Genomic DNA, 56,720 nt, shown 5'->3' with positions numbered 1-56,720 from the left:
CACTGGTGGCGTCGACGGGGGTTATCGTGTCGAGTGTCGCATCAGCGGTAAGATCAATATCGTGCACTAGGGTTGCTTGATCACTCACGCGAACTAAACGACCATTAGTAATGGCGAGCGAAACATTAGGGATAGCCAGGGTGTCGCGACTCAATGTGGTCTCTACTACGTGTAGCTGGCCTTCCGCTTCCAGCGCGATATCACCGACGGTCAGGCGGCGAATGCCCTCAGCATCGAGGGCATTAATATGCAGCTCGCCGCGTAGCAGGGCCAGCAAAGAGAGCGAAAGGGTCGCGCGTTCAGCCTCAATGGAGATGGGTAAGGCTTCATCTTCACGTGCGAGATACAGCCCCTCGACTTCCCAGCGGCCAGGGTGTCGGCTGGCACCTTGCTCCCAGCGGATGTCGATGCCTTCAAATTGGGAAATGCGTTTGGGTAGCCACTGACTATTAAGCAGCCAATAGCTGCCCGCTACCCAGATCAGGATGATAAATAGCAAGCCAATCAACACCCTGAAAAGCAGTCGGGGTAGGCGATTTTTACGAGTGTTCACGTCTGACATAGTGGCTTCCCTAGCAGATAACTCCTGTTGGGGCGTGTTTTATGGCATTATGCGCGGCGTTGGGCAGTGACGGGTTTTCGATTTCAACGCTAGGCAGGCAACAAACGCCATGTTCAAGGATTTTTATACGCAGCGCGGAGAGTATGTGGTGATCTCCGCAGAGCAGGCCAGTCGCTTCGCCAAAGGCGTGGCGGGTGACTACAACCCTATTCATAATCCGGATGCACGCCGCTTTTGTGTGCCCGGTGATCTGCTGTTTGCATTGGTGCTCACAAAGTTTGGGTTGTCGCGGCAAATGGAATTTCGCTTCACCAACATGGTGGGCGCCGATACACCGCTAAAGTTCAGCGAAGCAGACGACGGTACACTGCATGTCTGTGATGAGAGCGGCAAAGGTTACTTACAGGTAGTGCGTAGCGGTGACATTACCCACGATGCCGATGTGGTGGAAGCCTTTGCACGCTGTTATGTGGCGTTTTCAGGCAAGAATTTTCCACACTATCTCAAACCACTTATGGAGCAACATGGGGTTATGTTTAACCCTAAACGTCCGCTGGTGATCTACGATAGCATGGGTTTTTCACTTGGGCGTTTAGATGGTTTTTCTCCAGGATTGACGCTGAACCACTCTTCGCTAGAGGTTCACGGTAAGCGTGCCGATGCCCGCTTGGAGTTCTCGATCGAGTCCGCTGGTGAAGCGGTGGGTGTGGGCTCTAAGAAGCTTGTCGTGAGCGGCCTATGCGATTACGACGCCGATGAAATGGCCGCTATTGTAGAAGAGTTTTATCGTCTTAAAGCTGCTTACGAATCAGCCTGATGGCTATCAGGCATTAATAATTGTTAATGTTTTAGCTCGCCTGCGGCATGACATCGACTTCAACTTCAAGACGATGCTCGCCGCCGCCGTTCATAACCCCTTTGAGTGGCGCGACATCTGCATAATCTCGCCCCCAAGCCAGTACGGGGTGCTGTTCACCGGCCACTGAGCCATTGGTGGGGTCAAGCGCCAGCCAGCCCCAGTCGGGGATCCAGGTCGCCAGCCACGCATGGGAGGCATCAGCGCCGATCAGCCGCGGCTGCCCGGGCGGTGGCTGGGTTTCCAGGTATCCGCTGACGTAGCGCGCGGCGAGTCCTACCGAACGCAATGCGCCAATCGCCAGGTGGGCGAAGTCTTGACAAACACCACGCCGGTTGGCAAGCACCTCGCTTAACGGTGTCGCCAGCGTAGTGAAGCTGGGGTCGTATTCAAAAGTGCTATAAATCAACTCATTCAGCGCTAGCGCCGCCTCAATAAGTGGTCTGCCTGGGGTGAAGCAGCTACGGGCAAAGGCGGCTAGCTCGTCGTTACGACGGATAAATGGTGAGTCCAGTCGGTAGAGCTGTACATCAAAGCTGTTGTCCTGGCTAAGCAGCTGGGCCACGTTTTTCCACGGCGGCGAAACATCAGGCAGGGCGGTGAGCGGCTGAGTATTCAATGGTGTTACCACAGTGACATCCAGCGTTTGATGAACCCCTTCCATGGCGAAATAGAGCACCCGGTTGCCGAATATATCGCAGCGCTCCTTTTGTACCTGCGGCGCAGGGCTAATATGTAATTCCGAAGCGCCACACTGCTGATGGGGCGTTTTGCGTGGAAGCACCCGCGCTTCACTATGGCACAACGTTACCGGAGCGCTGTAATGGTAGCGGGTGGTATGCCGCAACGTATAGTTCATGCCTCGGGCTCCATACTAACTAGTTGGCGAGGTCGTTCCACATGGCTGAAATGACTTTGACTGATGGCTTCAGAAAGCGCACTCAGGGGCTCAATCAGAGCGTCCAGCAGTTGTTCTAGCGCCTCTTGCGCCTCGGGGGTATCCGCTAAATGGCTCAAGCGATCAATATCGGCAAGATGGAGCGCTGCATTCGCCTGAATCAACAGCCTGCGTTCGGCGTTACGGTAGGGGGATGTAGTGCCGGGTAGGCGATCCATCTGACGCTCAATGCGCTTGAGCATATAACCCACCGAGCGAGGGTTAGTCTCGTCGAACAGCAGTAGGTCAAGAATCGCCGCTGGATGTAGCTCGCTGCGGTAGCGGCGCCGGTAAGCGGTAAAGTTATCGGTGGTGGCAAGCACGACTTCCCACAGTGCCAATCCCGGCGAATGCGGGGCATTAAGGGTAAGTTTGAGCAGCGAGAGCAAGCCCAACACGCGATCCAGAAAGCGGCCAATATCCATGAATCGCCAACCGTAGTGGTGCGGCATGGTCTCGTTGCAGAGTCCGAAAAACGCAGCCAGCTGGGCCGATAGCCCTTCACAAGCGCGCCGCGCCGCGCTGGCTCCCAAGCTGGGGTTAAAGGTGGCCATGCGTTGGCGCAACTGGTGCACCACCCGCCAGGAGTCGTCGCCTAAATGGTCGCGCACGCTGCGTGCATTGCGCATTAATTGCGAGAATAGTGGCTGCAGCGCTTGGGGCTCCACGTCATCGAACTGCGCCAATAGTGCCGCACGCTTCTGTTCAAAACCGATCAGTGGCGCTTGTAAGCGGTGCTCGTCGTCTTTGCTGAGTGTGGTGATATCCAGGGCTAGCAGCAGCTCATCCAACAGCTGGTCGGCAATCGCGTCCTGGTCGTACTCCATTAGCCTTAGCAGTGCTTCACGCAGCAAGCGGGCGCGGGTGTCTAATCGCTCACCGTAGCGGCCTAGCCAAAACAGGCTTTCAGCCACCCGGCTGGGTAGATCCGTCCCATCCCGCGTCGCCACTACCGGGCCGCGGGCTTGGCGCAGCTGGCTGACATGCGGCTGGGGTGAGGCTGCGGTGACCCACACATCTTTGACAATGCTGGTGCTCAGTGAGGGTGAGCCAGGCGCACCGACCCAGGCTAAACCGCCGGGCATCACTTGGTATTCGTCCGCCGTGTTGCGGTTGACGGTAGCCGGGGTGTGGGTCACAAAACAGCGCAGGTTTAACGTAGTGGGCTCAAGTCGCTGCAGGTGGCTGTCAAATATCGGTGCGCTGGCCGGTTGCGTAGAGGCATCGGCGTTGGGTAGCAGCAGGGTCTCACCCAGTAAGTGTTCGCACAGTGCTGGCAGGTAGTCAGCTAATACCGGGGCTTCTAAAATGCCCACACCCAGTGCGTTCGATAACGCTACACCGCCTGAACGCATAGCTTGTAACAGCCCCGGCACGCCGAGCTGCGAATCGCCGCGCAGCTCCAGCGGGTCGCAGTAAGCGTCATCGCAATGGCGCAAGATCACATCGACCGGTTGCAAGCCGCCCAGGGTGCGCAGCCAAACCTGCGTATCGCGCACCACCAAATCCTGCCCTTCTACCAACGCGATATTGAGATAATTAGCCAAATAGGCGTGCTCAAAATAGCGCGGGCTCGCCGGCCCCGGCGTTAATAGAATCAGGGTGGGGTTATCGCGGTGCTGGTAGGCCATGGCGATGAGCGTTCGGTGATGCAAATCCAGGAAACCCGCCAACCGCTTTAAGGGCGCGTTACGGTACATGCCGGGTAGGGCGCGGGCCATCAATATGCGATTTTCAAGCGCAAAGCCCGTACCGGATGGTGCCTGTAGCCGGTCGGACATAACCCGCCATTGTCCTTGGGTGTCCTGAATAATATCCACACCGTGAAAACCGATCGGCGCACGGTCGTTGGGTAGCGAACGATGGCAGGGCAGCAAGAGAAGCGGTGACGCAAGCAGTTCCTGAGTCGGCAACAGGCCTAGGTCAAAGAGTGTTTTGGCCCCGTATATATCGTTATACAGGGCGGTCAGCAGGCGGCTGCGCTGAGTAAGCCCCGCCTCCAGCGCTTGCCACTGGACTTCATCAATCACCCAGGGTAGCGGGTCAAGCCGCCAAGAACGCCCTTGGGTTTCGTCATGCATATTAAAGATGACGCCGTTTTCGGCCAGCAGGCGCTGAATCTCTTCATGCTGCTGCAAACGCCCCGTGGGGCCCATGCCCTCCAGCGAGCCCAATAAGCTTTCCCAGCCCGGGCGTAACTGCCCTTGGCCATCGAGCATGGCGTCATACGTGCCGGGCTGTCCCTTGCCTAGCTGGTTCAAGTAATCCTCAACAAGCCCGTTAGCCACGGGCGCGAGAAGTGAGGGTGAGACAGGGGCCGTCATTATCCTTGTAATCCTGAGAGGTAAGGGGGCGGATTATCCAGCACTGGCTACTAAGAGAAAAGCATTAGCTTAGTTAAAAAACATTAGCTAGGCGTCCAGCGCAGATCGAGCGTTTGTGGCAGTTCCAGGCTGGGGGTTTCCAGCTTGGGAGCTTGTTGGCCATGACGATGGCCACTGTCACTAAAACGCCCCAGTCGCCGGGCTTCGGCTTCAAACGCATTGACCGGGAAGGTATCGAAATTACGCCCGGTGGGATGCACCACGTAATAGGTACAGCCCGCCACAGAGCGCTGATTCCAGGTATCGATCACATCAAACACCAGCGGTGCATGAATAGGAATCTGCGGATGCAATGCCGAGGGCGGCTGCCAGGCGCGGTAGCGCACCCCGGCGACTGCTTCCCCGTTTCTGCCGGTGGCTGAAAGCGGCACTCGGCGCCCGTTGCAGGTCACCACGTAACGGTCACCGCTCATGCCGCTGACTTTGACTTCCAGGCGCTCCACCGAGGAGTCCACATAGCGAGCAGTACCGCCAGCCGAAGCCTCTTCACCCAGTACATGCCAGGGTTCGATGGCTTGGCGTAGTTCGATATCCAGCATGGGCGTATGCAGGCGACCGTGCAGCGGGAAGCGGAACTCCAGGAAGGGGGCGAACCACTCAAGATCAAAATCGAAGCCGTGGTGGCGTAGATCACTGAGCACATCGTCAAGATCGTTCCACAAGTAGTGGGGCAACATCCAGCGATCTTGCAAGGCGCTGCCCCAGCGCACCGGTTTGGCCCGATAGGGTGTTTTCCAGCAGCGCGCGACAAGAGCGCGAATCAGCAGCATCTGCATCAGGCCCATACGCGCATGGGGCGGCATCTCAAAGCCACGCAGCTCCAATAAGCCGAGTCGACCGCTGTCGCTATCCGGCGAATAGAGCTTGTCGATACAGAACTCGGCGCGGTGGGTGTTGCCAGTCAAGTCGGTGAGCAGATGGCGCAGCAAGCGATCGACCAGCCAGGGTTGTACTACGTCGCCTTCGGGCATTTGCTGTAGCGCAATTTCCAGCTCGTAAAGTGCTTCGTGACGCGCTTCATCCACCCGTGGCGCTTGGCTTGTCGGGCCAATAAAGAGACCCGAAAACAGATAAGAGAGGCTAGGGTGATGCTGCCAATAAGTCACTAAGCTGGCAAGCAGATCCGGGCGGCGTAAGAACGGTGAATCGTCAGGCGTCAGGCCGCCTAGCGTGACGTGGTTGCCACCGCCGGTGCCGGTGTGGCGTCCGTCGAGCATAAATTTTTCGGTGCCCAGGCGAGTTTCTCGTGCTTCGGCGTAGAGCCGTTCGGTTTGCGCGACCAAGGTTTGCCAACTGGCCGCAGGCATAATATTCACTTCGATCACGCCCGGGTCGGGGGTGATCATAAAGTTTTCCAGACGCGGATCGCGAGGCGGCGAGTAGCCCTCTACCATCACCGGGCAAGCGAGCTCTTTAGCGCACTCTTCAACCGTACTGAGCAGGTCAAGGTAGTGCTCTAAGCTGGTCAGCGGTGGCAGGAAAATATGCAGGCGACCGTCCCGTGGTTCCACACACAGGCTGGTGTGAATAATGCCACTCTCGCGGTCGCTTTCTGCCCGTGGCTGCTGCTGAACATCTTCGCCTTCAGGGTGCGATGGGCTGGGGTGGCTGGAACGACCCAGGCGTTCGGCGTCGCTGATATGCAGCTGTTCAGCATTACGACGGGCAACCTCGCCGTGAATATCGCCTAGTGCCGGGCGGGGCGCGAATAGTGATTCAGGCTGGGGCTGCTCTTCCGGGTCAGCCCAGGGCAACGCCGAAAGCGGTAAGCGCAGCCCCATGGGGGAATCGCCGGGTACCAGAAAAAGGTGGTCGCGCTTGAGCGGCCAGCGGCCGCTTTCCCAGCGGTGGGCTTGGCTGATCGAGTGGCGCAGTGGCAGAGCGTAACCAACGACTTCGTCCAGACCTTGTTCCAATAGGCGGGCTAAGCGGTGGCGCTCGACATCGTCTTTGAGGTTGGCTTCGCGCGGGTCAACGTTAACTGGCAGCGACTGCTCTTTCCAAAGATAGTAGTAGGCATCCTCAAACGCTGGAATCCAGTAACGTTCGGCCACACCCAGCCGCTCGCTAAGTGCCTTGGTAAAGCGTTGCGCCATGGTGTTATCCACGTGCACTTTCGGGGCAGCCTCCAGGCAGGCCAGCCACTGTGGGTCGCGCCATAGCGGCACGCCATCTTTACGCCAGTAGCAGGCCAGCGCCCAGCGGGGCAGCGGTTCGCCGGGATACCACTTGCCCTGCTGCTGCTGAATGGCGCTGCCGGGGGCATAGGCGGCCTGAAGGCGTGTCAGTAGTGCTTCGGCCCGCTCGCGCTTGTGCTCACCGAGCGCTTCGGTATTCCACTGCGGGCTCTCCATATCATCAACCGATACAAAGGTAGGTTCGCCACCCATGGTCAGGCGCACATCTTGCTGAAGAAGCTCGGCATCCACGTCGTCGCCGAGGTTGCAGATACGCTGCCACTGCTCATCGCTATACGGTTTGGTGACCCGTGGGTCTTCGTGGATACGCTCCACTTCCATGGTCACATCGAACGTGACTTCGCACTTATCCGAAAAACCGGTAATGGCGGCTGCGCTACCTGTCGTTGGAGTAGCCGCCAGCGGAATATGGCCTTCACCTGCGAACAGGCCGGAGGTTGGATCAAGACCTACCCAGCCTGCACCAGGCAGAAAGACTTCGGTCCAGGCATGTAAATCGGTGAAATCTACTTCTGTACCGCTGGGGCCATCGAGTGCTTTGACATCGGATTTAAGCTGAATCAGATAGCCCGATACAAAGCGTGCCGCGAGTCCCAGGTGGCGAAAAATCTGCACCAGCAACCAGGCGCTGTCGCGGCAGGAGCCACTGGCCAGGGACAGAGTCTCTTCACAGCTTTGTACGCCTGGCTCCAGGCGCACCAGGTAACCGATATCGTCTTGTAAGCGTTGGTTAAGCGCGACCAGGAAATCGACGGTGGTGGTCGGTTCGCGGGGCACGCCCTTGAGCCACTCCATTAAGCGCGGCCCGGACTCGGTGATTTCAAGATAGGGGCCCAGCTCTTGCCGCAGCGCTTCCGGGTAATCGAAGGGAATCTGTTGCGCAATGTCGTCCAGGAAGAAATCGAACGGGTTAATCACCGTCATCGGGGCGATCAGTTCGACAGCAATGGTTAGCTCTTTACGCGGTTCTGGGAACACCACGCGGGCGTTGAAGTTGCCAAACGGGTCCTGTTGCCAGTTTAAAAAATGGTCATCGCCGGAGAGTTTGAGTGAGTACGCCTCAATATGCGTGCGGCAGTGGGGCGCCGGACGTAGCCGAATAACATGGGGTGATAGACGCACCGGGCGGTCAAAGTGGTATGTCGTACGATGGTACAAGGCAACGCGAATGGTCATGGGCCACCCTCAAGAGAACCGTTATCAACCGGATAGTCGGCTGGGTTAGGGAATAACCGAACGTTTCGCAAGTATCGTTCCACTTTTACTTTTTTGCAGCCGCTATATTAAGTAAGACGTTTAACTAAAGTGGAAATGGCGTTATGCACCAACTTGAAGCCAACTAGGCGCACCAAAAGAAAGCATAAAAGGGGTTTGATGGGCGCTGATGCTCTGCCAAGTAATGTTTGAGTCGTGTTTAAGTAAGCGAACGTTGAAATATCGCAAAAGATGGTACGTATTTTGCTCTCAATTGTTTGATTGTTTTGCACGCGGCAGGCCTACACTGAGCATTGAGGAAGTTGCCGCTTCCACCCCAGCGCCAGGAGAGCGCCCATGAGCCAAGTGAATTGGAATAACTATGCGTGTCGTGATTTTTACGATGAGCTGATGGCAGCGCCCGGTCAGCCACGCGAGTCAGCGGGTGAACTGTGCAACATGTTGGCAAGGTTTAGCGCAGAAGAGTTAGCGGAGCGCAAGACGGCGGCGGAGATCGCCATCCGTACCATGGGGATTACTTTCACCGTTTATTCAGAAGGGGCAATGATCGACCGTGCCTGGCCGTTTGATATTGTGCCGCGCATTATTCCCGCCAATGAGTGGCGTAAAACCGAGGCGGGGCTCAAGCAGCGCGTGCAGGCGCTAAACTTATTTATTGATGATCTCTATCACGACCAAAAGGTGATCAAGGACAAAGTATTACCCGCTGAGGTATTGGCGCAGTCGGTTAATTTTCGCCCTCAGTGTGTAGGTATTAATCCCCCTCACGGCGTGTGGGCGCATGTTTGCGGGTCAGACCTGGTGCGCGATGGCGACGGTACGCTTTTTGTGCTGGAAGATAACCTGCGCATTCCTTCCGGCGTCTCTTACATGCTTGAAAATCGCAATGTCACTAAGCGAGTGCTGCCGGAGTTATTCGCCTCAGGCAAGATTTTGCCGGTTGATGATTACGTGGCTCAGCTTTACGACATGCTAGCGTCGATGTCGCCGCGACCTGGCGATGACCCGCAAATTGTGGTGCTGACCCCAGGGATTTATAACTCTGCCTACTTCGAGCACGCCTATCTTGCCCAGCAAATGGGTGTAGAACTGGTGCAGGGAAGTGACCTGTTAGTGGATGACGATGATGTGGTGTATATGCGCACCGTCGAGGGTATGCGCCGCGTGGATGTTATTTACCGCCGTGTTGATGATGAATTTCTCGACCCGGAAGCGTTTAATCCTGAGTCAATGCTGGGTGTTGCGGGCCTGATGCGCGCTTGGCGGGCGGGTAAAGTCGCGCTGGCCAACGCGCCGGGCGCTGGGGTGGCGGATGACAAGGTGGTTTACGCTTTCGTACCTGCGCTGATTCGTTATTACCTCGATCAGGAGCCGCTGTTGCCCAACGTGCCGAGCTACCTGTGCATGTTTGAAGACGACCGCCGCTATGTGCTCGACCACCTGGATGAATTGGTCGTCAAGCCCGCCAATGAGTCGGGCGGCTACGGCATGTTGATTGGCCCGCGCTCAACCAAAGAGACCCGCGATGAGTTTGCGCAGTTGATCAAGGCAAATCCCCGCAATTATATGGCCCAGCCCACCCTGGCGCTTTCGACTACGCCTACGCTAGCGAATGGGTTACCGCAGCCGCGCCATGTGGATTTACGCCCTTTCATACTCTCAGGGCCTGAAATTCATGTCACGACCGGTGGTTTGACGCGGGTGGCTTTGATAGAAGGATCGCTGGTGGTGAACTCTTCACAAGGCGGCGGCAGTAAAGATACCTGGATTGTAGAAACCGACGATAAGGCGGCAGCGGCCGCGGTGAAAGGAGCCTAACGCCATGCTGTCACGCGTTGCTGAGAATCTTTACTGGATGGCGCGTTATATTGAACGAGCGGAAGATACCGCGCGCCTATTGAGCGTTAACAGCCACCTTATGCTGGATTTGCCGGGACGCTTGCCGTTAGGTTGGGCTCCACTTATCGAAATGACCGGCAGCCTGGAAGCCTTCACCGCACGCCATACAGACTTCGATGAGCGCAATGTCGTACATTTTTTATGTGCCGATACCGAGAATGATATTTCGATTATCTCCGCCCTCGCCAGTGCTCGCGAGAACCTCAGAACCACCCGGGATGTGGTGCCTCGGGAGATTTGGGAGGAGGTTAATCAGCTCTATCTGAGCGTCGTCGACCATGCTGAACATGGCGTTAGCCCGCGCCGCCGCGATAGCTTTCTCAAAAGCGTGATTCGTGGTTGCCAAGCGTTAACGGGGCTCATTGAGGGCACCTTGAGTCATGGCCCGGCGCGTACGTTTATTGAATTAGGGCGCCAGTTGGAGCGGGCGGATATGACGACGCGCATTGTGGACGTGCGCTCTGCCAGCTTGCTGCCGCAAAACCCTGAGGAGCTGCTGCCATTTGAAAACTTGCAGTGGATGAGTGTGCTTAAATCACTCACCGCGTATCAAATGTACCGTCAGCAGGTGCGTTTACGCGTACGGGGGCCGGATGTGCTGCGCTTTTTGCTCCAAGACCCCAGCCTGCCACGTTCGATTGCCTGCAGCCTAGAAACGCTAGGCCATGAGCTTACTTTGCTTCCCCGTCAAGACCGCCCCGCGGCCACGGTTTCGCTGGTTCGAGCGGACGTAGTCGATGCCGATATCCAAGCGCTTGCCCATTCGCCGAGCAAGCTGCATGCCTTTATCGACGAGCTGCAAATTGGCTTTGCTGCCATTCACGATACGCTTAGTGCGACCTACTTTGTGAATGACGACACTGTTCCCCGAGTGGCACAAACGCAAAGCCAGACACAAAGCCAAAGCCACGCAGGGGACAACGACAACGATTGACGGGCTAGCGCTCAACAGGGCTGGCGGCTTGGATCAGTTGATGCAGGTACGCCAGTTTATCCCGCACGGCGGGGGCGAGCGCCGCTGGCGAAAGGTCGAGTAGCCCCATATCCCGGTTGAGTTCGTTCACCGCCAAGCCGACCTGATGAAAAGCCATCAACATGCTGTCCAGGCTACCGTCATATTCGACATGTGTAATGCCCATGTGCAGTGCGGTATCCAGCACGGCCACCATATCCAAGTAATAGGCGAAGGTTTCGGCGAAGTCTTCCCAGGGGTGCATGGTGGCGTAAGCAGAGATAAAACGCGCAGGCCAGTCGCTGGGGGCGCCCTGCTGATAGTAACGCTCTAGCGCCTCTGCGTAGCTTGGTCGATGGTGGTTGCCAAACAACGCACGACACGCCTCTTCATCGCGATCCTTTACCAATACATCCCAATAATAGTGGCCAATTTCATGGCGGAAGTGACCGATGAGTGTGCGGTGTGATTCGTTCATATCGACGCGCAAGCGTTCACGCTCAACGTCATCGGCTTCTTTGACGTTAATGGTGATATGGCCCGACGCATGGCCGGTATACACCTTCTCTTGCTTCGCGGTAGAGCGCCATAACCCCTGGTCGGGAAGGGCATCGGCCATAAATGAAAAGCTTAGCGGCACGTTAATGGAATCGTCTTTGGTGCCATGTGGCAGCTTGAGTAGATCGAGGGTATGAAATAGCCGCCGCTTTGCTGCTTCAAGCGCCGCCCAGCGTTCACGATGGCCTTCAATATTGAGGTCGGGAATTACCTCGTTATAACGACAGCAGTCACATAGTACATCCGCTTGGCCGCGTTCCATCACCACCATGCGGTTACAGACGTTCTCAACGGCGTAGTTGTGGCACTTCATCAGCGCTGTATCGCAACCTGGGTGCGTACAGCGATAGCCACCGTTGTCCAACGGCTCAATCGCGACAATATTGCTACAGGCGGGGCACCAGCCGACGTCTGATTGGCAGGTAAGGCAGTGGGTGTTTTCATAAAAGAGTGAATTGCCACAGCGGCAGCTGAAGGTCTGCATCGTTAGTTCCCTGTGCTTAAACACGTCATGCGTAGCGTTTGCCGTGAACGGTTTGAAAAACCACGGCGCCCCTGGTTAGCGGAAGCATAGCCACCACGGCACAACAATGAAAAGGCTAATTGACGCCATGCGGCAGATTTTGTTTACTCATAGGATACTTGGTTGACGTTAACGTTAACTTGCTGCTATACCCTGTGTTCTTGCTGACAGCGGTGCGCAGGCAGTCACTGCTTTATGACAGCAATCACAGCCATAACAACCATAGTCAAAACCACCACCAAAACCACAACTATAAACAGGAGCAACGTTATGTCCGTTCGCGAAATACCCATGTATATCAATGGTCAGCCCGTACCTTCGCAAAGTCAGGAATGGCGCGATGTGATTAACCCCGCCACACAAGAGGTGGTTGCGCGGGTGCCGTTTTGCACCGCTGACGAAGTGGAGCGTGCCATCAGTAATGCTAAGGAGGCTTTCAAGGAGTGGCGTAAAGTGCCGCTTGGCAAGCGAATGCGCATCATGCTCAAGCTTCAGGCGTTAATTCGTGACAATACCGCAGAGCTGGCGGCGCTGATTACTGAAGAGCACGGCAAAACCCTGCCGGATGCGGAAGGCGAAGTAGGCCGTGGCTTGGAAGTGGTGGAGCACGCATGTTCGATTACCTCGCTCCAACTGGGTGAGCTGGCTGAAAATGCCGCCAATGAGGTGGATGTTTACACCATGCACCAGCCGCTGGGTGTTGGGGCCGGCATTACCGCGTTCAACTTCCCCATTATGTTGCCGTGCTTTATGTTTCCGCTGGCCATTGCTACCGGCAATACCTTTGTTCTCAAGCCTTCAGAGCAAGACCCAAGCTCCACTATGCGCTTAGTCGAACTGGCTCACGAAGCCGGCATCCCGCCCGGCGTGCTTAATGTGGTACACGGGGGCCCGGATGTGGCCAATCAAATTGCTGACCATCAGGATATCAAGGCGCTCTCATTCATTGGCTCTACCCACGTGGGTTCGCTGCTTTATAACCGCGCGGCGGCAGCGGGCAAGCGCATGCAGGCGATGATGGGGGCCAAGAACCACTGCGTGGTGATGCCGGATGCCAACCGTAGTCAGGCGATCAATAACTTGCTGGGCTCAGCCTTTGGTGCGGCGGGCCAGCGCTGCATGGCGAATTCGGTGGTGGTGCTAGTCGGTGAGGCACGCGAATGGCTAAGCGACATTGTTGAGGCGGCGCGGGCAATGAAAGTGGGGCCGGGCACCCAGTTGGATGCCGATTTAGGGCCACTGGTATCGCCGGCTGCTCGTGATCGTGTGCTGCGTTTAATCGATGCAGGCGAAAAAGAGGGCGCCAAACTGATGGTCGATGGTCGCAATGTTCAAGTGGACGGCTACCCCAACGGTAACTTCGTGGGCCCCACTCTGTTTTCGGATGTGACCGCGGATATGACCATTTACCGCGAAGAGATTTTTGGGCCTGTGCTGTGTGTGGTCAGTGTTGAAACCCTCGATGAAGCGATCGAATTTATCAACGCCAACCCCAACGGCAATGGCACCTCTATCTTTACTAACTCTGGTTGGATTGCTCGCCGTTTTGAAACCGATATCGACGTGGGTCAGATTGGTATCAATGTGCCCATCCCCGTACCGGTTGCCTACTTCAGCTTCACTGGCTCGCGGGCATCAAAGCTGGGGGATTTAGGGCCTAACGGCAAACAGGCGATTGCCTTCTGGACGCAAACCAAAACCGTCACAGCGCGTTGGTTTGAACCAGAGAATGTTTCCAGTGGCATTAATAGTACGATTTCGCTTGGCTAAATGAAGCGCTATTCAATGCCTGAGGCTGGCCCCGCATTAAGCGGGGTCAATTGATAGCAGGTGAGGCCAAAGCCAAGCCGATGAACCGACATATCGTGATTTAAAAGTTATCAAACAACGGCAAGCTTTCTTCCAGCAATTGTTCAAGGGGGCCGAGTTGGCTTTCATGCAGTACCAGCAGGGCGTGTTGTGCTTGGAGGCGTGTTCAAAATCCTGCACTGCTCGTTTGAAGTCAGAGACGTTACTGAGGGCGTAGTCGACATGCTGAAGGCCGTCGGGCTCAAACCCACCATTTTCCCAGCCATGAATGGCTCTCAAGGTCATTTGGCCCCGCGTCATTGGGCGGGCCAGTAACATATGCAGCATGATCCGAATAAGTAGTTGGCGCTCATCCGTAGCATTTTCAAACGCTTGGTAGGGGGCAGGAAACAGTTCGTTTAGACGACCGGAGATGTGTTCTTTTGTTTCGTTATGGCTAAGTCGTTTTAATGAGATGGTTAAACTGAACAATAAAGAGGTGATTATGTCTGCTCCATTAAGCCGTTTTAATGTACCAGAAACGTTAGATGATCTGCCCGACGATATTCGCCATACTATTTTGGCCGTCCAGGAAAAGGCAGGGTTTGTGCCTAATGTATTTTTAATGTTGGCCCATCGTCCTGCTGAGTTTCGTGCTTTCTTTGCCTACCATGATGCGCTAATGGAGCGTGAATCTGACTCGCTCACTAAAGCCGAGAAAGAGATGATTGTGGTCGCTACCAGTGCGCGCAATCGCTGCTTGTATTGCGTGGTGGCGCATGGGGCACTGGTGCGCATCTACAGCAAAGACCCGCTGCTTGCGGATCAGGTCGCCATCAACCATCGCGTGGCACCGATTAGTGAGCGCCACCGAGTCATGCTCGACTTTGCCATGCATTGTGCCATTGATGTCGGTGAAATGACCGATAAGTGGCGCACGCGCCTGCGGCAAGAAGGTTTTAGCCAAGAGGACTGCTGGGATATAGGCGCCATCGCGGCGTTTTTTGGTTTGTCGAATCGACTGGTCACCCTGGCGGGTACGCCGCCCAATGAGGAGTTCTATCTGATGGGGCGGGTGCCTCGCGCGGAGGCTGCCAACACACCTTAAATTTTACTAAGACGCGAAACTTTACTAAGACGCGTTTTTGGTTGACGATACTGTCTTCATTCACTGTCGCCAGGGGAGCCCTGCTTGCAAGGGCTGAGAATGCGCGCTGCGCAGACCCTGGAACCTGATCCGGTTCGTACCGGCGGAGGAAGTGCGACATGCTATACCTGACGTCAGCCGTGCTTGGCGCGGCGCTGTGCTGCTTTGCTTTTTTAGGCCTACGGGCTCGCTGGGTAGATGGACCCGTTGATGACTATGTCACGGCTCGTAACTCACAAACAGCTTCAACCCTGGGTCTCTCCTTTCTTGCCTCTGGCATGGGGGCGTGGATACTCTTTGCCCCGCCCGAAATTGGCGCTTTTGTTGGCCCCCTCGCATTAGCAGGTTATGCGCTAGGGTCGGCACTGCCGTTTATTGTATTAGGACTCTATGGCCCAAAAATTCGCCGTGCATTGCCGGAAGGGCGCAGCATCGCAGAGTTTGCAGAAGCGTGCTATGGCCCAGGCGTGCGGCGCTGGGTAACGTTGGTGTCGGTTGGCTATATGGCTTGCTTTCTGGCAGCGGAGCTCACCGCCATTGGGTCAATCACCGCGCTATTGTCAGATGTGCCGCCCGCGCTGGTGATTATTGGCGTTGCCCTCACCACTCTGGTGTATACGGCGGTTGGCGGGTTGCGTGCCAGCCTTGCCACGGACCGATGGCAGGCATGGCTGTTGCTAGCGCTTTTGTTGGCGGTAGGTAGCGTTACGTTATGGCGCCTACCCACAATGCCTAGCGAGGCAACGCTGCCTTCAATCCCCGTTGCCAGCGCGCTAAGCGTTGCGTTAACGCTGGTCATCGCCGTCACCGCAGCGAACCTCTTCCATCAGGGGTATTGGCAGCGCGTTTGGGCGGCAAAGGACGATCAAAGCCTGGGCCGTGGCGCTTGGCTAGGCGGCGGTATGACCGTCTTAGTCGTGATGCTAATTGGTGGTTTGGGCATGCTGGCGTCAATGAGTGGGGTTCCCCTTGGCGAGCCGCCGATGCCGTTTTTCGCGCTGCTAACGGAGGCCCCAGCTTGGCTGACACTCCCCGCTTTAGTGCTGGCAGTCACTTTGGTAGCCTCCAGTGTTGATACGTTACAAAATGGTATCGCTTCCCTGGTGGTGTCGCGCAGCGAACAGCGGGGTGTTTCCATCGCCGCTGCCCGCTGGGTCACGATTGCATTGATGATACCGGTGGTAGTGATTGCTTTGCAGGGGTTGTCGGTACTGCGGCTGTTCCTGATTGCTGACTTACTGTGTGCCGCCATTGTGGTGCCTGTGCTGCTAGGTCTGTGGCAACGAATGACCCCTTTTGCGGCTATTGCGGGAGGCATTGCAGGGTTGCTGGGTGCCATTATTCCAGGGTGGTTCAGTCAGGGCAGCCTCATCGCGGGAGTGGTAGCTGCCAGTTTTCCGGGCAGTATTCCTACGTTGGGACCGTTTGTCGGCGCGCTAGTCGCCTCAACGCTGGTGAGTGTTTTGCTCGCGAGTATGAGTAAAAACCATAGGCAGTAAGCAGGAAAGTGCTGGTCGCGATATGCTGGTAGATCTACACCTACCTAAAGGGGTGATATTACAATGAGCTACCCCATAGCATCTAATGAAGAGGCGCGGTTAGCCGCTCTTTATGAGCTTGAACTATTAGATACCCCGGATGAACCAGCGTTTGACCGCGTCACCAGGCTGGTTACCCAGTTACTGAATGTGCCTATCTCAACGATCACGTTGATTGATGCCGAGCGTCAGTGGATTAAGTCGCGCGTGGGCGTGGAAACCCGCGAGACAACGCGAGATGTGGCTTTTTGCGCTTATACAGTGATGGCCTCAGAGCCGTTAATTGTTGAAGATGCACGCAAGGACCCTCGCTTTGCGCAAAATCCTTATGTGGCCGTTTCGGATGGGGTTCGCTTTTATGCAGGTATTCCGCTGTGCACCTCCAATGGGCTTGCGTTGGGATCCCTCTGTGCGATTGATATTAAGCCTCGTACTCTTAGAGAGCAGGAGCTGGCGGCTTTGAAAGATTTAGCGGCGATTGTGACTGATGAAATTCGCCTTCGTGAGCGGCTGATCCGAGAGAGAAAAAAAGCACAAGAATCTCAGCGGGCGTTAAACGAGCTTCATTACAGCATGGAGTGCCAGATTGAGCGGCGCACTAACGAGCTCAATCTGGTCATTGAGTCCGCCTATGACGCCTATATCAGCGTTGATTCACAGGGCGTTATTCTGGATTGGAATCGAGCGGCTGAGTTAATGTTTGGCTGGCCACGCAAAGCTGTGCTGGCAAGGACCATCACTCAACTACTCTTTCCTAATGGCTTGCCAACTGAGAGTGATCAAGGCCCTATCACCTATACAGCGCGGTGCCATGATGGCAAGGAGCTGCCCGTCGAGGTTCGCATCAAGACATTAATCATTGATGGCCGCGAGCGACGCAGTCTTTTTATCCATGATATTACCGAACGACAGCAGCTAGAGCGTTTGCGCGATCAACAGGCCCGTGAAGACGTATTAACTAAACTGCCTAATCGACGTGCCCTAGATGAACGCCTGCCTGACGCAATGGCCCGTACTCGGCGTACTCAAAAGCCCTTAGCAGTTTTATTCATGGATCTGGACGGTTTTAAAGCGATTAACGACACTCATGGCCATGCCATGGGTGATGAGCTGCTGCGTGTGATGGCTAAACGATTGGTGGAGACCGTCCGTGAAACCGACTATATAGCGCGGTGGGCCGGCGATGAGTTTGTCTTGCTATTAGAAGGCAGTGAGTCCATGGCGATTGAGCCGTTGGCTAACAAATTAATACAGGTGATTGAAGAGCCGTTTGCTGCTGGCAATGCGGCGCTGAATATCAGCGCAAGCATAGGTGTTGTCATGTACATGCCGACTAGTGCTGAAACGGCCAACGAGCTATTAAAGCGAGCCGATGTTGCCATGTATGATGCCAAGCGCTTGGGAAAAGCCCAAGTTCGCATAGTGCAGCCTTTAGGTAGTGCTTCTTAAGAAAGACCGGAAATATTCAAGGACGATCATGATTCGAACTATTCTGACTACGCCTGAAGGCGAGACCCATGAGGGCGGTGAAAGCCTAATGGCTGTGTGGCGGGCTACGCCGGGAAGCCATATCTGGATTGATATGCAGGGAGAAACCCAGCAGAGCGAACGGTCGATTTTAGAGGCATTCGAGTTTCACCCGATGGCGATTCAAGATGCCCATAAAGAGCGCCATCCACCTAAAATAGAAGAGTTTGATAACCATACGCTGATTATTTATCGCGGCATCTCCTCCTTCGATGCCGAGCTGAACTATTTGCCTCAACAGGTCTGTTTTTTTGTGGGCGAACGGTTTTTGGTTACGCTCCATCCTGGTGAAGCGTTAAGCATTGAGCGGCTGTTTAACGAGCACGGCAGAGCACTTTTGGCGCATTCGCCGGAGCAGGTCGCGCTGCGCGTTATGTATATCTCAGCTGGGTTTTATATCGATAGCCTGCTTGAGTTTGAAACTGAATTAAGCGATCTAGAGGATGAACTGTTAGAAGACGGCAACGATGTTTTGATGCGCAAGATCATTACTTATCGTTCTCGATTGGTCAAAATGCGCCGCATTTTTAGTTACCACAAAGGCATTACTCAAGAGCTGACGGCTTATGACTACGAGCATCTGCCCCGGGAAGAGAGCGAAACCCTGCACGCTATTAACGATGTGGCGGACCGCTTTGAACGTCTCTACACCTTGACCCAGATGTACTATGACATTTGTGGTGACCTAGTTGATGGCTATATCTCTATTTCTTCTCATCAGCTAAATATCACCATGCGTGTTCTCACCGTCATTACCGCGATTTTTGTGCCCCTTACGTTTATCGCTGGGATTTACGGCATGAACTTCGAAAATATGCCCGAGCTGCGCTATGAGTACGGCTACTTTTTTGTCTTAGGGGCGATGCTGGGCATCGGCGGCATATTGATTTGGTTATTTAAACGCAAACACTGGTTTTAAGCTCGTCAGTGAACGACACGCCAGGAAACGAAAAGTTGACGCATGCATAGGTGGTTGAGGGGTGAGTGTGGCATCCTCTGCAGCGACCAAGACTATAAGGCATCAAGCCGTCGACTAGCATTTTCACTGGGAGCATTTTTCATGACCATAATGATCATCGGGCTGCTGATTTTTTTAGGTAGCCACTCTGTGCGTATTTTTGCTGAAAATTGGCGACAGCAGCAAATTGCCAAATTCGGCGAAACCACGTGGAAAATAGCCTATTCGGCAGTGTCCGTGATCGGCTTGGCGATTGCCATTTATGGATTTGGCCAGATGCGCCTTGACCCTATTTATGTGTGGCAACCACCCATGGGAATGCGCCATGCGGTCGCGCTGCTCATGCTGCCTGCCTTTATTATGCTAGTGGCGGCGTATGTTCCCCATAATGCTATTAAGGCCAAGCTTGGCCACCCGATGATGCTGTCAGTAAAAATATGGGCGTTTGCCCACCTGCTAGCCAACGGCCGCTTAGGCGATATTATCTTTTTTGCAGCCTTTCTTATCTGGGCAATCCTAGCGTTTAAAGCTGCCAAAAAGCGTGATCGTTTGACGTCAGCTGCGCCAGTTAGCACCACGAAAATGGCTACTATTGCTACCGTACTCATCGGGCTGGTGGCGTATGTCTTCTTTGCTTTTTACTTGCACACCGTGTTGATTGGTGTCCCTGTCTTTAGCTAATGCTTATGTTTAATTAATATCTGTATTGGCTAATATTAATAAGTGTGCTTTGTTCTTCTGGCGGCCTCGCAACCACGCGTTGCCGCCATTGCCGCTTATATGGCTTTTGAGACTCGGCAAGAGTTTGTTATTGTCATTTGAGCGCCAATATACCCATATTAAGGAGTCAGCTCATGGCCGAAATTGAAAACACGCTGCCGCCGACGATGGCCGCCATGCTATTGACTGGACATGGCGGTATTGAGAAATTGGAGTACCATCCGGATGTCGCTACACCTAAGCCCAAGGCGGGCGAAGTGCTGGTGCAGGTGACGGCGACAGCAAAGAACAATACTGACCGAAAAGCGCGTGAAGGCCTTTATCCCACCAAAGATAAAGGTGATGTGACTTCCTTTGCCATGGGTGGCACCCCGACGCTTACCTTCCCGCGTATTCAAGGGGCCGATGTGGCAGGCCGCATCGTGGCGGTTGGAGAGGGGGTCGACGCTGAGCGCATTGGCCAGCGAGGGCTGCTCGATTTTAATATCTACGCCGACGAGCGCCGTGATATTAACCTCACTCCTGATTACTACGGACATGGTGCCGATGGCGGCTTTGCTGAGTATATCGCTGTCCCTGCTGATCAGTTTTATCACGTGCCCAACCCCGAGCTTCACGATGCTGAATTGGCCTCAATGGGCATGTGCTCTTATCAAACGGCTTACCACATGATGACCGCCGCCAAGGTGAGTGCTGGTGAGCGCGTGTTGGTCAGTGGCGCCAGCGGTGGCGTGGGTACCGCACTGATTCAGCTCTGCCGCGTTGTGGGCGCTATTCCCTATGCGGTAAGCCAGCTAGACAAAGCTGACGCCCTTAAAGCACTAGGCGCAGAAGCGGTGATTGACCGTGGAGACTTGCCGACGTTTGTGGATCGCGTGCTGGAAACGACCAGCGGTAAACCGATCGATGCGGTGATGGATCTGGTCGGCGGTGAAATGACCAATCTATTTATCGATACCATGATTGTCGATATGCAGGGACGTAAGAGCTACCCGCGCCTTTCCATTGCGGGTGCCAGCGGTGGCAATCTGAGCGAAATGATGTGGACGCGCGTTTATCTGTACCAAGTGCAGATTTTTGGCGTTTCCCACGGCACCCGTGAAGAGGCCGAACAGCTTGTGGCATGGATACGCAGCGGTGAATTAAAGCCCGTGCTTCATGCGGCATTTAAGCTTTCCGACCTGCATGCGGCCGAGCGCTATTTTGTTAATCGGGACAGCAACTATCTGGGTAAAATTGTGCTTGTTCCCGATGCCCAGTGGGCCTCTCATGGTGCTCCGTTCGCCCTCGAAAATTCCTCTTCTGACGCTTAGGAGCGCCACTAGTGCCTAATCTCCATACCATCCAGTTAATGGATACTCACGCCGGTGGCGATGTTAGCCGTATTGTCACCGGTGGCATCGATATTTTGCCTGGCGCCACTGTACGCGAGCAGATGGAGTACCTGCGCGATGACGCCGACGGTTTACGTCGCTTGCTGCTTGAAGAGCCCTACGGCATTCCAGAAATGTCAGTCGATTTGTTGGTGCCTCCCAGCCATCCGGAAGCGGTCGCGGGCTATATCATTATGGAAGTAATGGGCTATCCCATTTACTCTGGCTCTAACACCTTGTGTACCGCGACAGCTGTGCTGGAGAGCGGTATTGTGCCCAAGCAGGAAGGGATACAGCGCTTTAAGCTGGAAGCGCCGGCAGGCTTGGTGCAGATCGAAGCCAAAGTGCATAACGGCGTGGTGGAGTCAGTTACCTGTGGCGGCCTTCCCAGCTATATCGATACCTATCGCGATACGATTGATGTGCCGGGCATTGGTGATGTCACATACTCCATCGCCTACAGCGGTGGCTTTTATGCGTTAGTGGATGCCACTGAATTGGGCTTTAAGCTGACGCGTGATGAAGAGCGTGCGCTCTCTGAGTGTGCCTATAAAATTGTTGAGGCAATTAAAGCGCAGCGAGGCTTTTCCCATTACACCCTGGGTGACGTAGGGCCACTGCCGTTTTTGCACTTTATGGGTCCTGAAGAGAAGGTGACGGAAGGTTATATACGTTCACGCTCAACCACCTATGTTCATCCTGGCGTTATTTGCCGTAGTACAACGGGTACTGGTACCTCGGCACGCCTGGCATTGATGAATTATGAAGGGCGATTGAATATAGGCGATAAACTAGAGACGGTTTCACTGCGTGAGACGGGGTTTATCGGCACCTTCATTGGCACTCATCAGGAAGGCGCTTACCAAGTAGTGGAAAATACCATTACCGGCCGCAGTTACGTGTTGTCGCGCTCGGATATTGTGATCAACTGTGACGACCCGATGGTGGCGTGCGGTGAATTGCACCATATCTTGAGTGACCGTCATCAGCCTGCGGCATTGTCTTTAGAAACTTAGTCTTTAGAAACTTAGTCTTTAGAAACTTAGTCTTTGGAAACCTGGTCTTTAGAAATATGGCTATCAGAGACATAGCCTTCGCTTTCCAGGCGTTCCCATACCGGGGCTTTTTCGGCCTCGGTCATGGCTCCCCAGACCGAAATTTCATCTAGCGTACGGCCGCAGCCATTGCACAATGAAGAGGATGGCTCGATCTGGCAAATCTGCACGCACGGCGAGAGTGGGCGGACGGTAGAAGATGTGCGCATTAAGATAGGCTCTGAAGAACTGACTGGCGCATTATGACGCCGACACTTTACCGCGCAATGACTTGATTTTGCCCTTACGGGTTTTGTGATCGACGCGGCGTCGCTGTGAACCTTTGGTGGGCTTAGTGGCACGGCGTGCTTTTTGCTGCTTGGTGGCACTCTGTATCAGTTCTTTTAAGCGTGCCAACGCATCCTCTTTATTCAGCTCAAGCTTACGATGGCTCTGGGCTTTAATAATCACCACGCCCTCTTTACTGATGCGCTGATCGGACAGCGCCATTAAGCGCTCTTTGTACAGCGGTGGCAGTGTTGAGCTAAGAATATCGAAGCGCAGATGTACTGCTGAAGCGACTTTATTGACGTTCTGGCCGCCCGCGCCTTGGGCGCGAATCTGGCTAATATCAATCTCCCAATCAGCCAGGGTAACGTTGCTAGAAATGGTGAGCATTAATGGCCTCTGTGTTACTCGTGAACCCATAAGGCTAGCACAATTGGCACAGAGACGGGGATGGCTAGCCTACTTAGCGCGCTCAATTAGCCCGCTAAATTGTTAATCGGTTGACCATCCATGTAAGCCAGCAGGTTGCTAAAGGCATCGCCAAAATAGAGCTCATAGCTATCTTTTTCTACATAGCCAAGGTGAGGCGTGGCGACTAGATTAGGCAATGCCAGCAACGCGTTTTCAATGACCGGTTCCGCATCGAAGACATCCACCGCTGCCTGACCAGGGCGCCCAGCTATAAGCGCCTGCTCAAGCGCACCGGGCGCCACTAACGGTGAACGACTGGTATTTACCAGCAGAGACGTAGGCTTCATCTGGGCGAGTGATTCAGCAGTGACGATACCGCGGGTTTCGTCGTTCAAGCGAAGGTGCAGGCTCAGCACATCTGAGCGCTGAAACAAATCGGCCTGACTTTCGGCCACTTCGAGCCCAGCATCCAAAGCGCGCTGGCGAGTGCCTTCCCGGCCCCATACCAGCACGTTCATTTCAAACGCTTGACCATAGCGTGCTACTAAGCTGCCGATTTTTCCATAGCCGAAGATGCTTAGCGTGCGCCCTTTAAGGCCGGTACCTAACGTGCGCTGCCAGCGGCCTGCTTTCAGGTTCTCGACCTCTGCCGGTATATGACGCATGGCGGCAAGCACTAAGCCCCAGGTCAGCTCGGCCGCAGCGTAGGGAGAACCAGTGCCCGCCATAACAGTAACGCCATGGCGGCGACAGGCCGCCATATCCACATGCGCTGCACCACCACCCGTTTGGCTAATGACCTTCAGTTTGGGTAAGCGCTCTAGTAGGGCAGCCGTGATTGGCGTGCGTTCACGAATCAGCACTAACGCCTCGGCGTCCTGGAAACGCGCACTTAGCGTGTCCAGGTCGGTAAGAGTGTCGTGATACACCGTCACATCGTGGCCTTCTAGCTGCTTGAAGGCCTCTAAATTGCGCACACAGTCTTGATAATCATCGGGAATAATAATCTTCATGGAGAGGATTCCTTAAACTGGTCGCATCGATAATAGTAAAACAGGGCTTGGTGGGCCTTGTTGTTATAAAGTGATACTAACCTGAACACTAACCGTCAAGGAGCCAAAAATGAGTAACTATCTGTTAGATGATTCCCCCCTAAGCCCCGGTGTTATTTACCGCTTGTTATCCGGCGTTGTTTGCCCAAGGCCCATTGCCTGGGTGTCTACCCAGGATAAGCAGGGAAATACTAATTTAGCACCGTTCTCCTTCTTCAATGTCGCTAGTGTCAACCCGCCGGTGCTGGCATTTTCACCACTGCTCAATGGCAGCGGTGAGCTTAAAGATACGGTGCGCAATTTAAATGACGTTGCAGAATGCGTTGTGCATGTGGGGAGTGAGGCGTTAATTGAAGCGCTCAATACCACTAGTGCCAGCCTGCCGCCAGGAGAGGATGAGTTTACCCTGGCCGGGCTTGAAAAGGCTGCTATGCCGGGTGTGAGCGTTCCGCGGATTGCTAATGCGCCTGTAGCGTTTGGTTGCAAACTGTTCGATATGATTCGGTTCGGTGACCAACCTTTAGCAGGTACGTTGGTACTGGCGCAAGTGGTTTCCATTCATATTGATGACGCGCTATGGGACGGTCGCCATGTGGATATGGACCTTCTGAAACCTGTAGGTCGCCTAGCGGGCAGCGATTACATCCGCATTAGTGATCGTTTTGCGATAGAACGTCCTGATTAGCAGTTGCTTAATTTATATAACTTAATTTTCTTATGGTAATTTTAGTCTTTATTTCAAATATTGCCTTTAAAGCCAGCTTGTTGGCACTGAGTGCCTCCGTTGAAGCCGCCCAGCCTGGCGAGTAGGGGCGCGGGTTTGCTGTGGTGGCCCAAGAAGCGCGTAAATTAGCGCGACGCAGCGCTGAAACGGCGGCCCAAATTCGTCATTTAGTAGACGACAGTGTCGCTAAGGTGAGCGAGGGCGAGCAACTCGTCAACGCATCCAGTAAGCACCTTCCGGAGATCATTGATAGCCTGGGTGAGGTGACGCGCTATGTCACGGAGATTGCTGGGGCGACCCATGAACAGTCGGCAGGTATTGACCAGATCAACCAAGCGATTTCGCAATTGGGTCAGGTGACGCACCAAAATGCCCGCTTGGTACAAGAAGCCACGACGGCCAGTCATACACTAGATGATCGTGCCGGCGACATGCATTCACAGGTAGGGCACTTTCAGGCGGCGACACGGCGGGGCAACGGCATCTAGCGCTTCCGCAGCAGGAGAAAATGACTCAGTAGTAAGCAATTACTACCTGCTGGTGGAAAGCGCTTGCTAGTCTTATCTCACACGCCTCGCGTGTGCTCACACACTCGATCAATAACCATAAGATAAATAGGTAAAAGGAGTACTGAGATGAGCAGTAAGCGCATTTTAATGATCACCGGCGATTTCACTGAAGACTATGAAACCATGGTGCCGTTTCAGGCACTTATGGCCGTCGGCCACCGAGTAGATGCTGTCTGCCCTGGTAAAGCCTCGGGCGATACTGTGGCAACCGCGATTCATGACTTTGAAGGCGATCAAACCTATTCTGAAAAGCCTGGGCACCGCTTCGCACTGAATGCTGATTTTGCCAACACTAACCCCGCCGATTACGATGCCCTAGTGGTACCGGGTGGTCGCGCACCGGAATACCTTCGTCTCAACAAGGAAGTCCTGACGATGGTTCAGCACTTTTTCGAGACCAACAAGCCCGTGGCGGCCATCTGTCATGGTGCGCAGCTCTTGGCTGCTGCAAAAGTGCTTGAGGGCCGGCAGTGCTCCGCTTACCCGGCCTGCCAGCCCGAGGTAGAGCTTGCCGGTGGCCACTTTGCCAATTTGGAGGTAACGGATGCGGTAACCGATGGCAACTTGGTCACCGCCCCCGCATGGCCTGCCCACCCAGCCTGGCTGGCGCAATTTATGGCATTGTTAAATAAGTAAAGCTAGCCGCACTATCATAATTACCTTTGCGCCCGGCCCTAGCCGGGCGTTCTGCGCTATTGCCCACTATATTGATAGCGTGAGCCTGAGCGGACTACTCGAAGAGGCAACGTCCATGTGTAAACTCTTTATTCAAGCTAATCCCGAGCTATGGCGTAGTGCGACGCACTCGCTGCGTATAGATGGCATGGTCACCAGTGTGCGGATGGAAAACTATTTCTGGCACATTCTCGAAGAGATCGCCCAGCGAGATGGAATGAATACCGCCCAAATGATTACCCGGCTGTATCATGAATCGATCGATGCCGGGCACGATTTGGGTAACTTCACCTCGTTTTTACGCGTTTGCGCCCTGCGTTACCAAGCACTTCAATTGAGCGGCGATATTCCAGTCCAGCACCAAGTACCCATCGCCACCCTGGACGCGGAACAAATTTTAGCGCGTGAAGCTGGCAACAGGCAGGACTCCTTACATTAAAAACGGCGGCTGAGAAGGGGGACTGGGAAGGAAGTAGAGCCGTTATTCGAGCCGTGCTTCCAGCGCGCTTAAATATTCTGCAATACGCGCTGCATTGGTGCCCACATCGCTTGCGCCCAGGCGTGACGCCGAGCGCATATCGACCTGCACACCATTGTTTAGCTCGGTTAAACGAATAACCACATCATCCTCAAAGCCAAACCAGCGCGTGGTTGCGGTGGCCTCTATGTGATTGTCGGTAATTAGGGCGATGCGCCAGCCAGACTCTTCCGCCGCTGCTTGGGCAGCTGCCAGTACGGTTTGCGGAGATTCAGCTACGATTATCGGCTTGATGTGAGGGTAGGCTGCTCGCTGTTGCAGGGCGGTTGTCTCACCAGGGTAATCGACCGCGTTAGGTGCAGCACGCCGTGCGTTGGCTAAAGCTTCAAAAGCAGGTGGGTTCTGGGTATCGGTGGTGATGTCGTGAATGGCCGGTACCTCTTGGGCACGTTGCCAGTGCTGCCAAGGCACAAAAAGCAGCGCCGCTGCAGCGATAATGACCATTGAGGCCATCAAGGCTGATGTGAAGCGACGAGCCAGCATGCTCAGCAGCAGCGTAATGATGCTGACTGCCACCGCACCACCAGCGGCATAGACGCCGTTACGTAGTAAGTTAAACGCCTCGCCCAGGCTGATAAGTTCGCCCCGATAAGCCGGGCCAGCGCCCGCCATCATCAGTGCCGCCGCTACAAGCAGCAGAATGGCTAAACCTGCCAGTATGCCTGGCCAGCGGCCACCGCGTGGGTGTGACGCTTTCAGTTGCATTGCCATGTTCCCTCCTTGTCACATCGTATTCAGCTATTCTTAGCACAAATACAACGCCAATTGGCAATCTGAACGTTTAATACCTGACGATAGGATGTACATGACCGATCACATAACCGCTTTACGTCAGTTGCTACTCAGCGCACCGCAAGAAACCCTGCCAATGACCTACCAGCAGGTGGCCACCGAGCTTGCGCTAACGCCGCCGCGCACCATTGGGCAAGTTACCCAAGCGCTTGAGCAGTTAATGCGTGAAGACGCCGCGCAACAAACACCTTTTATCGCTGCCTTAGTAATCAGCCGCCGGGGCGATGGGTTACCCGCTACGGGCTTTTTTGAGTTAGCTGTCGCTTTAGGCCGTTTCCCCAAAGACCCGACCCTCCATGAGTCGGCTTACCGGGCTGAGTTTCAGCGCGCCTTAAACGAGCGCGACGATTACCAGCGTTAAGTGTCGCCGCGCTGGCTAGGCTTTTTACGCAGCGGATCGAGCAGCGGGCCAAGCCCGTTGTGATCGATTTCGTGCATCAAATGCAGCAGTTGACCAATCTCGCCAGAAGGAAACCCTTCCCGAGCAAACCAGTTTAAATAGGGGCCGGGGAGGTCGGCGATCAGGCGGCCCTCATACTTGCCAAAGGGCATGGTACGGGTGACTAGCTTTTCCAGATCCTCTGGTTTCATGCATTAACTCCTGTGGCCTTAAATGGGGGCTAAACACAATTACCAGGTTGTTGTGCCGTTTCGCCAATCAAATGAGCAAGCGCTCGGGCGGGTTCGCTCAAATGACCACTGGTAGGATGAATTAGCCCTATATCACGATGAAAGGTACGCTCGCCTAAATCAATCGCACGCACGCCGGCTGGCCAGCGTGAGTGGGCGATGGCCTCGGGCACCAGGGCCACGCCTACCCCCTTGGCGACCAGCTTAATGATCGCTTCCAGTTCGTCGACTTCGCATACCTCGCGCACATTGCAGTGGTTATCACGTAGAAAGCGCTCCACCTGCCTGCCCCCAAAGGAGGCACGGTCGTAGCGGATAAACGGCTGGTTGGAGAGCATTTCCCGCCACTGGTCGCCGTTGATATGCGGTGGCAAGATTAACCGAAAAGGCTCGTGAGCTAGGGGTGTCCAGCGCAAATCACTGTGTAGCGAAAAGGGCGGGCGAATAATCACTGCCATATCCAGTTCGCCAGCGTCGACCTGATTTACCAGTTCCATGGAAAGCCCCGGTACCACGCGGGTACAGCAATCGTGATAAGCGTGATGAAAGCGCGCGAGCGCATCAGGCAGTAGCGAGCGCTGGATGGAGGCGATGGCGCCGATATTGATCCGTTGTGTGGCTGGCTGGCCTGACATGGACACGCCCAGCGTGCTATACAGCGTCAGCAGGGCGTGGGCTTGCTTCAACGTCTCTTGCCCTCGCTGGGTCAATATGGCGGCACGCCCTTTGCGTTCAAACAGGGCAATGCCTAGTTCTCCCTCAAGGCGTTTCATCTGTGCACTGACCGCTGCTTGAGTCAGGCCAATTTTGTTACCTGCCGCGGCAAAGGTGCCTTCCTGTGCTACCGCAATCAGCGTTTTCAGCTCGCGGATCATTGATAAATCCTTTTTGTGAATCAGCCAAATAGTTATTGATTTTATTTTCCCATGCGTCGCCCTAGGATGAATACAGCGTGGCAGCATAAAGTGCCATTCAACCCCTTAAAAGCCTAATAAGCTGGAGATGACAATGAGCCTTTCACCTTTCCATTTGGCTATTCCTGTTTACGATGTAGCGCTGGCGCGGGCGTTTTATAATGATGTGTTTGGCCTGGAAGAGGGGCGTTCCAGCGAGCAGTGGGTTGACTTTAATTTCTTTGGCCACCAACTGGTCATTCATGAGCAGCCCAAAACGCCGGGGCAAGAGAGCGCACACACCAACCCGGTAGACGGACACAACGTTCCGGTGCCGCACTTCGGTGTGATTTTAGAGTGGGATGAGTGGGAAGCCCTAGCCGAGCGTCTGAAAGCGCGCGATACGCAGTTTGTGATTGAGCCTTATATTCGCTTTAAAGGCGAAGTGGGTGAGCAGGCCACCATGTTCTTGCTTGACCCATGCGGAAACGCCCTAGAGTTCAAAGCGTTTAAAGATATGAGTCAGGTGTTTGCCAAATAATTACTGCATTAGCCCTCATTTTAAGCACGTAACGCCTGCTCTTGACGGCGATGCTGAAGCGGGGGCTCGCCAAAGTAGCGCTTATAGTCGCGGCTAAACTGAGGCACGCTGCGGTAACCCACCGCCGCAGCGGCCTGATTGACGTTATGGTTATCCTGCAGCAGTAACTGCTGTGCTTTGATTAAGCGAAGCCGTTTCAAATACTGGGCCGGGGACGAGCGAGTAATCTGCTTGAAGTGCTGGTGAAACGTCGACGCACTCATATTGGCCTGTGCAGCCAACTGTTCAACGCTAAAGTCTTGGGCAACGTTAGCATGGAGTTTTGAAAGCACCTGCACAATGCGTGAATAATTACCGTGCCCCAAAACCAGTGCCCTCAATGCTTGGCTTTGCTCGCCCTTTAGCGCCTCAAATACCACATCACGGATCCGTGCGGTGCCCATGGTGTTGCACTCTACCGCTTCATTTAGCGTGCGTGCCAAGCGCAAAACGGCGTCTTGCATGCCCTCTGTCATGGCCACTGAAGCCATTGGTAAGGGTGTCTGGTCGTGATACCCGGCGTTACCCATGGCGGTGACCATCTCGCTTAACAGTGCCGGATCAAGGCGTACCGATATACCCAGCAACGGAGCTTCCGGTGAACCGTAGGTTTCACACTCAAAGGGAAGTGGTAGCGTTTGGACTAAATAGTGACCGGGATCGTAATAGATTTCGCGATCACCCAGATAACCCATTTTTCTTCCCTGGGCAATGATAGTCAGGCTTGGCTCATACAGAAGCGGGGTCCGTACCTGATGGCGGCTTAAACAGAGTAATGACACGCCCGGCAGAGGGGTGTCACTGATACCGTCACGCTTGATGAGAGGGGCGATAACAGCAGCCAGCGCATTGCCAGCCTGAGCGGTTGAGGCCATGATTGTTCTCTCTGGTTTCTGGTGGCTTTTGTACAATCATATCGATTTTTGGCTATTTTTTGTTATTTTATTACGTGCCGTCGGAGTAATTGGCAAAAATGGCGTAGCTTCGTTCATCGCTATCATTACTGAATAGGCCAATACTATTGGCATGCCTCGCACGCGAGGGATATGTCTGCTGATGTATAAGGCAGTCTTTTGATGATGAGGAGTTCTACCGATGAGCCAAGCATTATCCTATGCGGCATTTGCTAACGATAAGCCCTTAGCACCGTTTTCGTTTGATCGTCGCCAGCCGCGCCCCGATGACGTTGCCATCGAAATTCTTTACTGCGGCGTTTGCCACAGTGACCTGCACTTTGCACGTAACGATTGGGGCATGAGTCAGTACCCCGTCGCGCCCGGCCATGAAATTGTCGGACGCGTGACCTCTGTCGGCGATAAAGTATCGCGCTTTAAAGCCGGTGACCTGGTGGGTGTCGGTTGTATGGTCGACTCATGCCGTACCTGTGCTGCCTGCAAAGACGGCGTAGAGCAGTACTGCCTGGAAGGCTTCACCATGACCTATGGTAGCGAAGACCGCCAAGACGGCACCATGACCCAGGGTGGCTACTCCGACTCCATCGTAGTGAGTGAGCACTTTGTACTGCAGATGCCTGATGGTATCGATCTAGCCTCAGCAGCGCCGATTCTTTGTGCCGGTGTGACGACCTATTCACCGCTCAAGCATCATGGCGTCGGTAAAGGCCATAAAGTTGGTGTGATTGGTATGGGTGGCTTAGGCCATATGGGCGTTAAACTGGCTAAGGCGTTGGGTGCGGAAGTCACCGTATTCACCCGCTCAGATGCCAAGGTTGAAGAAGCTAAGCGCAACGGTGCTGACCACGTGGTGGTTTCCAGCGACCAGGCGCAGATGGATGCCGTGGCTGAAACCTTCGACTTTATGCTCGACACCGTACCCGTACAGCATGACCTTAACCCTTACCTGAAGTCGCTGAAGTACGACGGTACGCACATTATTGTCGGTTTGCTTGAACCTATTGAGCCAGCCATTGAAGCCTTTAACTTGGTCTTCAAACGTCGTGTGGTTGCCGGTTCGCTGATTGGTGGCATTGCAGAGACCGAAGAGCTGCTCAAGCTTTGCGCTGACCAAGGCATTACCTGTGATATCGAGATGTTGGATATCAACAACATCAACGAAGGCTTTGAGCGCATGGAAAAAGGCGATGTACGCTATCGCTTTGTGATTGATATGGCGACGTTGAAAAACAGCGCTGCCTAATCTATTGGCATTCACTTGCCCTTAGCGCTAGCTTGAACCAACGAAATGGCCCGCGTCCTACAAAGGACGCGGGCCATTTTGCTACGGGCGAGTACTATGTATCAGTTTTTCTGTATCAGCTTTTTGCGTCACGTTGGCCGCCTCGCGCAGCAACGCCGGGTAAAAGCAACAAGCCTGCTAGCAGCCAAGCGGGCCAACTGCCTGTGCGGGTAAACGGTGTCAAACCTTCCATGGCGTAGAATTCGCCGGTTATCAGAGTCGTTTCGAACTGCGGTGCGCGCTCAACGATATGCCCTTTGGGGTCGATAATCGCCGTAATGCCGTTGCTGGTGGCGCGGACCACATAGCGACCATTCTCTAGCGCTCGCAGTCGGGCCATCTGCAAATGCTGATGAGGGCCAATTGAGGCGCCAAACCAAGTGTCGTTGGAGACCGTCATGATGACACCGCTGTCTTGCGCGCGGCGGGCAACTAACTGCGGGTAGATAATTTCATAGCAGATCGCGTTGCCGATATTTATCCCCGCGGCCTGCATGGGTATTTGCTCGTGCTCGCCTTTGGTAAAGGTCGACATGGGAAGGTCAAAGAAATCAATCGCCCCGCGGAGTACGCTCTCCAGCGGCAAGTACTCGCCAAAAGGCACTAAGTGCTCTTTCTGGTAGCTGCCCTCTACATTGCCTACGCCAATAACGCTATTGAAATAGCGCTCTTGATTGTCGCGCTGAACGATGCCGGTGAGCAGGGCGACATCGGGCGGTAGGTTAGATTGTACTCGTTCCAGCACTGGGCGGGCCTGGGTTTCCATCATCGGCAGAGCGGTTTCAGGCCAGATAATCAGGTCAACGTCGTCGGCAACTTCGCGAGTTAGTTCGCTGTAGGTGTTAGCGGCTTCCCGTTGCCCTTCAGGGGTCCACTTCAATAGCTGCGGCAGATTACCTTGTAACAGGGCGACACGGGTGGGCTCATCTACTGGTGTGGTCCACTGCTGAGGCAATGCCAACGGGACTAGCCAAATAGCTGCCAGTGGTGCGAGTGCCCACCATTGACGGCGCAGCAGTAGTTCAGCACCAAGCGCACCGCTAAGTGCTACTAATAGAGAAAGCAGATAGACGCCACCAACGGGTGCCCAGGCGGCTAGTGGCGAATCGACATAGCCAGAGCCCAGCAGCAGCCAGGGAAAGCCGGTAAACAGGTAGGTACGTAGCACCTCGCCCAACACCCAGGCACCGGCAAAGCTGATAAATGCTAGCCGGGCGGAGGTGAAACGGCGATAGAGCCAGAAGGTCCCGGCAAAAAACAGCGCCAAAATCGTCACGAACAGCGCGGTTAGGAAAACGGCCAGGGGTACACCGGTATAGCCATAGTCGTGAATAGAGACATACACCCACGAAGTGCCGCTGGCGAAGAGCGCCACGCCATATAGCCACCCCTTTAGGGCCGCCTGGGCGGGGGTTAACGTGTGCAGGCCCGTGAAAAGTAAACCAATCGCCACCGGGCCAAGCCACCACAGTTCAAACGGTGAGGCCGTTAGGGTGGTGAATCCACCAGCAACCAGGGCGGCAAGCAGCTGTAACAAAAACGCGGGGGGTAAACCCATAGCGATAACCTATCTACGGTAAAGTGCGAGAAAGCGGATAGAGAGTAGAGTGACGATCAGCGACTAGGCAGGCTTGTTTTCCTGATCATCATCTTCTTCGTCATCACGGCGCGTATCACGGTAGGCTTCGAGTAGACGAATACGACGGGTGTCAGCATTGAGGATCACAAATCGCCAGCCACCAAGAATGGTATGTTCTCCGCGCCGAGGCAGATGGCCGAACTGTTGCATTACCAGGCCGCCAACGGTATCGAACTCATCGTCAGAGAACTCAGTGTCAAAACGTTCGTTAAAGTCTTCGATGGGGGTTAACGCACGAATGGCATAGCGGCCGTTTTCAATCTCGCGGATATCGTCTTCTTCATCGGTATCGTGCTCATCTTCGATGTCGCCGACGATCTGCTCAAGAATATCTTCGATGGTGATAATGCCTGCGGTGCCGCCATACTCGTCAACGACGATGGCCATGTGATTATGGGTATCACGAAACTCTTTGAGCAGGCTGTTAAGGCGTTTGGATTCAGGAATAAACATTGCCGGGCGCAAGATATCATCAAGCTTAAAAGCATCTCGCTGGGCCTGCGTTTGGGATAGCAGTGGTAAGAGGTCTTTTACCAGTAGAATGCCTTTTACATCATCCAGATTTTCGCCAATCACCGGGTAGCGGGAGTGGCCGGTTTCCTGAATGAGGGGTAGGTAGCCGTCGTTGGTTTGATCCAGCGCGATGGCTGAGACTTGGGAACGCGGTATCAGCACTTCGCGTACCTGCTGGTCGCTGATTTCAAGCGCGCCTTCGATAATCATGATGGCGTCTTGGTCCAGCTTTAGTTTCCCTGCGGTGTGGCGTAAAAACGTCATCAGCTCATCGCGTGAGCTGGGTTCGTCATTGTCTCCGGAAAGGGCGCCAAAGAGTTTCTCGAGCCAGGATTTTTGACTAGGGTTGCTCGATCGGTCTTCGCTCATGCGTCAATTCTCTCGTTTGCTGGCAGTCAGTTGCTAGATGTTAGCTACATCGTCAGGTAGCCGTTTTATCACTGAAGCGGGGGATAGTACCAGATTCATTGTTACGTGAATTAACGCAACCACCATCGAATAATCAAGACGTACGCTTTTAGGCTTCATCACCATCAGGCGCTTGGAAGCTATCGGAGTAGGGATCGGGAATATTCAGCTCTGCCAATAGCTCGCGTTCGAACTGCTCCATCTCCTCAGCTTCCTCATCGTTAATATGATCGTAGCCCATTAAATGCAAGATGCCATGCACGACCATATGAGCATAGTGATGCTCAAGCGGTTTACGCTGCTCGCGAGCTTCCTGAGCCACTACGGCGTGACAAATCACGAGATCACCCAGTAGCGGTAATTCAACCCCGGGCGGGCTCTCAAAGGGAAATGACAGCACGTTAGTGGTTTTGTCTTTGCCCCGGTAGTCGCGGTTAAGCGTCTGACTTTCTCTCTCATCCACGAAGCGGATAGTCACTTCCCGACGCTGGTCATCGGGGTGGTGCGCAAAAACACAGCCCACCCAGTGGGTGAGCTGTGTCAGAGAGGGTAGCAGGGGTTCGTTGATCGCTGCCTGACGATCAATTATCAGCTCATCAATCGTAGGCTCGTTCATCGCGAGCTATCCCATGAGCCTTCTCGCGTTTGCATGCGGGCATCACGTTCTTGCTGGCGCACTTCACGGCGGGCACGCTCTTCCACTTCTTGCTGAGACTCGAACATGTCGTAGGCTTCGATAATACGCTGAACCAAGGGGTGACGAACCACATCCTTGGCGGCAAAGTGGGTAACACCAATGCCTGGGGTGTCTTTCAATACGTCGAGCACCTGAATCAGTCCTGAACGCTGCCCCTTGGGTAAATCGACCTGGGTCACATCGCCGGTAATGACGGCGGTAGAACCAAAACCAATCCGGGTCAGGAACATTTTCATCTGTTCTGGCGTCGTGTTCTGGCTCTCATCCAGAATGATATAGGAATTATTAAGCGTGCGGCCACGCATGTAGGCCAGCGGGGCGATCTCAATTACCTGACGTTCAATCAGTTTGGCCACCTGTTCAAAACCGATCATCTCGTACAGAGCGTCATAAAGAGGACGCAAGTAGGGGTCGATTTTTTGGGCCAGGTCGCCAGGTAGAAAGCCAAGTTTCTCACCCGCTTCGACGGCAGGGCGCACAAGCAGAATGCGGCGTACTTCCTGTTGATTGAGCGCTTCAACCGCCGCAGCGACCGCTAGATAAGTTTTGCCTGTGCCCGCAGGGCCAACACCAAAATTGATATCGTGTTCGCGGATGCTGGACACATAGCGCTGCTGATTAAGGCCACGCGGTTTGATCATGGTGCGCGGCGTGCGCATGATCACTTCGTCGCTGCTACCGCTACCATCTTCTTCATCTTCTATCGCTTCAAGCCCAGATTCCTGTAGGAACAGGTGGACGGTATCGGCTTCAAGTTCGCTGGATGCCGTTTCGCGGTAGAGATGTTCCAGTACGTTTGCCGCTGCTTTAATGCGATTGGTGGGGCCCGCCAGTTGGAACACATTGCCTCGGTTGCGCAGCGTCACGTCCAGACGGCTTTCAATCAGCTTCAAATGCTCGTCCTGCTGGCCGCAAAGGCTAGCAAGGCGCTGCGGATCATTGGGTTCAAGGCTTAAGGTGATGATGCGATTGGCCTGAGGTGTTGGCTGGCTCAAGAGTGGGGAACCCCTCGTTAGTGTGTGTATCGTTCAGCTTACTGCCCCGCCTGAAACGGGGCAATGACCTGTGTTAATGGCGGTGCTAAGTGAACGTTTAATAGCGCTCGGGTGAGGCCAATTCGCCGCGTAGCGAATTGGGGAAGGCCTCGGTGATCTCCACATCGACAAAGTAGCCGATTAGCTCGGTAGGGTTGGCGGCACGGAAGTTCACCACGCGGTTGTTCTCGGTACGCCCTGAGAGTTGGCCGGGGTCACGGGGCGAAAAGCCGTTAACCAGTACACGCTGCGTACTACCCACCATGCGGCGACTAATTTGCGCAGTTTGCTGAATGATCCGCTCCTGCAGAATTGCCAGGCGCTGCTTTTTCACGCTTTCTGGTGTTTCGTCCGGCAGGCCAGAAGCAGGTGTGCCGGGGCGTGCGGAGTAAACGAAGCTGAACGAGTGGTCGAAGCCAATCTGGTGAATCAGGTTCATCGTCGCTTCAAAATCTTCTTCCGTTTCGCCGGGGAAGCCGATGATGAAATCTGAAGAGAAGCTGATATCCGGGCGGTTGGCGCGGATACGCTCCATCTTTTCAATGTACTCCGCCGCCGTATGGCCACGCTTCATGGCGTTAAGAATGCGGTCTGAACCCGACTGTACCGGCAGGTGTAGGTGGCTCACCAGCTCGGGGATATCCGCGAAGGCGTCCACGAGGCTGTCGGTAAACTCAACCGGGTGCGAGGTGGTGAAGCGGACGCGATCGATCCCGTCTACTGCCGCCACACAGGCAATCAGCTCGGCCAGGTCGATCTCGTCGCCAAGCTGATTCTCACCGCGATAGGCATTCACGTTCTGGCCCAGCAGATTTATCTCACGCACGCCCTGATCGGAAAGGTGGATGACTTCATCCATAACCGCTTCAAAGGGACGTGAAACTTCTTCACCACGGGTGTAAGGCACCACGCAGAAGGTGCAGTACTTGGAGCAGCCTTCCATGATCGATACGAATGCGGTGGCGCCATCGGAGGAAGGCTTGGGCAGATGGTCGAACTTTTCGATCTCAGGAAAGGTGACATCCACGGCGGCAATTTGGTTATTACTGCGGGCATCCAGCATTGAGGGGACGCGGTGCAGGGTTTGCGGCCCAAATACCATGTCCACATGCGGTGCGCGCTTGCGAATGGCTTCGCCTTCTTGGCTGGCCACGCAGCCACCCACGCCAATCACCAAATTGGGGTTGGCATCTTTAAGTTTTTTCCAGCGGCCCAGCTGATGAAAAACTTTCTCCTGCGCTTTTTCGCGAATCGAGCAGGTGTTTAACAGAATGACATCGGCTTCACGCTCATTATCAGTGAGTTCGAGCTGGTGAGATTCGCCGAGTAGGTCCGCCATGCGGGAGGAGTCGTACTCGTTCATTTGGCAGCCGTGCGTTTTGATGAAGAGCTTCTTCGCCATCGGTACCTGTCATCTATGAGTCGTCAAGGGACGAGGATGAATGGAGTGTCGGATAGTGGGCCATGCCACTTTTGGATATCCCCATTATACGGGCACAAGAAACCTGGGGCTAGCATTCGGCCATAATCGATACTTGACCATCACATTTCAATGGGTATACTACGCACCGTGTTTGAGCAGTTCCTCGATAGCTCAGTTGGTAGAGCAAATGACTGTTAATCATTGGGTCGCAGGTTCGAGTCCTGCTCGAGGAGCCAATCTTCGCTACCGCTTTAAGGCGAAGGGCTTTGCTTAAAACACGACAACTTATGATGTTCCTCGATAGCTCAGTTGGTAGAGCAAATGACTGTTAATCATTGGGTCGCAGGTTCGAGTCCTGCTCGAGGAGCCAAGTTGTAATACCGTTAGTATCTCTTTAACTGCCTTTTTACGGCGTACCGTTCTGGGTAGTGCATGATTCCTCGATAGCTCAGTTGGTAGAGCAAATGACTGTTAATCATTGGGTCGCAGGTTCGAGTCCTGCTCGAGGAGCCAATTAATTCCCCCTTTTCATTTGCGCCCAGTTTTCTCTGCGTTGACTGAAAGCGTTCATTTCTAGTGTTTCCTTTTCTCCTTTGCTATATCCACTGCCAGCTAATGCCTAGGCAGTTTTTTCGTTTCTGACGTTGTGAGCTGGTTCGCCATTAGAAGTATCGGTGCTTACCGTCAACCGATTTAGTGACGTAAACTACGTTGATAATCCATTGGTTTAGGAAATTTATGGTGGGCAACGTTACTGCGCCCCAGGCGCTGCAAGTATTTAAGTGTTTAAGCGATGAAACGCGTTTGATGCTGGTGCTGCTAATTGCTCAAGAGCAGGAGCTGTGCGTGTGTGAAATGACCCATGCGCTGCAGGAGTCACAGCCCAAAGTATCACGGCACTTGGCTCAGTTACGTCAATGTGGGTTGCTTAGCGATCAGCGTGAGGGGCAGTGGGTCTATTACCGCCTTGCCTCTCAATTACCTGCCTGGGCCCATGATATTGTTCAGGCGGGCACCCAAGGCAGCGCTGTGCAATTAGCGGCGCTCACGCAGCGCTTAACGCGAATGGGTGATCGGCCTGCCCGCCGAGCGGCGCTGTGTTAACGCGATGCAGAGGCAGGCTGGGTGATAAAACAGGCAGGCGATTAAAAAATAGATTAAAAAATAGCGCAATGAAAACGCCGACCCTTACAAAGGAGTCGGCGTTTTTTCTCAGTGTGCTTTAACCGTGCGTGTTAACGCTTAGCCGCTAACCGCTGAGAATCCTGCAAATGGACGTAATCGAGAAGTATCTCTGCTGATTCCAGCACGTAGGCGCGATCGACGGCCAGTGCTTCATCCTCTTCGCTTTCGCTCTCTTGTGAGGCAGCAGCATCATCACTCTCTTCGCCGCCTATTCCTGCCGTGGCGTCTGTCCGAGCGTCCATCCACTCATCCAGCTCTTCCAGGCCCAGCGCACGGCGGCGTTGGTTTTCCAGTGAGAGCTGTTCGGCTTCCTGGGCTTCCATTTCACGCTCGCGCTGTTCGCGGTTTAAGCTCACGCTGGTGTGCTGTTCGCGTAGCTGACGAGCAAGTGTGGACTGGCGTTCAAGATAGCGGAAATTGGCATTATCCTGCGCACGTGCATCATGTTGGGTAATGAGTTGCTCCAGCATGTTTTCAGGTTCGCCATAGCGGCGATATTGAACGTTCTGAACGGTATCCCAGGCTAGTGCGTTATCCAGGCTGCTTTCACCAATACGCTCGGGGTCGATCAGGCTGGGGAAGTCGATATCCGGCTCTACGCCGCGGTTCTGGGTGCTATCGCCAGAAATACGGTAGAACTTGGCGCGAGTTAGCTTGATCTGGCCATGGCTCAGGTCATTAAGCGTTTGCACGGTGCCTTTGCCGAACGTAGGCGTGCCGAGCACTAGGCCTCGACCGTAATCCTGAATAGCGCCAGCGAAAATTTCCGATGCAGAGGCAGAGAGGCGGTTCACTAAGACGCCTAACGGGCCGTCATAGAGCGTGCCTGCTTCGCTATCGCCGTAGAGCTGGATGCGGCCCTGGGCGTCGCGTACCTGTACGGTGGGGCCGCGATCAATAAACAAGCCGATCAATGAATTGGCTTCTTGCAGGGCGCCACCGCCATTGTTGCGCAGATCAAGCACGATACCTTCTACGCCCTCTTCTTTGAGGCGTTCGACTTCTTTGGCAACATCGCGTGTGGTACTGCGATACTCCTCTTCACCGGCTTGCCAAGCGTCAAAATCAACGTAGAACGTGGGCACGTTAATGACCCCAAGGCGGTGCGGCTCGCCGTTGCGCTCGACTTCAATGATTTCACTGCTGGCAGCTTGATCTTCAAGGCTGACGGTATCGCGGGTAATTTCAACGATCTGCGAGCGAGTCATATCGACTGCTTGGGCAGGTACCACATCTAAACGAACGATGGAGCCTTTAGGACCACGAATTAAGTCAACGACGTTATCCAGACGCATACCGACGACATTAACCATCTCGCCTTCTTCCTGGCCAACAGCGATGATGCGGTCTGCTGGTTCCAAGACGCCTGCGCGTTCTGCCGGGCCACCGGGTACTAGGCTTGCGACTTTAACGTACTCGCCGTCCGATTGAAGCAAAGCGCCGATCCCTTCAAGAGAAAGGCTCATCTGAATATCAAACGACTCGCCCTGGCGGGGGGAGAGGTAGCCGGTGTGCGGGTCGATGCTGCCAGTGACCGCTGCCATTAGTACGCCAAACACGTCTTCAGGCTCGGTTTGCTCCAGACGCGTCAGTTGGCCTTCATAGCGCTGACGCAGATTGGTTTCAATCTGTTCGCTGTCCTGGTCGGTTAAGGCAAGGGTTAAAGCGTCATTTTTGAGCCGTTTGCGCCACAGCTCGTCGAGTTCACTTTGCCGGGAGGCCCAGGGGGTGTCTTCACGATCAATCTCTAAGCGTTCATTGCTTTCAAAGTTATCATCAAGGCCTTTATCGAGCTGAGTAAGTAGCGACTCAACGCGGGTGCGTTGACGTTCACTAAATGCGTTATACAAATTGAAAGCGTCATCTAGGTCGCCACTAAAAATGGCGTCTGCCATGCTGGTTTCTAAATGGCGGTAGGCTTCGATATCACTGCGCAGTAGGTAAGCGCGCTGACCGTCAAGAATATCCAAGTAGCGTTGGAAGGCATCCTGCGACCACGCTTCGTCAAAAGTAATATCAGCATAGTGGCCGTAGCGGAGTGAGTCCGCAATTTCCACCGCCGCCTGGCGTTGTTCATCGGTCGGTTCAAGTTGCGCTAAGGCGGCTGGGCTGGTGATGACCAGCATGACAGCCAGGGCGACCGAACGCGAAAGCGTTGCAAACAAGCTCATCAGTCAAGCTCTCCCGGATTTGTGTACACTCATTCTTCCCTAGACCCGCATATGACTCATGAGTTGCGTAGGTCGAGGGAGTATTGTAGCAGGTCACCTGCGTTCTGAGACTCAATCATTACTGTTATGAGGATTTCCATGTCGGAGACTTTCAACGCTGATCGTTTAACGCGGTTGTGCGATTTTCTGCGCCAATCACCAACTCCGTGGCATGCGGCGGGCAATATGGCTGCACGATTGGAGCAAGCCGGCTTTCAGCGGCTGGAAGAGAGGGCTAATTGGCAGCTCACGCCGGGCAAGCGCTACTATGTTACCCGGAATGACTCGGCTATTATTGCGTTTCAACTGCCTGAGTCTGAATTAACGGCACTGCGTATGATAGGTGCGCATACCGATAGTCCGGGGCTGCATCTAAAGCCTAATGCCACTCAGTGCTCAGCGGGTTGGCTGCAATTAGGCGTGCAAGTATACGGCGGTGTTTTGTTGGCACCATGGTTTGACCGTGACCTGGGGTTGGCAGGGCGGGTGCATGTGCGCCATGCCGATGGTCGCCTGGAAAGCGTATTGCTCAATGTTGACCGGGCGATTGCCATGGTGCCGAGCCTGGCGATTCACCTTGATCGTGACGTGAACAGTGGCCGCCCGCTGAATCCGCAGACGCAAATGGCGCCAGTGTTAATGCAAAGCGAGACAGCGACGCTAGCCGAGTTGCTGGCCCAGTGGTTAGAAGAGCAGCACGGCCTGCGGGCGGTGGAAGTGGTTGATTTTGAATTAGGCTTTTACGATGTTCAGTCGCCGTCACTGGTTGGCGTTAAGCAAGAGCTGGTGGCCAGCGCCCGGTTGGATAACCTGCTTTCCTGCTTCATTGGTTTAGAAGCGCTTCTGGATTGCGACGGTAGTCAAGGGGCCCTGCTGGTGGCCAACGATCATGAGGAAGTGGGTAGTGCCAGCGCCTGTGGTGCTCAAGGTCCTTTCCTGACGGATGTGCTAAAGCGCATTAATGGTCAGCTGGAAGGCAAGGGTAGTGAAAAGGGCAGTGATGAGTCACTGATTCAGCTGATTCAGTCGTCGCTGATGATCTCTTGTGATAACGCCCATGCGCTGCATCCCAATTTTCTCGACAAGCACGATGAGCGCCACGGTCCGGCGATTAACGGCGGCCCGGTGATCAAAGTGAATGCGAGCCAGCGCTATGCCACTAATAGTGTTACCGGCGCGCTGTTTCGTGATGTGTGTCGTGAGGCGGATGTCCCGGTGCAGTCGTTTGTGACCCGGGCAGATATGGGTTGCGGCAGCACGATTGGACCGATTACCGCTACCGAGTTAGGCGTACCCACCATTGATGTTGGTATTCCTCAGTGGGCGATGCACTCCATTCGAGAAACCGCGGGTACTAAAGATGTGGAGTACCTCACTCGCGCGCTGACGCAATTTTTAAACCGCACCACGTTGAGTTGATCGTATTGCGCCCACAGCCACAGCCGAGTTAAAGCAAAAAAAAGCCCGCTGACAGAATCAGCGGGCTTTTCAATAAGCTTTGGTGGCTACGCCCTGATTTGAACAGGGGACCCCATCATTATGAGTGATGTGCTCTAACCAGCTGAGCTACGTAGCCTTTCAACGGGGGCGAATGATACTGATAACACTGATTTTAGTCAATGTTTTATTGCTGAGAATGTGGGCGTCGCCGTTTTATACATTAAAACGGAAGTGCACTACGTCGCCATCTTTAACAATGTACTCTTTCCCTTCCAGGCGCCACTTGCCAGCATCTTTAGCGCCTTGCTCGCCACCCAGCGAAACAAAATCGTCATAAGCGACGACTTCGGCACGAATAAAGCCTTTCTGGAAGTCGGTGTGAATGACACCTGCTGCTTCTGGGGCTGTTGCGCCTTCTTTCACTGTCCAGGCGCGAACTTCTTTAACACCGGCAGTGAAGTAGGTTTGTAGACCCAGCAGTGAGTACCCTGCGCGAATGACTCGGTCAAGGCCCGGCTCATCCATGCCCATCTCACTCAGGAACATGGAGCGTTCTTCATCGTCCAGCTCGGCGATTTCAGCTTCCAGCTGATTGCACACGGGGACTACCAGCGCGCCTTCCTCGGCGGCAATTTCATTAACAATATCCAGGTAGGGATTGTTCTCGAAACCGTCTTCATTGACGTTGGCGATGTACATGGTGGGCTTCAGGGTTAAAAAGCCGAAGCTCTTAACCTGACGCTGCTCTTCTTCGCTCAAACCAAAGCTGCGCAGCGGCAAGCCCTCTGCAACATGGGGCTGAATACGGTCAAGAATCGCCTTGGTGGCAATGGCGTCTTTATCGCCGCCTTTTACCGAACGTACCAGGCGCTGGCTGGCTTTTTCGACGGTATCAAGATCCGCAAGCGCCAACTCTAAATTGATCGTTTCGATATCGGCGCGAGGATCGACCTGATTGGCTACATGGATAACATTGTCGTTATCGAAGCAGCGCACCACGTGGGCAATTGCCTGGGTTTCACGGATGTTGGCCAGGAATTTGTTGCCCAAGCCTTCGCCTTTGGAAGCGCCAGCGACCAAGCCCGCAATATCAACGAACTCCATGGTGGTCGGCAGTACTTTTTGCGGCTTGACGATCTCGGCGAGCTTATCAAGGCGCGGGTCCGGCATCGGAACGATACCGACGTTTGGCTCAATGGTGCAGAAAGGGAAGTTTTCTGCATCGATGCCTGACTTCGTCAGTGCATTAAATAGCGTGGACTTGCCGACGTTAGGCAGGCCGACGATGCCGCAATTGAAACCCATAAAATGTTCCTGAAAATAAGGTGGTAGGGCGTAAATATAATCGCCATTCTACGAGATGCGCTAGCCGTCAGCTACCGGCGTCACTAGCCAGCTTTCGACAGCGTTTATTCTGACTTAAGGCTGTGTAACTGGTTCATCGCTTTGGCCCAGTCTCCCGCTAGCGCTAATGGCAACGTGGTGATGCACTCATCAATGGCGCGAGTGATCGCTTCTTGTTCGGCCTTGCCGGGCCGCCCCAGTACATAGTTAGTGACCTGGCGTGCCTCGCCAGGGTGGCCAATCCCGATACGTAGCCGGTGAAACTGTTTTTGATCGCCTAGCGCGCTAATGATATCGCGTAGGCCATTATGGCCGCCGTGCCCACCGCCAGTTTTGTAGCGTGCCTGCCCTGGCGGAAGGTCAAGTTCATCGTGGGCGACCAACAAATTGTCGGGCGTCAGTTTGAAAAATTGGCTTAAGGCCGCTACTGCGGCACCACTGCGATTCATAAAGGTGGCGGGGTTGAGTAGGTGCAGCTCATGGTCGCCTAGGCGGACTTTGGCATAGTGGCCAAAAAACTTCTTTTCCGGGCGCAACTCTGCATGCGCGCTGCGCGCAATTGCATCGACCAACCAGAAGCCGGCGTTATGGCGAGTGGCGTCATACTCCGCGCCGGGGTTACCTAATCCAATAATGGCCTTTACCTGGCTCATATTCCCACCTCATACCCATTTCTAGGAGAAATTTTTGACACCGCGCCAGCGCCAGCCCTAAAAAAAATCAAGCGCCGAGGCGCTTGATTCTAACATCATGTCAGCATTACGAGAGCCATGCAGGCATGGCCCTCGGAAATGCTTAACGGGACTGCTTACTCGGCGCCGGAATCTTCTTCACCTTCGCCTTCACCGTCTTCATCTTCTTCAGTACGTACTTTTACTTTGGTGACGCTCAGTACTGCATTGTCGTGCTCTTCACCGTGGGACAGGTCAACAGAAGTGACGCCGGCCGGCAGGGTAAGGTCAGACAGGTGCAGCGTAGTGCCAAGCTCAACAGCAGCGATATCGACTTCAATGAAGTCAGGCAGATCTTTCGGCAAGCAGCTGATCGCAATTTCGTTGGCCAGTACGTGCAGTTCACCGCCTTGGTCTTTAATGCCTACACACGCTTCTTCGCCCGTCACATGCAGCGGCACGTTCATGGTGATTTCGTGGGTAGCATCAACGCGCAGAAAGTCGGCGTGCGTTAGCAACGGCTTGAACGGGTGACGCTGCAGGTCACGAACAACCACTTGCTCTTCTTTGCCTTCGATCATCAATTTGATGACCGAGGAGAAGAAGGACTCGTCTTCAATCGCTTTGTAGAAAGCAGTTTTTTCTACAGAGATAGACTGCGCGCCTTTTTCACCACCGTATACAACGGCAGGTACTTGCTGGTTCGCACGACGCAGGCGGCGGCTCGCACCTTTCCCCAGGTCGTTACGAACGCTGGCTTTCAGGATAAAATCAGACATGGAATTGCCTCTTAGTTTAAGTAAGGAAGACGCCACCGACCGCGACCAGACGCTGGCGTTTCCGTGGCCCCAAAAGGGGGCTATATCGTCAGGCGTTTAGTGGAACATCGCGCTGACAGATTCTTCGTTGCTGACCCGACGAATCGCTTCCGCGATAAGGCCGGCAACGCTCAACTGGCGAATTTTTCCGCTACGACGGGCAACGTCAGATAGCGGGATGGTGTCGGTCACCACCACTTCATCCAGGACGGAGTTGGTAATATTATCGACCGCTGGGCCGGACAGAATCGGGTGCGTTGCATAAGCCACTACGCGCTTGGCGCCGTGATCTTTGAGCGCCTCACCGGCTTTACATAGCGTGCCTGCGGTGTCGATCATATCGTCGACCACGACGCAGGTGCGGCCTTCAATCTCACCAATAATGTGCATCACCTGGGCTTGATTAGCCTGGGGGCGACGCTTGTCGATAATGGCGAGATCGGCATTTAACTGTTTGGCGATGGCCCGGGCACGAACAACGCCGCCAACGTCAGGCGAGACCACAACAAGGTCACTGTAATTCTGGCGCTCGATGTCATCTAGCAGGATGGGCGAGCCGTAGACGTTGTCGACCGGAACATCAAAGAAGCCCTGGATCTGATCAGCGTGTAGATCCATGGTCATTACCCGGTCAACGCCTGCTTTGACCATCATGTCGGCAACCACTTTGGCGGAAATAGGTACACGTGCCGAACGCACACGGCGATCCTGGCGTGCATAGCCAAAGTAGGGCAAAACGGCGGTGATACGAGTTGCCGAGGCGCGACGCAGTGCGTCGACCATCAGGATCAACTCCATCAGATTGTCGTTGGTCGGTGCACAGGTGGATTGCAGGATGAAAACATCCTTACCGCGCACGTTCTCATTGATCTCGACTGCGATTTCGCCGTCGCTGAATTGACCCACCGTAGCATTACCCATACGGCTGTCTAAGCTCTCGGCAATTTTTTGAGCGAGTGCGGGATTAGCATTCCCGGCGAAAACCATCAATTTTGACACGCGCAGCCACCTTTGCAGTGTTGGGGATCAGGGGAAAAACGCAGGCCATTGTTGGGTTGGCTGGGGTACCAGGATTCGAACCTGGGAATGCCGATACCAAAAACCGGTGCCTTACCACTTGGCGATACCCCAGCAATAACCTAACGCGCTGACCGGGCGCTTTTAACTGCCCAGAGCTGGACTACTATAAATAGCCCAGAGCATCATGTAGGGGAGAGGTGTTGAGTCCGCGTGCTACCCATGTCGGCCAACGTTGACCCGCTAATTGCGCGATTGCCTGTGCTGCTTGCTGCGTCTCAAAAGCAGCAAACAAACAAGCGCCCGTGCCGGTCAACCGACTAGGTGCGTACTGTGCGAGCCAATCAAGGGCTTCCGCAATTGGCGGATAGCGTTCCTTTACGACGGCTTCACAGTCGTTGCGCCACTCCGGCGCTCCCCCCTGCAGTGCGCGCGCCATAGTAATGGGGCGGCTGTCACGTGTCAATTGGGGGTCTTGGAAGACGTCAAGTGTAGACACACTTATGCCGGGATGAATAATGGCGAACCAAGGGGTATCCAGTGTCACCGCGGTAAGCTGCTCGCCCACCCCCTCAGCCCAGGCACTATGGCCGTGCACAAAGACTGGCACGTCGGCCCCCAGCTGCAGCCCTAAGCGTGCTAATTCGTCTAACGACAGATGAAGCTGCCAGAGGTGATTGAGCCCCACTAGCGTGGTGGCCGCGTTGGAACTGCCGCCACCTAAGCCGCCGCCCATGGGCAACTGTTTTTGTATGGAAAGGGTCGCCCCTAGTCGAGTGCCGCTGTGGCGCTGCAATAAACGGGCGGCACGCACAATCAGATTGTCATCGTGGTTTACGCCGCTGACCTCATGGGGTAGATGGATCTCTCCATCATCGCGGGCAGCCAGCATAAGGTGATCATTAAGGTCGATAAACTGAAAAAGCGTTTGCAGTGTGTGGTAGCCGTCTTCACGACGGCCCACGATATGCAGCATGCGGTTAAGCTTGGCCGGGGCGGGTAAGGTAAGTTTCGCATTCATTTAAACGGTTTACTCGTCGCTGGCTTGCCACTGATTAACGACCAGCGTGATACGTACATCGTCGTAGTTCATGATTAACCGGCGCGGCAGCCACATGCCTTCAAACTGTTCCCAGTCGCGGTAGTCAATTTCCCAACCGTTTTGTGTCAAGTGGCTGGGGAAGCCGAGTTCATCGGTTTCCATCTGATAGTTGTCATTTTCGCCGGGTAGGCCGCGTACCCAGTCAGGCATGGCGCTAACAGGTAGGGACCAGCCAAGCTGCTCTTCCATTAAGGCTTCCGGCGTTTCTGCTTCAAAGCGTCCGTCACTATTGGAGAGCGAGAAGCGACCTTCACGACCCTCAAGCACATTGCGCCCGCCACCAAACGGTCCGCTGATCAGCATGCGGAAATAGTAAGGGGTCTGATTCCAGTCCAGGTTAGCGCTGACGTTCTCTTGCGAGGTACGCAAGCCCGCTTTGCCCACTAGAGTCCAGGTGTCAAATGCCTCTACCTCAGCCTGCTGCCGCTCCCACTGGCCTGCTTGTCGGCCACTTTCATCTACCGGGCCTTGCGAAGCGCACCCAGCAAGGAGTAAGAGAGTAAGACCCACAATCCATAGCCGCGGGGAAGGAAGTGCAACGGGTGAGCGTAAAGGAAGGGACGTCAGTGTCGGCATAAACAGGCTCCATGTTAGGTGATGACGGCGCAAGAGTAGCATGATCGGTGCGCTTAATCGGTTGGTGTAGCGTTAGGGTGTCGCTTGGGGTGTTAGTTCAGGATAGCGCTTAAGCAAATCGTCAATCTGCGGATGCAGGTTGGTTCGCTGCATAATCTGCTCGATCAGACGGCGCGCCTCTTCTTCACGGCCTAGTGCCTGCAAGACCTCGGCTAAATGGGCAGCGACTTCTTGATCGGGTATCTGTGTATAGGCGCTTTCAAGCCAGGGAAGCGCTTCTTCTGGCTGCCCAAGGCGGAAATAGACCCAGCCCATGCTATCGAGTACGGCGGGGTTGTCTGGGTCGGCTTCGTAGGCGCGCTCAATCAGTTCAAACGCCTCTTGTAGGCGCCCAGGCAGGTTGAGATCGGCCAGCGTGTAACCCAGCGCATTGAGCGCTTCGGCATTGTCAGGGTCGGTGCGCAGCACTTGACGTAAATCAGCCTCCATTCCCGCAATGTCGCCAGCTTCCCAGCGGCGCATAGCGCGCATATAAAGTAGTGAAGCATCATCCGGTGTGCGGGTGATTTCACGGTCTAATAGCGCATTGGCCTCTTCGGTCTGATTGGTTTCGTCCAACAACTGAACTTCGAGCATCACCAACTCGGTAAAGTAGCTGTCAAAACGCATCCGTTCGATGCGCAGAAAAGCACGGGCATCAAGCAGGCGGCCTTCTTCAATCAACATTTTCGCCGCAGCCGCGCGAGCGGGCACAAATTCATCCCCCTCGTTGACTTGGCGGTAATAAAGTAGCGCGTTGTCGGTATCGCCTTGGGCCTGGATAATCGCCCCGAGCAGGTAATAGGCTAGATTCGGCACCTCTGGCTGGCCAATCAGCGGCTGCAGCAGGCGTTGGGCGGGTTCGGGGTGCCCCTCTTCCAGATACAGCTGTGCCAGCGATAAACGTAGATCCTGGTTACCGCCATGACTCTCCAGCAGTGCGTTAGTTTGCGTCTCGGCCGCACTGATGTTGTTGAGGCGAATCTCTGCCTGGGCCAGTAGCAAAATAAATCGCACATCGTCAGGCGCGAGTTCCAAGCCCTGTTGTGCCGCCCGCTGAGCAGCCGAGTAGTCTTCTGTCTCTAGCGCAAGGCGTGCTCTTGCTAACCATAACGCCGCTGATTCAGGGTCCAACAGCGCGACTTGATCAAGCCGCCGCTGGGCAACGGCGGTGTCGCCAAGGGCGGCTTCAATCAATGCTGTGCCCAGCAGTACATCGCTGTGATGTTCTAACTGGTCAGCGTTGGGCTGGGCTAAATGCTCTCGCAGTTGCTGGGCGATCAGCGTCAATGGCGCCTCTTCAGCCACCGCGATCTCTGCAAAGGCGGTGACATCGCCGTGACCGCCAGCTTCAACAATAGCAATGCGCTGTTCAAGGCTGTCGAGCCAATCGCCGCGCTGTAGCGAAAAAGCCGCCAACAGGCGATTGGGTGCTTCTGCCTGGGGGGCAAGTTCTCGCCAGCGAAGCGCGGAAGCTTCTATTAATGAGGCTTCATTGCCAAAGCGGGCTGCGAAGGTGGCACGTTCGGCAAGCGCTGGCTCGCGATAGCGATTAGCCGCTTCTAGGTAGCCCTGGCTTGCGTAACGGTAGTCGCCACGCTGGCCAGCAAGCTCGGCGCCGAGCAGCGTGCTTAGCCCAGCGGCATCCAAGCCACGGGTGATCGGCGGCGCATTGCGCATCGGATCGTCGGCCCAAGTGCCGAGGGGGCCGTCTTGTGGGCTAGGCGTAGATTGGCAGCCGCTCAGCAGCAGAGCAGCAGAGGCAGCCACGGGTAGTAGTATCGAATGCCGTAACATAGAGCTCACTAATGAGAAGCCTGAACAGGTAGAGCCCATTAATACAGGGCCCGATAATGAAAAGCGAGGTCGCATGCGTCTCTCGATTAAGTGGCCGAATGCTCAGCATAGCGGCTTGCCTGCCTGCGGCAAAGTGGTGTGGGCCAGATGATAGCCTGCTGTGATAGAATGTTCCTCCTTGAAAAAGTGGTCAGCAATCTTTATGCCTATTTTATAGGCAGCGCTTGAACCACACCAAAGACTTGTTTGAGCAAGCCCTAATTGACGGTGCGGCCGCTTTAAGACCGGCGGTCGGCGAAAGTCCGACACACTAGCGAAGACGCATAACGCATGACGCTTCTTGCCTTGGGAATAAATCATCGTACCGCCAGCGTGGCCGTGCGTGAGCAGGTGGCTTTTTCGCCCGCGCAGCTTGACACTGCGTTGGCTGAATTACGCAATCTGCCACAAATTAGTGAAGCGGCGGTGCTATCGACCTGCAACCGCACGGAGCTTTACTGCGTCACGGATGCGGCTGGCGAGCAGGCGGTACTCAATTGGCTCGGGCGCTTTCATAACTTACGCGTCGATGAGCTGACCCGCTGTGCCTACCACTATCTAGACAACGATGCGGCGCGCCATTTAATGCGCGTAGCGGTTGGCCTGGATTCCATGGTGTTGGGCGAGCCGCAGATTCTGGGCCAGTTGAAAGATGCCTATCAACAGGCGCGTGAGTCGAAAGGGTTGGGCGGTGAGCTTGAACGCCTCTTCCAGCACACCTTTGCGGTGGCCAAACAGGTACGTACTGAAACCGGTATTGGCAAAAACCCTGTCTCAGTGGCCTACGCGGCGGTCAGTATGGCCAGCCGCATTTTTGATGATTTTAGCCGTTCACGTGCGTTACTTATTGGCGCTGGTGAAACCATCGAACTGGTCGCTCGGCATTTACACGAAGCCGGTGTTCGCCAGCTTACTGTTGCCAACCGCACCCGCGAACGTGCGGAGCTCGTGGCAGGCCCCTTGGGGGGTACGGCGATTACCCTGCAAGAAATTCCTGAAGCCCTTGAACATGCCGATATCGTCATCTCTTCCACCGCGGCCCCGCTGCCTATCCTCGGTAAAGGGATGGTGGAGCGGGCGCTCAAGAAGCGTCGTCATCGGCCGGTATTTATGGTCGATATCGCCGTGCCGCGTGATATCGAACCCGAAGTGGGCGAGTTGGCCGATGTATTCCTCTATACCGTCGACGATCTGGAAGAGGTGATTCAAGAGAATCGCCGCCATCGCCAAGTCGCCGCCGATCAAGCCGAGTCGTTGATTGAACACGGGGTGGGCAGTTGGCAGCATGAGCGACGCATTCGCAACGGCGGAGAGTTGATTCGCGACTATCGTCAGCATGGCGAGGCGCTGCGTGATCTTTCACGCGATCAAGCGTTAGAGCGGCTGGCGCGCGGTGAAGACCCTGCTAAAGTCATTGAGCGCTTGGCGCATCAATTGACCAATCGCCTGTTGCACCAGCCGACTCAAGCCATACGTGATGCCGCATCAGAAGAGCACCACGAGTTGCTGAATGCCGCGCCGCGCCTGCTGTTGCCCATAAAACCAGCCTTTGAAACCACGCCAGCGCCCCCGGTTAAACGCCAGAAGGATGATACGCCCGCATGAAAGAGACTTTGCGCCAACGCTTAGACAGCTTTACAGAACGCTTTGAAGAGCTGGCGATGCTGCTGTCTGATCCTGAAGTGATCAATAACCAGCAGCGCTTTCGCGACTACTCACGAGAATACTCCGAGTTAGAGGAGCTGGTGGCCGCGTGGCAGCGCTATCGTGACATTGAAACCAATATGCATGAAGCCGAGCAGCTTAGCCGCGACAGCGACGCTGACATGCGCGAATTGGCGGAGATGGAACTGAGCGAAGGGCGTGAGCGGTTAGAAGAATTAGATATTGAGCTTAAGCGTCTGCTGGTGCCGAAAGACCCTGACGATGGGCGTGGGGTGTTTTTAGAAGTACGCGCAGGAACCGGCGGCGACGAGGCTGCTATCTTTGCCGGTGATCTGTTCCGCATGTATTCGCGTTATGCGGAAAAGCGCGGTTGGCGGGTCGAAATCGTCAGCGCCAGCCACGGTGAGCAGGGCGGTTACAAAGAAATCATCTCCCGGGTGAAGGGCGATGGTGTTTACGCCCAGCTAAAATTTGAATCTGGCGCCCACCGGGTTCAGCGCGTACCGGCGACCGAATCTCAGGGCCGTATTCACACCTCTGCTTGCACCGTGGCGGTGATGCCAGAAGTCGAAGACGTTGGCGATATCGATATTAACCCTTCGGATCTGCGCGTGGACACCTACCGCTCCAGCGGTGCCGGTGGTCAGCACGTTAACACCACGGACTCTGCGATCCGCATTACTCACCTGCCTACCGGTGTGGTGGTGGAATGCCAGGAAGAGCGCAGCCAGCATAAAAACCGTGCCAAAGCGATGTCGCTGCTGGCAGCCAAGCTCAAACGCAATGCGGTAGATTCCCAGCGTCAGGAGCAAGCCGATGCCCGCCGCTCGCTGGTGGGCTCGGGGGATCGCAGCGAACGCATCCGCACCTACAACTTCCCGCAAGGTCGCATCACCGATCACCGTATTAACTTGACCCTGTATAAACTGAATGAAGTGGTCAGTGGCGAGCAGTTGGACGATGTGATTAATCCGCTGATTCACGAGTATCAAGCGGAACAGCTTTCAGCCCTTCAGGATGTCTAATGTCGCTTGATGCGCTGTTGAAACAGGCGGCACAAAGGTTACAGGCGGCGGGGTCTACCTCGCCGCGTGTTGATGCTGAAGTACTGATGTGCCATGTGCTTGAGCGGGATCGTACCTGGCTTTACACCTGGGGCGATAAAATGTGTTCCTCCCAGGAGCATTCGCGCTTCGATGCACTCATTGACGCACGTGTCCAGGGCACACCAGTGGCCTACCTAACCGGCGCGCGTGAATTCTGGGGGCTGCGCTTAGCGACCTCTCCCAATACGTTAATTCCCCGTCCCGATACTGAAACGTTAGTTGAGCTTGCACTTAGTCGAGCAACTTTGCCCACTGGCCGTCTGCTTGACCTTGGAACCGGCACTGGCGCCATTGCGCTGGCGTTTGCCAGTGAGCAGCCCGATTGGCAAGTGCTAGGCGTCGATGTGCGCGATGAGGCGGTCGAGCTGGCAGAAAACAACGCGAAAGCCTTGGGTATTACCAACGCTCATTTTCTGTTGAGTGATTGGTTTAGCGCGCTGGAAAGCGATGCTGAGGCCGGTACGCTTTTCGATATTATCGTTAGCAACCCGCCTTATATTGCTGCCGATGACCCTCACCTTGCCGAAGGCGATGTGCGTTTTGAGCCTCGCTCTGCGCTGGTTGCAAACGCTGATGGCATGGCGGATTTGTTGCACTTGGTGCAGTCTGCTCGGCACTATTTGACAGCGTCCGGCTGGCTGCTGCTTGAACACGGTTATACACAGGCGGAAAAGGTACGCATGGCACTGAGCAGTGCTGGCTATCAGAACGTTGAAAGTGTGCGTGACCTGGGAGGGCATGAACGGGTTACCCTAGGGCGTCTAATAACAGCCACTTAAACTCAACGGGTTAAAACGACAGCGCTAACATCAACAACCGCTGCAAATCCTCAAGCGCTGATGTTGAGAGGCTATTTTAATAACTAACTGATTGATTAGAATTTGTATATAAATGGTCTGATCACTCAGCGCCATTTAGTACAACCTTTAGCAAGAGACTCTGGCATGAAACCTAAAAATAGAACGCTGGACCGTATCGATCTTAAAATCCTGCGCTGTTTGCAGGACAATGCGCGTATTTCATATGTTGATTTGGCCTCGGAAGTAGGGTTATCCACAACCCCTTGTCTTGAGCGGGTCAAACGCTTGGAGAAGGCTGGCATTATTCGCGGCTATCAGGCAATTCTCGATCCGCGTGCCTTGAAGGCCAATTTATTAGTCTTTGTCGAAATCAGTTTAGAAACACAATCGCCCGCCGTATTTGATGAATTCCGCCGCGCGGTCGAGAAACTACCCCAGATTCAAGAGTGTCATTTAGTATCAGGTCAGTTCGACTACATTTTAAAGTGCCGTATTCCCGAAATGTCGGCCTATCGCCAACTGTTGGGCGATGTGGTGTTAACGCTTCCTGGGGTGAAAGAGTCAAAAAGTTATGTGGTGATGGAAGAGGTGAAAGAGAGTTTCAATTTACACATCCCCGCCTTCGAGGAATTTGAGGATAAATAAGCCGATGATGGATGATCAGGCACTGTTGCGCTATAGCCGTCAAATCATGCTGCCCGAAGTGGATATCGAGGGCCAAGAGCGCCTGCTATCTGCTCACGCCGTGATTATTGGGGCAGGTGGCTTAGGCTCGCCAGCGGCGCTTTATTTAGCGGCTGCTGGGGTAGGGCGGATCACCATCGCGGATGCCGATCACGTCGAACTTTCTAATCTTCAACGCCAAATTGCCCATCAGCAGGCAAGCGTAGGAGTAAATAAAGCCCAATCCGCCCAGGCCAGCATGCAAGCGCTTAATCCGTACTGTGACATCGTGGCGATAGACCAGCATGTAGAAGGCGCAGCGCTTGAGCGCTTAGTGGCTTCAGCGGACGTGGTACTGGATTGTACCGACCGTTTTTCAAGCCGTTATGCCGTCAATGCGGCGTCACAAAAGGCCGGAGTTCCATTGATTTCCGGCGCAGCCATTCGTTTTTCAGGCCAGCTGGCCGTCTTTGACCCTCGCAATGTCGAGTGCCCTTGCTACGCTTGCTTATATCCACCCGATGACAGTGGTGACGAAGCTCTTAGTTGCGCAGAGAGTGGAGTCATGGCGCCACTGGTAGGCTTGATCGGCAGCTTTCAAGCGATTGAAGCCTTCAAACTACTAAGCGGCGCAGGCACTACTCACCAGGGGCTGTCCACTTTTGACGGTTTAAGCGGACAATGGCGGCATTTTCAAGTTCGCCGTGATCCCGCTTGTAGCGTATGTGCCCAGTACCGTTAGGCATGCAGATAACAACAAGGCTCCTATCACCCGTTTATGTTTCAGTTTGATCGTGCTGGACAGCTTGGCTCTTAGTAGCGGCAGGTTTGTCGGGAGTTGATTTTTTAGGGGGCACCGTCAGTACTGCTCAGAGGTGAGGACTTTTTAGCGCTGACTGAACTATCAATAGCAGTACTTTTTAATTTCTCGTTGTCAGGTTTCATATCGATATTGGCGGCTTTTTTATTTAGAAGCTTGTCAGTTTTTATGCCCGGGCTGAAACGCGCAGGCGTACATAATCGGCTGTCCAGTTTCCTTGCGCATCCCGTAGGCTGTGGCCTAAAAGCGTTAAGGTATTTTCCAGCACGGCCTCTCGCACATCTTCATCAAGCCCATGTAAAAACGGGCTGGCAAACGTTTCAAGCCATCCAGTCATGCCCGTAGGCAAGGGCGTGGGGCGAGGAATCAGCTCAATGCTTTCTACTTTGAAACCTACGGTTTCCAGTATATGGCCGTACTCATGTGTGGTAGGAAAGTACCAGGGATGGCGCCCGCGCGCGCTAATGCCGCGGAACTGCAAGGCTGCAATCAGGGCGGTGCAAATAGCGGCTACATTGCCATGGCCACCAAACTCAGCCACAAACCGGCCCCCTGGCTTCAACGCCCGCTTAACGCCTGCCAAAACAGTCTGAGGGTCAAGCATCCAGTGCAGTGCGGCGTTGCTAAACACGGCGTCAAACTCGTGATCAAAGGGCAACTGATGGCCATCGACCACGCGTGCGGTAACGCCGCGCTCGCGTGCCGCATTTACCATATCTTCTGAAGCATCTACGCCCAGCACATCGGCGCCTAGCTGGACGAGGCCCTCAGTCAGCGAACCGTCGCCACAGCCAAGATCCAAAATACGCTCGCCGGGTTGGGGTGACAATAACTTGACCACTTCGCTGCCTAGCTTGGAGACAAAGTTAGCATTTTGGGCGTAGACGCTAGCATTCCACTCTTGCCCGGGTGCATTTTGAGGGGTATTGGTCATATCAGGCTTCCTGACGTCATTATTATTCCATCAACTAAGCATAATTATAGTATAACCGATTATTAAGTAACTCATTAGTTGCTAACAAAAGTAATTTATTGCCAGGTAAAGCAGTTATTAACCAACGACTGCTAACTAACTCTGCCCACTCCTCAGGATGACAGGGAAAACGGTTATTTAATCTTTTATTACTCCGGAAGCGCATAGGCAACCACGCTATCCCCCAGTGTGGTTTGGGCTTGGAAAGAGCCGCCTGCTGCGATGACTACGTACTGGCGCCCCTCGTGCATATAGGTCATAGGAGTAGCCTGCCCGCCAGCGGGGAGGCGTTGCTCCCAAACCATTCTCCCATTCGCGCTATCAAAGCCTCGTAGGTAGTCATCCATGGTTGCACCGATGAACGTCATGCCGCCACGGGTTGCTACAGGACCCCCGCTGGTAGGTGCACCCACCGTCATTTTTAAGCGCGAAGGTATACCGAATGGACCTTGATCAACACTGGTGCCCAGAGGCCTGGACCAGACTATTTCACCACTATTGAGGTCGGTGGCACTAATAAACCCCCAGGGAGGTGCAGTACAGGGCATATCGATTGGAGAGAGCCAAGCTCCACGCTCAGCTGCTACCGGAGCACCGCGCATAGGTTGTGCTTGCTGGTCTATATAGCTGGCGTCCTGATCACCAATCGGGGCAATATTTTCCATCTCGTCGGCTTCATCTCGCGGGTAGAGCACAACACGCGAAGGCATACGATTGTTGTTGACGATCATAAGGTTGCGCCCATCATCGAAGGAGGCGCTGCCCCAATTAATACCTCCTAGAATGCCTGGGAACTGAAGCATTCCCCCGCCATCAAGGGTAGGTGGGGTAAACATCCCTTCGTAGCGCATACGTTGATATTGGATGCGACAGTAGAGGTGGTCGACCGGTGTGGCCCCCCATGTGTGTGCCCCGGTTAAATGCTCAACCGGCTGACCTGGAAGCGAGCCGAAACTCGGCATGCCCGGTGAAAAATGCTGCACCTCAGAGGTCCAGTCACCTTCGATGGTGCCCTGGGGAACCGGTCGTTCTTCAACTGGAGAAAGCGGCTCTCCAGTGGCTCGGTCGAAGACAAAGACCTGACCGTACTTGGTAGCTTGAACCACAGCTTGGCGCGCATCGTCTGATGTGGGGTAATCAATCAATGCGGGCTGAGCGCCAAGATCGTAGTCCCACAGGTCATGTATAACGGTGGTGAATTTCCATTCGACTTCGCCCGTTTGT

The 56,720-nt window shown here is 54.5% G+C and carries 52 protein-coding genes, 5 tRNA genes and 1 riboswitch (2 of these 58 only partly in view); of the genes, 28 read left to right on the top strand and 29 right to left on the bottom strand.

The genetic code is table 11. From position 1 onward, the window contains the following. Positions 1-562, bottom strand: partial view of a translocation/assembly module TamB domain-containing protein gene (locus HZS80_RS11850; protein ID WP_179916190.1) — the 5' end (the start) only. 2,411 nt of this gene lie to the left of the window's left edge; 562 of the gene's 2,973 nt are visible here — the first part of the coding sequence; its start codon is at positions 560-562; its stop codon lies beyond the left edge, outside the window. Between the two features lie 109 nt (positions 563-671). Here HZS80_RS11850 and HZS80_RS11845 point away from each other — a divergent pair, with 109 nt between their 5' ends. After that, a complete protein-coding gene (locus HZS80_RS11845) occupies positions 672-1,379 on the top strand; it encodes a DUF3581 family protein (protein ID WP_035560003.1) in 708 nt (235 codons plus the stop codon). A gap of 31 nt (positions 1,380-1,410) precedes the next feature. On the opposite strand, the gene HZS80_RS11840 is transcribed toward HZS80_RS11845, so the two are convergent. The 3 genes from HZS80_RS11840 to HZS80_RS11830 all read right to left on the bottom strand — a co-directional run bounded on the left by HZS80_RS11840 (position 1,411) and on the right by HZS80_RS11830 (position 8,113). Next, positions 1,411-2,277, bottom strand: a complete 867-nt coding sequence (locus tag HZS80_RS11840; protein WP_035560007.1) for a transglutaminase family protein — start codon at positions 2,275-2,277, stop codon at positions 1,411-1,413. Then, positions 2,274-4,679, bottom strand: a complete 2,406-nt coding sequence (locus tag HZS80_RS11835; protein WP_035560010.1) for a circularly permuted type 2 ATP-grasp protein — start codon at positions 4,677-4,679, stop codon at positions 2,274-2,276. The genes HZS80_RS11840 and HZS80_RS11835 overlap by 4 nt, the downstream gene beginning before the upstream one ends. 83 nt (positions 4,680-4,762) lie before the next feature. Beyond that, entirely contained in the window at positions 4,763-8,113 is a 3,351-nt protein-coding gene (locus HZS80_RS11830) for a transglutaminase family protein (protein WP_035560014.1), read from the bottom strand. A 375-nt stretch (positions 8,114-8,488) separates the two neighbouring features. Between HZS80_RS11830 and HZS80_RS11825 the strand changes: the two genes are divergently transcribed. Together HZS80_RS11825 and HZS80_RS11820 are read left to right on the top strand one after the other, a co-directional pair. Further along, positions 8,489-9,970 (top strand): circularly permuted type 2 ATP-grasp protein, encoded by a 1,482-nt coding sequence (locus HZS80_RS11825; protein WP_035560017.1) that lies wholly within the window; start codon positions 8,489-8,491, stop codon positions 9,968-9,970. A 4-nt stretch (positions 9,971-9,974) separates the two neighbouring features. After that, positions 9,975-10,985, top strand: a complete 1,011-nt coding sequence (locus tag HZS80_RS11820; protein WP_035560020.1) for an alpha-E domain-containing protein — start codon at positions 9,975-9,977, stop codon at positions 10,983-10,985. Between the two features lie 4 nt (positions 10,986-10,989). Here the strand turns inward: HZS80_RS11820 and HZS80_RS11815 are convergent, their stop codons facing one another. Further along, positions 10,990-12,045, bottom strand: coding sequence for a zinc-binding metallopeptidase family protein (locus HZS80_RS11815; RefSeq protein ID WP_035560024.1), 1,056 nt, complete (start codon positions 12,043-12,045; stop codon positions 10,990-10,992). 309 nt (positions 12,046-12,354) lie between these two features. On the opposite strand from HZS80_RS11815, the gene HZS80_RS11810 reads away from it, so the two are divergent. The 8 genes from HZS80_RS11810 to HZS80_RS11775 all read left to right on the top strand — a co-directional run bounded on the left by HZS80_RS11810 (position 12,355) and on the right by HZS80_RS11775 (position 22,151). Then, the gene (locus tag HZS80_RS11810) at positions 12,355-13,854 is read left to right on the top strand and encodes a CoA-acylating methylmalonate-semialdehyde dehydrogenase (RefSeq protein ID WP_035560026.1); all 1,500 of its coding nucleotides are present in this window, start codon (positions 12,355-12,357) and stop codon (positions 13,852-13,854) included. A gap of 523 nt (positions 13,855-14,377) precedes the next feature. Then, positions 14,378-14,980 carry a peroxidase-related enzyme gene (locus HZS80_RS11805; RefSeq protein ID WP_179916189.1) on the top strand — a complete coding sequence of 201 codons (603 nt, stop codon included), beginning with the start codon at positions 14,378-14,380 and terminating at the stop codon, positions 14,978-14,980. A gap of 61 nt (positions 14,981-15,041) precedes the next feature. Then, a riboswitch (TPP riboswitch) is annotated at positions 15,042-15,149 on the top strand. Then, a complete protein-coding gene (locus HZS80_RS11800; RefSeq protein ID WP_179916188.1) occupies positions 15,139-16,518 on the top strand; it encodes an SLC5/6 family protein in 1,380 nt (459 codons plus the stop codon). (Overlaps the previous riboswitch by 11 nt.) Positions 16,519-16,581: 63 nt before the next feature. Continuing rightward, positions 16,582-18,006 carry a sensor domain-containing diguanylate cyclase gene (locus HZS80_RS11795; protein WP_179916187.1) on the top strand — a complete coding sequence of 475 codons (1,425 nt, stop codon included), beginning with the start codon at positions 16,582-16,584 and terminating at the stop codon, positions 18,004-18,006. 28 nt (positions 18,007-18,034) lie between these two features. Continuing rightward, entirely contained in the window at positions 18,035-19,003 is a 969-nt protein-coding gene (locus HZS80_RS11790; protein WP_179916186.1) for a magnesium transporter CorA family protein, read from the top strand. A 141-nt stretch (positions 19,004-19,144) separates the two neighbouring features. Next, complete coding sequence (locus HZS80_RS11785) at positions 19,145-19,723, top strand: NnrU family protein (protein ID WP_179916185.1); 579 nt, start codon at positions 19,145-19,147, stop codon at positions 19,721-19,723. A gap of 173 nt (positions 19,724-19,896) precedes the next feature. Next, the gene (locus HZS80_RS11780; RefSeq protein ID WP_179916184.1) at positions 19,897-21,075 is read left to right on the top strand and encodes an alcohol dehydrogenase catalytic domain-containing protein; all 1,179 of its coding nucleotides are present in this window, start codon (positions 19,897-19,899) and stop codon (positions 21,073-21,075) included. 11 nt (positions 21,076-21,086) lie between these two features. Next, the gene (locus HZS80_RS11775; protein ID WP_179916183.1) at positions 21,087-22,151 is read left to right on the top strand and encodes a proline racemase family protein; all 1,065 of its coding nucleotides are present in this window, start codon (positions 21,087-21,089) and stop codon (positions 22,149-22,151) included. Between the two features lie 26 nt (positions 22,152-22,177). Here HZS80_RS11775 and HZS80_RS11770 read toward each other — a convergent pair whose 3' ends face one another. The 3 genes from HZS80_RS11770 to HZS80_RS11760 form a co-directional block, all read right to left on the bottom strand. Then, positions 22,178-22,399 (bottom strand): DUF1289 domain-containing protein, encoded by a 222-nt coding sequence (locus HZS80_RS11770; RefSeq protein ID WP_179916182.1) that lies wholly within the window; start codon positions 22,397-22,399, stop codon positions 22,178-22,180. Positions 22,400-22,430: 31 nt separating this feature from the next. Next, on the bottom strand, positions 22,431-22,847 hold the full coding sequence (arfB, locus tag HZS80_RS11765; protein WP_027960041.1) for an alternative ribosome rescue aminoacyl-tRNA hydrolase ArfB: 417 nt from the start codon (positions 22,845-22,847) through the stop codon (positions 22,431-22,433). 86 nt (positions 22,848-22,933) lie between these two features. Continuing rightward, the gene (locus HZS80_RS11760) at positions 22,934-23,881 is read right to left on the bottom strand and encodes a D-2-hydroxyacid dehydrogenase family protein (protein ID WP_179916181.1); all 948 of its coding nucleotides are present in this window, start codon (positions 23,879-23,881) and stop codon (positions 22,934-22,936) included. 109 nt (positions 23,882-23,990) lie between these two features. On the opposite strand from HZS80_RS11760, the gene HZS80_RS11755 reads away from it, so the two are divergent. From HZS80_RS11755 to HZS80_RS11740, 4 genes are all read left to right on the top strand, one after another. Next, positions 23,991-24,605, top strand: coding sequence for a flavin reductase family protein (locus HZS80_RS11755; protein ID WP_008957365.1), 615 nt, complete (start codon positions 23,991-23,993; stop codon positions 24,603-24,605). 143 nt (positions 24,606-24,748) lie between these two features. Further along, positions 24,749-25,132, top strand: coding sequence for a methyl-accepting chemotaxis protein (locus HZS80_RS11750; protein WP_281662228.1), 384 nt, complete (start codon positions 24,749-24,751; stop codon positions 25,130-25,132). A 147-nt stretch (positions 25,133-25,279) separates the two neighbouring features. Beyond that, positions 25,280-25,849, top strand: coding sequence for a DJ-1/PfpI family protein (locus HZS80_RS11745; RefSeq protein WP_179916180.1), 570 nt, complete (start codon positions 25,280-25,282; stop codon positions 25,847-25,849). A gap of 115 nt (positions 25,850-25,964) precedes the next feature. Next, positions 25,965-26,327: a ribbon-helix-helix domain-containing protein gene (locus HZS80_RS11740; protein WP_008957361.1), complete on the top strand. Its 363-nt coding sequence runs from the start codon at positions 25,965-25,967 to the stop codon at positions 26,325-26,327. A gap of 42 nt (positions 26,328-26,369) precedes the next feature. On the opposite strand, the gene HZS80_RS11735 is transcribed toward HZS80_RS11740, so the two are convergent. Next, positions 26,370-27,137 (bottom strand): DUF1499 domain-containing protein, encoded by a 768-nt coding sequence (locus HZS80_RS11735; RefSeq protein ID WP_179916179.1) that lies wholly within the window; start codon positions 27,135-27,137, stop codon positions 26,370-26,372. Between the two features lie 94 nt (positions 27,138-27,231). On the opposite strand from HZS80_RS11735, the gene HZS80_RS11730 reads away from it, so the two are divergent. Continuing rightward, on the top strand, positions 27,232-27,579 hold the full coding sequence (locus HZS80_RS11730) for a hypothetical protein (protein ID WP_179916178.1): 348 nt from the start codon (positions 27,232-27,234) through the stop codon (positions 27,577-27,579). On the opposite strand, the gene HZS80_RS11725 is transcribed toward HZS80_RS11730, so the two are convergent. Then, the gene (locus tag HZS80_RS11725; RefSeq protein ID WP_179916177.1) at positions 27,576-27,809 is read right to left on the bottom strand and encodes a DUF3820 family protein; all 234 of its coding nucleotides are present in this window, start codon (positions 27,807-27,809) and stop codon (positions 27,576-27,578) included. The two genes, HZS80_RS11730 and HZS80_RS11725, sit on opposite strands and share 4 nt — an antisense overlap. Before the next feature lie 29 nt (positions 27,810-27,838). Continuing rightward, positions 27,839-28,723: a LysR family transcriptional regulator gene (locus HZS80_RS11720; protein WP_179916176.1), complete on the bottom strand. Its 885-nt coding sequence runs from the start codon at positions 28,721-28,723 to the stop codon at positions 27,839-27,841. A 133-nt stretch (positions 28,724-28,856) separates the two neighbouring features. On the opposite strand from HZS80_RS11720, the gene HZS80_RS11715 reads away from it, so the two are divergent. Further along, positions 28,857-29,282 (top strand): VOC family protein, encoded by a 426-nt coding sequence (locus tag HZS80_RS11715; protein ID WP_179916175.1) that lies wholly within the window; start codon positions 28,857-28,859, stop codon positions 29,280-29,282. A 20-nt stretch (positions 29,283-29,302) separates the two neighbouring features. Here the strand turns inward: HZS80_RS11715 and HZS80_RS11710 are convergent, their stop codons facing one another. Next, positions 29,303-30,196 (bottom strand): AraC family transcriptional regulator, encoded by an 894-nt coding sequence (locus HZS80_RS11710; RefSeq protein WP_179916174.1) that lies wholly within the window; start codon positions 30,194-30,196, stop codon positions 29,303-29,305. Positions 30,197-30,416: 220 nt separating this feature from the next. On the opposite strand from HZS80_RS11710, the gene HZS80_RS11705 reads away from it, so the two are divergent. Beyond that, a complete protein-coding gene (locus tag HZS80_RS11705; RefSeq protein ID WP_179916173.1) occupies positions 30,417-31,478 on the top strand; it encodes an NAD(P)-dependent alcohol dehydrogenase in 1,062 nt (353 codons plus the stop codon). Positions 31,479-31,593: 115 nt separating this feature from the next. Here HZS80_RS11705 and lnt read toward each other — a convergent pair whose 3' ends face one another. From lnt to miaB, 5 genes are all read right to left on the bottom strand, one after another. After that, the gene (lnt, locus tag HZS80_RS11700; protein WP_179916172.1) at positions 31,594-33,075 is read right to left on the bottom strand and encodes an apolipoprotein N-acyltransferase; all 1,482 of its coding nucleotides are present in this window, start codon (positions 33,073-33,075) and stop codon (positions 31,594-31,596) included. A 63-nt stretch (positions 33,076-33,138) separates the two neighbouring features. Next, the gene (locus HZS80_RS11695) at positions 33,139-34,038 is read right to left on the bottom strand and encodes an HlyC/CorC family transporter (protein ID WP_179916171.1); all 900 of its coding nucleotides are present in this window, start codon (positions 34,036-34,038) and stop codon (positions 33,139-33,141) included. A 148-nt stretch (positions 34,039-34,186) separates the two neighbouring features. Further along, entirely contained in the window at positions 34,187-34,693 is a 507-nt protein-coding gene (gene ybeY / locus HZS80_RS11690) for an rRNA maturation RNase YbeY (protein ID WP_179916170.1), read from the bottom strand. After that, positions 34,690-35,769 carry a PhoH family protein gene (locus HZS80_RS11685; RefSeq protein WP_179916169.1) on the bottom strand — a complete coding sequence of 360 codons (1,080 nt, stop codon included), beginning with the start codon at positions 35,767-35,769 and terminating at the stop codon, positions 34,690-34,692. Before HZS80_RS11685 ends, ybeY begins: the two co-directional genes overlap by 4 nt. Before the next feature lie 97 nt (positions 35,770-35,866). After that, complete coding sequence (gene miaB, locus HZS80_RS11680) at positions 35,867-37,210, bottom strand: tRNA (N6-isopentenyl adenosine(37)-C2)-methylthiotransferase MiaB (protein WP_035560095.1); 1,344 nt, start codon at positions 37,208-37,210, stop codon at positions 35,867-35,869. A gap of 181 nt (positions 37,211-37,391) precedes the next feature. On the opposite strand from miaB, the gene HZS80_RS11675 reads away from it, so the two are divergent. The 4 genes from HZS80_RS11675 to HZS80_RS11660 all read left to right on the top strand — a co-directional run bounded on the left by HZS80_RS11675 (position 37,392) and on the right by HZS80_RS11660 (position 38,335). Beyond that, positions 37,392-37,467 (top strand) — tRNA-Asn (locus HZS80_RS11675). 58 nt (positions 37,468-37,525) lie between these two features. Beyond that, positions 37,526-37,601, top strand: a tRNA-Asn gene (locus tag HZS80_RS11670). Between the two features lie 67 nt (positions 37,602-37,668). Next, positions 37,669-37,744: transfer RNA gene (locus HZS80_RS11665), tRNA-Asn, on the top strand. 225 nt (positions 37,745-37,969) lie between these two features. Then, a complete protein-coding gene (locus tag HZS80_RS11660) occupies positions 37,970-38,335 on the top strand; it encodes a metalloregulator ArsR/SmtB family transcription factor (RefSeq protein ID WP_008957347.1) in 366 nt (121 codons plus the stop codon). Between the two features lie 131 nt (positions 38,336-38,466). On the opposite strand, the gene HZS80_RS11655 is transcribed toward HZS80_RS11660, so the two are convergent. Further along, a complete protein-coding gene (locus HZS80_RS11655) occupies positions 38,467-40,587 on the bottom strand; it encodes a carboxy terminal-processing peptidase (protein ID WP_179916168.1) in 2,121 nt (706 codons plus the stop codon). A gap of 138 nt (positions 40,588-40,725) precedes the next feature. On the opposite strand from HZS80_RS11655, the gene HZS80_RS11650 reads away from it, so the two are divergent. Next, positions 40,726-42,045, top strand: coding sequence for a M18 family aminopeptidase (locus HZS80_RS11650; RefSeq protein WP_179916167.1), 1,320 nt, complete (start codon positions 40,726-40,728; stop codon positions 42,043-42,045). An 80-nt stretch (positions 42,046-42,125) separates the two neighbouring features. On the opposite strand, the gene HZS80_RS11645 is transcribed toward HZS80_RS11650, so the two are convergent. From HZS80_RS11645 to HZS80_RS11605, 9 genes are all read right to left on the bottom strand, one after another. Beyond that, positions 42,126-42,202: transfer RNA gene (locus HZS80_RS11645), tRNA-Met, on the bottom strand. Positions 42,203-42,279: 77 nt separating this feature from the next. Next, complete coding sequence (ychF, locus tag HZS80_RS11640; RefSeq protein WP_007113453.1) at positions 42,280-43,371, bottom strand: redox-regulated ATPase YchF; 1,092 nt, start codon at positions 43,369-43,371, stop codon at positions 42,280-42,282. A 104-nt stretch (positions 43,372-43,475) separates the two neighbouring features. After that, on the bottom strand, positions 43,476-44,063 hold the full coding sequence (pth, locus tag HZS80_RS11635) for an aminoacyl-tRNA hydrolase (protein ID WP_179916166.1): 588 nt from the start codon (positions 44,061-44,063) through the stop codon (positions 43,476-43,478). A gap of 155 nt (positions 44,064-44,218) precedes the next feature. Next, positions 44,219-44,860 (bottom strand): 50S ribosomal protein L25/general stress protein Ctc, encoded by a 642-nt coding sequence (locus HZS80_RS11630; RefSeq protein WP_179916165.1) that lies wholly within the window; start codon positions 44,858-44,860, stop codon positions 44,219-44,221. 96 nt (positions 44,861-44,956) lie between these two features. After that, on the bottom strand, positions 44,957-45,898 hold the full coding sequence (locus HZS80_RS11625) for a ribose-phosphate pyrophosphokinase (protein ID WP_009287569.1): 942 nt from the start codon (positions 45,896-45,898) through the stop codon (positions 44,957-44,959). A 57-nt stretch (positions 45,899-45,955) separates the two neighbouring features. Further along, positions 45,956-46,030 (bottom strand) — tRNA-Gln (locus HZS80_RS11620). A gap of 52 nt (positions 46,031-46,082) precedes the next feature. Then, on the bottom strand, positions 46,083-46,937 hold the full coding sequence (ispE, locus tag HZS80_RS11615; protein WP_179916164.1) for a 4-(cytidine 5'-diphospho)-2-C-methyl-D-erythritol kinase: 855 nt from the start codon (positions 46,935-46,937) through the stop codon (positions 46,083-46,085). A gap of 9 nt (positions 46,938-46,946) precedes the next feature. Then, the gene (gene lolB, locus HZS80_RS11610; protein ID WP_179916163.1) at positions 46,947-47,594 is read right to left on the bottom strand and encodes a lipoprotein insertase outer membrane protein LolB; all 648 of its coding nucleotides are present in this window, start codon (positions 47,592-47,594) and stop codon (positions 46,947-46,949) included. Positions 47,595-47,666: 72 nt separating this feature from the next. Continuing rightward, positions 47,667-49,430, bottom strand: a complete 1,764-nt coding sequence (locus HZS80_RS11605) for a tetratricopeptide repeat protein (protein ID WP_246361953.1) — start codon at positions 49,428-49,430, stop codon at positions 47,667-47,669. 330 nt (positions 49,431-49,760) lie between these two features. On the opposite strand from HZS80_RS11605, the gene hemA reads away from it, so the two are divergent. From hemA to HZS80_RS11580, 5 genes are all read left to right on the top strand, one after another. Then, positions 49,761-51,074, top strand: coding sequence for a glutamyl-tRNA reductase (hemA, locus tag HZS80_RS11600; RefSeq protein WP_035560125.1), 1,314 nt, complete (start codon positions 49,761-49,763; stop codon positions 51,072-51,074). Further along, on the top strand, positions 51,071-52,159 hold the full coding sequence (gene prfA / locus HZS80_RS11595) for a peptide chain release factor 1 (RefSeq protein ID WP_035560128.1): 1,089 nt from the start codon (positions 51,071-51,073) through the stop codon (positions 52,157-52,159). Before hemA ends, prfA begins: the two co-directional genes overlap by 4 nt. Further along, positions 52,159-53,019, top strand: coding sequence for a peptide chain release factor N(5)-glutamine methyltransferase (gene prmC / locus HZS80_RS11590; RefSeq protein WP_179916162.1), 861 nt, complete (start codon positions 52,159-52,161; stop codon positions 53,017-53,019). Before prfA ends, prmC begins: the two co-directional genes overlap by 1 nt. Positions 53,020-53,184: 165 nt before the next feature. After that, the gene (locus HZS80_RS11585) at positions 53,185-53,685 is read left to right on the top strand and encodes an Lrp/AsnC ligand binding domain-containing protein (RefSeq protein ID WP_035586613.1); all 501 of its coding nucleotides are present in this window, start codon (positions 53,185-53,187) and stop codon (positions 53,683-53,685) included. Positions 53,686-53,689: 4 nt separating this feature from the next. Next, a complete protein-coding gene (locus tag HZS80_RS11580; protein ID WP_179916161.1) occupies positions 53,690-54,445 on the top strand; it encodes a HesA/MoeB/ThiF family protein in 756 nt (251 codons plus the stop codon). Between the two features lie 244 nt (positions 54,446-54,689). On the opposite strand, the gene HZS80_RS11575 is transcribed toward HZS80_RS11580, so the two are convergent. Further along, complete coding sequence (locus tag HZS80_RS11575; RefSeq protein ID WP_179916160.1) at positions 54,690-55,457, bottom strand: class I SAM-dependent methyltransferase; 768 nt, start codon at positions 55,455-55,457, stop codon at positions 54,690-54,692. 188 nt (positions 55,458-55,645) lie between these two features. Continuing rightward, positions 55,646-56,720, bottom strand: partial view of a membrane-bound PQQ-dependent dehydrogenase, glucose/quinate/shikimate family gene (locus HZS80_RS11570; RefSeq protein WP_179916159.1) — the end only. It continues 1,355 nt past the right edge of the window; only the last 1,075 of its 2,430 coding nucleotides appear in the window; its start codon lies off the right edge, out of view; the stop codon is at positions 55,646-55,648.

It is taken from the genome of Vreelandella glaciei (genome assembly GCF_013415125.1).
In the GTDB taxonomy this organism is placed as follows: domain Bacteria; phylum Pseudomonadota; class Gammaproteobacteria; order Pseudomonadales; family Halomonadaceae; genus Vreelandella; species Vreelandella glaciei.
The sequence above is the reverse complement of the archived record's forward strand: the minus strand, read 5'-3'. Positions and strand labels throughout refer to the sequence as shown.

Coding starts and splice junctions, on each gene's coding strand:
- HZS80_RS11845 (WP_035560003.1), top strand. CDS start 672: ATGTTCAAGGATTTTTATACGCAGCGCGGAGAGTATGTGGTGATCTCC.
- HZS80_RS11840 (WP_035560007.1), bottom strand. CDS start 2,277: ATGAACTATACGTTGCGGCATACCACCCGCTACCATTACAGCGCTCCG.
- HZS80_RS11835 (WP_035560010.1), bottom strand. CDS start 4,679: ATGACGGCCCCTGTCTCACCCTCACTTCTCGCGCCCGTGGCTAACGGG.
- HZS80_RS11830 (WP_035560014.1), bottom strand. CDS start 8,113: ATGACCATTCGCGTTGCCTTGTACCATCGTACGACATACCACTTTGAC.
- HZS80_RS11825 (WP_035560017.1), top strand. CDS start 8,489: ATGAGCCAAGTGAATTGGAATAACTATGCGTGTCGTGATTTTTACGAT.
- HZS80_RS11820 (WP_035560020.1), top strand. CDS start 9,975: ATGCTGTCACGCGTTGCTGAGAATCTTTACTGGATGGCGCGTTATATT.
- HZS80_RS11815 (WP_035560024.1), bottom strand. CDS start 12,045: ATGCAGACCTTCAGCTGCCGCTGTGGCAATTCACTCTTTTATGAAAAC.
- HZS80_RS11810 (WP_035560026.1), top strand. CDS start 12,355: ATGTCCGTTCGCGAAATACCCATGTATATCAATGGTCAGCCCGTACCT.
- HZS80_RS11805 (WP_179916189.1), top strand. CDS start 14,378: ATGTCTGCTCCATTAAGCCGTTTTAATGTACCAGAAACGTTAGATGAT.
- HZS80_RS11800 (WP_179916188.1), top strand. CDS start 15,139: ATGCTATACCTGACGTCAGCCGTGCTTGGCGCGGCGCTGTGCTGCTTT.
- HZS80_RS11795 (WP_179916187.1), top strand. CDS start 16,582: ATGAGCTACCCCATAGCATCTAATGAAGAGGCGCGGTTAGCCGCTCTT.
- HZS80_RS11790 (WP_179916186.1), top strand. CDS start 18,035: ATGATTCGAACTATTCTGACTACGCCTGAAGGCGAGACCCATGAGGGC.
- HZS80_RS11785 (WP_179916185.1), top strand. CDS start 19,145: ATGACCATAATGATCATCGGGCTGCTGATTTTTTTAGGTAGCCACTCT.
- HZS80_RS11780 (WP_179916184.1), top strand. CDS start 19,897: ATGGCCGAAATTGAAAACACGCTGCCGCCGACGATGGCCGCCATGCTA.
- HZS80_RS11770 (WP_179916182.1), bottom strand. CDS start 22,399: ATGCGCACATCTTCTACCGTCCGCCCACTCTCGCCGTGCGTGCAGATT.
- arfB (WP_027960041.1), bottom strand. CDS start 22,847: ATGCTCACCATTTCTAGCAACGTTACCCTGGCTGATTGGGAGATTGAT.
- HZS80_RS11760 (WP_179916181.1), bottom strand. CDS start 23,881: ATGAAGATTATTATTCCCGATGATTATCAAGACTGTGTGCGCAATTTA.
- HZS80_RS11755 (WP_008957365.1), top strand. CDS start 23,991: ATGAGTAACTATCTGTTAGATGATTCCCCCCTAAGCCCCGGTGTTATT.
- HZS80_RS11745 (WP_179916180.1), top strand. CDS start 25,280: ATGAGCAGTAAGCGCATTTTAATGATCACCGGCGATTTCACTGAAGAC.
- HZS80_RS11740 (WP_008957361.1), top strand. CDS start 25,965: ATGTGTAAACTCTTTATTCAAGCTAATCCCGAGCTATGGCGTAGTGCG.
- HZS80_RS11735 (WP_179916179.1), bottom strand. CDS start 27,137: ATGGCAATGCAACTGAAAGCGTCACACCCACGCGGTGGCCGCTGGCCA.
- HZS80_RS11730 (WP_179916178.1), top strand. CDS start 27,232: ATGACCGATCACATAACCGCTTTACGTCAGTTGCTACTCAGCGCACCG.
- HZS80_RS11725 (WP_179916177.1), bottom strand. CDS start 27,809: ATGAAACCAGAGGATCTGGAAAAGCTAGTCACCCGTACCATGCCCTTT.
- HZS80_RS11720 (WP_179916176.1), bottom strand. CDS start 28,723: ATGATCCGCGAGCTGAAAACGCTGATTGCGGTAGCACAGGAAGGCACC.
- HZS80_RS11715 (WP_179916175.1), top strand. CDS start 28,857: ATGAGCCTTTCACCTTTCCATTTGGCTATTCCTGTTTACGATGTAGCG.
- HZS80_RS11710 (WP_179916174.1), bottom strand. CDS start 30,196: ATGGCCTCAACCGCTCAGGCTGGCAATGCGCTGGCTGCTGTTATCGCC.
- HZS80_RS11705 (WP_179916173.1), top strand. CDS start 30,417: ATGAGCCAAGCATTATCCTATGCGGCATTTGCTAACGATAAGCCCTTA.
- lnt (WP_179916172.1), bottom strand. CDS start 33,075: ATGGGTTTACCCCCCGCGTTTTTGTTACAGCTGCTTGCCGCCCTGGTT.
- HZS80_RS11695 (WP_179916171.1), bottom strand. CDS start 34,038: ATGAGCGAAGACCGATCGAGCAACCCTAGTCAAAAATCCTGGCTCGAG.
- ybeY (WP_179916170.1), bottom strand. CDS start 34,693: ATGAACGAGCCTACGATTGATGAGCTGATAATTGATCGTCAGGCAGCG.
- miaB (WP_035560095.1), bottom strand. CDS start 37,210: ATGGCGAAGAAGCTCTTCATCAAAACGCACGGCTGCCAAATGAACGAG.
- HZS80_RS11660 (WP_008957347.1), top strand. CDS start 37,970: ATGGTGGGCAACGTTACTGCGCCCCAGGCGCTGCAAGTATTTAAGTGT.
- HZS80_RS11655 (WP_179916168.1), bottom strand. CDS start 40,587: ATGAGCTTGTTTGCAACGCTTTCGCGTTCGGTCGCCCTGGCTGTCATG.
- HZS80_RS11650 (WP_179916167.1), top strand. CDS start 40,726: ATGTCGGAGACTTTCAACGCTGATCGTTTAACGCGGTTGTGCGATTTT.
- ychF (WP_007113453.1), bottom strand. CDS start 43,371: ATGGGTTTCAATTGCGGCATCGTCGGCCTGCCTAACGTCGGCAAGTCC.
- pth (WP_179916166.1), bottom strand. CDS start 44,063: ATGAGCCAGGTAAAGGCCATTATTGGATTAGGTAACCCCGGCGCGGAG.
- HZS80_RS11630 (WP_179916165.1), bottom strand. CDS start 44,860: ATGTCTGATTTTATCCTGAAAGCCAGCGTTCGTAACGACCTGGGGAAA.
- ispE (WP_179916164.1), bottom strand. CDS start 46,937: ATGAATGCGAAACTTACCTTACCCGCCCCGGCCAAGCTTAACCGCATG.
- lolB (WP_179916163.1), bottom strand. CDS start 47,594: ATGCCGACACTGACGTCCCTTCCTTTACGCTCACCCGTTGCACTTCCT.
- HZS80_RS11605 (WP_246361953.1), bottom strand. CDS start 49,430: ATGTTACGGCATTCGATACTACTACCCGTGGCTGCCTCTGCTGCTCTG.
- hemA (WP_035560125.1), top strand. CDS start 49,761: ATGACGCTTCTTGCCTTGGGAATAAATCATCGTACCGCCAGCGTGGCC.
- prfA (WP_035560128.1), top strand. CDS start 51,071: ATGAAAGAGACTTTGCGCCAACGCTTAGACAGCTTTACAGAACGCTTT.
- prmC (WP_179916162.1), top strand. CDS start 52,159: ATGTCGCTTGATGCGCTGTTGAAACAGGCGGCACAAAGGTTACAGGCG.
- HZS80_RS11585 (WP_035586613.1), top strand. CDS start 53,185: ATGAAACCTAAAAATAGAACGCTGGACCGTATCGATCTTAAAATCCTG.
- HZS80_RS11580 (WP_179916161.1), top strand. CDS start 53,690: ATGATGGATGATCAGGCACTGTTGCGCTATAGCCGTCAAATCATGCTG.
- HZS80_RS11575 (WP_179916160.1), bottom strand. CDS start 55,457: ATGACCAATACCCCTCAAAATGCACCCGGGCAAGAGTGGAATGCTAGC.